Annotated in this window: 43 protein-coding genes and 7 pseudogenes; 28 read left to right on the top strand and 22 right to left on the bottom strand. The window is 69.0% G+C overall.

What is annotated here, in order from left to right:
* The first annotated feature begins 679 nt into the window (after positions 1–679).
* From AC6CKD_RS36640 to AC6CKD_RS36625, 4 genes and pseudogenes are all read left to right on the top strand, one after another.
* Positions 680–2,884: a hypothetical protein gene (locus AC6CKD_RS36640; protein WP_498333568.1), complete on the top strand. Its 2,205-nt coding sequence runs from the start codon at positions 680–682 to the stop codon at positions 2,882–2,884.
* Between the two features lie 1,755 nt (positions 2,885–4,639).
* Positions 4,640–9,058: a hypothetical protein gene (locus AC6CKD_RS36635; RefSeq protein ID WP_498333566.1), complete on the top strand. Its 4,419-nt coding sequence runs from the start codon at positions 4,640–4,642 to the stop codon at positions 9,056–9,058.
* A 296-nt stretch (positions 9,059–9,354) separates the two neighbouring features.
* The gene (locus AC6CKD_RS36630; protein ID WP_498333564.1) at positions 9,355–9,672 is read left to right on the top strand and encodes a hypothetical protein; all 318 of its coding nucleotides are present in this window, start codon (positions 9,355–9,357) and stop codon (positions 9,670–9,672) included.
* Positions 9,673–9,782: 110 nt separating this feature from the next.
* Positions 9,783–9,992 (top strand): annotated as a pseudogene (locus tag AC6CKD_RS36625) (IS5/IS1182 family transposase); the annotation flags it as partial.
* Positions 9,993–9,998: 6 nt separating this feature from the next.
* On the opposite strand, the gene AC6CKD_RS36620 reads toward AC6CKD_RS36625, so the two are convergent.
* Entirely contained in the window at positions 9,999–10,718 is a 720-nt protein-coding gene (locus AC6CKD_RS36620; RefSeq protein WP_498333562.1) for a DUF2625 family protein, read from the bottom strand.
* 179 nt (positions 10,719–10,897) lie between these two features.
* Here AC6CKD_RS36620 and AC6CKD_RS36615 point away from each other — a divergent pair, with 179 nt between their 5' ends.
* Positions 10,898–11,083: a hypothetical protein gene (locus AC6CKD_RS36615; RefSeq protein ID WP_498333560.1), complete on the top strand. Its 186-nt coding sequence runs from the start codon at positions 10,898–10,900 to the stop codon at positions 11,081–11,083.
* A gap of 303 nt (positions 11,084–11,386) precedes the next feature.
* Positions 11,387–12,556, top strand: coding sequence for an ATP-binding protein (locus AC6CKD_RS36610; RefSeq protein ID WP_498333559.1), 1,170 nt, complete (start codon positions 11,387–11,389; stop codon positions 12,554–12,556).
* 91 nt (positions 12,557–12,647) lie between these two features.
* Here the strand turns inward: AC6CKD_RS36610 and AC6CKD_RS36605 are convergent, their stop codons facing one another.
* Positions 12,648–12,968: a hypothetical protein gene (locus AC6CKD_RS36605; protein ID WP_498333557.1), complete on the bottom strand. Its 321-nt coding sequence runs from the start codon at positions 12,966–12,968 to the stop codon at positions 12,648–12,650.
* A 132-nt stretch (positions 12,969–13,100) separates the two neighbouring features.
* Here AC6CKD_RS36605 and AC6CKD_RS36600 point away from each other — a divergent pair, with 132 nt between their 5' ends.
* Complete coding sequence (locus tag AC6CKD_RS36600) at positions 13,101–13,868, top strand: transposase (RefSeq protein WP_498333555.1); 768 nt, start codon at positions 13,101–13,103, stop codon at positions 13,866–13,868.
* Positions 13,869–14,444: 576 nt separating this feature from the next.
* On the opposite strand, the pseudogene AC6CKD_RS36595 reads toward AC6CKD_RS36600, so the two are convergent.
* Together AC6CKD_RS36595 and AC6CKD_RS36590 are read right to left on the bottom strand one after the other, a co-directional pair.
* Positions 14,445–14,963, bottom strand: a pseudogene (locus AC6CKD_RS36595) (winged helix-turn-helix domain-containing protein); the annotation flags it as partial.
* Between the two features lie 153 nt (positions 14,964–15,116).
* Positions 15,117–15,992 (bottom strand): hypothetical protein, encoded by an 876-nt coding sequence (locus tag AC6CKD_RS36590; protein WP_498333553.1) that lies wholly within the window; start codon positions 15,990–15,992, stop codon positions 15,117–15,119.
* Between the two features lie 237 nt (positions 15,993–16,229).
* Between AC6CKD_RS36590 and AC6CKD_RS36585 the strand changes: the two genes are divergently transcribed.
* The 3 genes and pseudogenes from AC6CKD_RS36585 to AC6CKD_RS36575 form a co-directional block, all read left to right on the top strand.
* Complete coding sequence (locus AC6CKD_RS36585; protein WP_498333552.1) at positions 16,230–16,670, top strand: OsmC family protein; 441 nt, start codon at positions 16,230–16,232, stop codon at positions 16,668–16,670.
* A 519-nt stretch (positions 16,671–17,189) separates the two neighbouring features.
* Positions 17,190–17,687, top strand: coding sequence for a hypothetical protein (locus AC6CKD_RS36580; protein WP_498333550.1), 498 nt, complete (start codon positions 17,190–17,192; stop codon positions 17,685–17,687).
* A 28-nt stretch (positions 17,688–17,715) separates the two neighbouring features.
* Positions 17,716–17,937: pseudogene (locus AC6CKD_RS36575) on the top strand (IS256 family transposase); the annotation flags it as partial.
* Between the two features lie 94 nt (positions 17,938–18,031).
* On the opposite strand, the gene AC6CKD_RS36570 reads toward AC6CKD_RS36575, so the two are convergent.
* Positions 18,032–18,442: an SRPBCC family protein gene (locus AC6CKD_RS36570; RefSeq protein WP_498333549.1), complete on the bottom strand. Its 411-nt coding sequence runs from the start codon at positions 18,440–18,442 to the stop codon at positions 18,032–18,034.
* A 280-nt stretch (positions 18,443–18,722) separates the two neighbouring features.
* The gene (locus tag AC6CKD_RS36565) at positions 18,723–21,452 is read right to left on the bottom strand and encodes a helix-turn-helix transcriptional regulator (RefSeq protein ID WP_498333547.1); all 2,730 of its coding nucleotides are present in this window, start codon (positions 21,450–21,452) and stop codon (positions 18,723–18,725) included.
* Between the two features lie 123 nt (positions 21,453–21,575).
* Here AC6CKD_RS36565 and AC6CKD_RS36560 point away from each other — a divergent pair, with 123 nt between their 5' ends.
* From AC6CKD_RS36560 to AC6CKD_RS36550, 3 genes are read left to right on the top strand one after another with little or no spacing between them, the layout of a single operon-like run.
* Positions 21,576–21,956, top strand: a complete 381-nt coding sequence (locus tag AC6CKD_RS36560) for a nuclear transport factor 2 family protein (protein WP_498333545.1) — start codon at positions 21,576–21,578, stop codon at positions 21,954–21,956.
* Positions 21,957–22,604 carry a CatB-related O-acetyltransferase gene (locus AC6CKD_RS36555; RefSeq protein WP_498333543.1) on the top strand — a complete coding sequence of 216 codons (648 nt, stop codon included), beginning with the start codon at positions 21,957–21,959 and terminating at the stop codon, positions 22,602–22,604.
* A 5-nt stretch (positions 22,605–22,609) separates the two neighbouring features.
* Positions 22,610–23,509, top strand: a complete 900-nt coding sequence (locus tag AC6CKD_RS36550; RefSeq protein ID WP_498333542.1) for a Vgb family protein — start codon at positions 22,610–22,612, stop codon at positions 23,507–23,509.
* 116 nt (positions 23,510–23,625) lie between these two features.
* Here AC6CKD_RS36550 and AC6CKD_RS36545 read toward each other — a convergent pair.
* A pseudogene (locus tag AC6CKD_RS36545) lies at positions 23,626–24,156 on the bottom strand (tetratricopeptide repeat protein); the annotation flags it as partial.
* 142 nt (positions 24,157–24,298) lie between these two features.
* Between AC6CKD_RS36545 and AC6CKD_RS36540 the strand changes: the two are divergent.
* Positions 24,299–24,898 (top strand): hypothetical protein, encoded by a 600-nt coding sequence (locus tag AC6CKD_RS36540; protein WP_498333541.1) that lies wholly within the window; start codon positions 24,299–24,301, stop codon positions 24,896–24,898.
* 175 nt (positions 24,899–25,073) lie between these two features.
* Here the strand turns inward: AC6CKD_RS36540 and AC6CKD_RS36535 are convergent, their stop codons facing one another.
* On the bottom strand, positions 25,074–25,703 hold the full coding sequence (locus AC6CKD_RS36535; protein WP_498333539.1) for a TIGR04222 domain-containing membrane protein: 630 nt from the start codon (positions 25,701–25,703) through the stop codon (positions 25,074–25,076).
* Positions 25,704–26,364: 661 nt separating this feature from the next.
* Positions 26,365–26,988, bottom strand: a complete 624-nt coding sequence (locus AC6CKD_RS36530; protein WP_498333535.1) for a DUF6193 family natural product biosynthesis protein — start codon at positions 26,986–26,988, stop codon at positions 26,365–26,367.
* 44 nt (positions 26,989–27,032) lie between these two features.
* Between AC6CKD_RS36530 and AC6CKD_RS36525 the strand changes: the two genes are divergently transcribed.
* A complete protein-coding gene (locus AC6CKD_RS36525) occupies positions 27,033–27,518 on the top strand; it encodes a DUF5753 domain-containing protein (RefSeq protein WP_498333533.1) in 486 nt (161 codons plus the stop codon).
* Between the two features lie 420 nt (positions 27,519–27,938).
* Positions 27,939–28,199, top strand: a complete 261-nt coding sequence (locus AC6CKD_RS36520) for an ATP-binding protein (RefSeq protein ID WP_498333531.1) — start codon at positions 27,939–27,941, stop codon at positions 28,197–28,199.
* Between the two features lie 105 nt (positions 28,200–28,304).
* Here AC6CKD_RS36520 and AC6CKD_RS36515 read toward each other — a convergent pair whose 3' ends face one another.
* The 3 genes from AC6CKD_RS36515 to AC6CKD_RS36505 all read right to left on the bottom strand — a co-directional run bounded on the left by AC6CKD_RS36515 (position 28,305) and on the right by AC6CKD_RS36505 (position 29,482).
* Entirely contained in the window at positions 28,305–28,445 is a 141-nt protein-coding gene (locus tag AC6CKD_RS36515; protein WP_498333529.1) for a hypothetical protein, read from the bottom strand.
* A 365-nt stretch (positions 28,446–28,810) separates the two neighbouring features.
* The gene (locus tag AC6CKD_RS36510; RefSeq protein ID WP_498333526.1) at positions 28,811–28,993 is read right to left on the bottom strand and encodes an ATP-binding protein; all 183 of its coding nucleotides are present in this window, start codon (positions 28,991–28,993) and stop codon (positions 28,811–28,813) included.
* A 51-nt stretch (positions 28,994–29,044) separates the two neighbouring features.
* Positions 29,045–29,482 carry a hypothetical protein gene (locus AC6CKD_RS36505; protein WP_498333524.1) on the bottom strand — a complete coding sequence of 146 codons (438 nt, stop codon included), beginning with the start codon at positions 29,480–29,482 and terminating at the stop codon, positions 29,045–29,047.
* A 188-nt stretch (positions 29,483–29,670) separates the two neighbouring features.
* Here AC6CKD_RS36505 and AC6CKD_RS36500 point away from each other — a divergent pair, with 188 nt between their 5' ends.
* Positions 29,671–29,811 carry a hypothetical protein gene (locus AC6CKD_RS36500; RefSeq protein WP_498333521.1) on the top strand — a complete coding sequence of 47 codons (141 nt, stop codon included), beginning with the start codon at positions 29,671–29,673 and terminating at the stop codon, positions 29,809–29,811.
* A gap of 93 nt (positions 29,812–29,904) precedes the next feature.
* Here the strand turns inward: AC6CKD_RS36500 and AC6CKD_RS36495 are convergent, their stop codons facing one another.
* Positions 29,905–30,321 carry a CBS domain-containing protein gene (locus AC6CKD_RS36495; protein WP_498333520.1) on the bottom strand — a complete coding sequence of 139 codons (417 nt, stop codon included), beginning with the start codon at positions 30,319–30,321 and terminating at the stop codon, positions 29,905–29,907.
* Between the two features lie 242 nt (positions 30,322–30,563).
* On the opposite strand from AC6CKD_RS36495, the gene AC6CKD_RS36490 reads away from it, so the two are divergent.
* Positions 30,564–30,962, top strand: a complete 399-nt coding sequence (locus AC6CKD_RS36490; RefSeq protein WP_498333518.1) for an STAS domain-containing protein — start codon at positions 30,564–30,566, stop codon at positions 30,960–30,962.
* Positions 30,963–31,344: 382 nt separating this feature from the next.
* Entirely contained in the window at positions 31,345–32,262 is a 918-nt protein-coding gene (locus tag AC6CKD_RS36485) for an NADP-dependent oxidoreductase (protein ID WP_498333516.1), read from the top strand.
* Positions 32,263–32,902: 640 nt separating this feature from the next.
* Here the strand turns inward: AC6CKD_RS36485 and AC6CKD_RS36480 are convergent.
* A pseudogene (locus AC6CKD_RS36480) lies at positions 32,903–33,384 on the bottom strand (SRPBCC family protein).
* Here AC6CKD_RS36480 and AC6CKD_RS36475 point away from each other — a divergent pair.
* Both AC6CKD_RS36475 and AC6CKD_RS36470 read left to right on the top strand, forming a co-directional pair.
* Positions 33,356–33,487: pseudogene (locus tag AC6CKD_RS36475) on the top strand (helicase-related protein); the annotation flags it as partial. The pseudogenes AC6CKD_RS36480 and AC6CKD_RS36475 overlap by 29 nt on opposite strands.
* Positions 33,488–33,603: 116 nt before the next feature.
* Positions 33,604–34,221 (top strand): hypothetical protein, encoded by a 618-nt coding sequence (locus AC6CKD_RS36470; RefSeq protein WP_498333514.1) that lies wholly within the window; start codon positions 33,604–33,606, stop codon positions 34,219–34,221.
* 650 nt (positions 34,222–34,871) lie between these two features.
* Here the strand turns inward: AC6CKD_RS36470 and AC6CKD_RS36465 are convergent.
* Complete coding sequence (locus tag AC6CKD_RS36465; protein ID WP_498333513.1) at positions 34,872–35,258, bottom strand: VOC family protein; 387 nt, start codon at positions 35,256–35,258, stop codon at positions 34,872–34,874.
* Positions 35,259–35,321: 63 nt separating this feature from the next.
* Here AC6CKD_RS36465 and AC6CKD_RS36460 point away from each other — a divergent pair, with 63 nt between their 5' ends.
* The gene (locus tag AC6CKD_RS36460; RefSeq protein WP_498333511.1) at positions 35,322–36,287 is read left to right on the top strand and encodes a helix-turn-helix transcriptional regulator; all 966 of its coding nucleotides are present in this window, start codon (positions 35,322–35,324) and stop codon (positions 36,285–36,287) included.
* 318 nt (positions 36,288–36,605) lie between these two features.
* Here the strand turns inward: AC6CKD_RS36460 and AC6CKD_RS36455 are convergent, their stop codons facing one another.
* Both AC6CKD_RS36455 and AC6CKD_RS36450 read right to left on the bottom strand, forming a co-directional pair.
* The gene (locus AC6CKD_RS36455) at positions 36,606–36,884 is read right to left on the bottom strand and encodes a hypothetical protein (RefSeq protein ID WP_498333510.1); all 279 of its coding nucleotides are present in this window, start codon (positions 36,882–36,884) and stop codon (positions 36,606–36,608) included.
* Between the two features lie 388 nt (positions 36,885–37,272).
* Positions 37,273–37,470: pseudogene (locus tag AC6CKD_RS36450) on the bottom strand (DUF1622 domain-containing protein); the annotation flags it as partial.
* A 237-nt stretch (positions 37,471–37,707) separates the two neighbouring features.
* Between AC6CKD_RS36450 and AC6CKD_RS36445 the strand changes: the two are divergent.
* The 3 genes from AC6CKD_RS36445 to AC6CKD_RS36435 all read left to right on the top strand — a co-directional run bounded on the left by AC6CKD_RS36445 (position 37,708) and on the right by AC6CKD_RS36435 (position 39,722).
* On the top strand, positions 37,708–38,376 hold the full coding sequence (locus AC6CKD_RS36445; RefSeq protein WP_498333508.1) for a GAF and ANTAR domain-containing protein: 669 nt from the start codon (positions 37,708–37,710) through the stop codon (positions 38,374–38,376).
* A 47-nt stretch (positions 38,377–38,423) separates the two neighbouring features.
* Positions 38,424–39,158: a GAF and ANTAR domain-containing protein gene (locus AC6CKD_RS36440; protein ID WP_498333506.1), complete on the top strand. Its 735-nt coding sequence runs from the start codon at positions 38,424–38,426 to the stop codon at positions 39,156–39,158.
* Between the two features lie 384 nt (positions 39,159–39,542).
* Entirely contained in the window at positions 39,543–39,722 is a 180-nt protein-coding gene (locus AC6CKD_RS36435) for an STAS domain-containing protein (RefSeq protein ID WP_498333505.1), read from the top strand.
* A gap of 84 nt (positions 39,723–39,806) precedes the next feature.
* Here the strand turns inward: AC6CKD_RS36435 and AC6CKD_RS36430 are convergent, their stop codons facing one another.
* A complete protein-coding gene (locus AC6CKD_RS36430; protein ID WP_498333503.1) occupies positions 39,807–40,235 on the bottom strand; it encodes an STAS domain-containing protein in 429 nt (142 codons plus the stop codon).
* A 221-nt stretch (positions 40,236–40,456) separates the two neighbouring features.
* A complete protein-coding gene (locus AC6CKD_RS36425) occupies positions 40,457–40,816 on the bottom strand; it encodes a hypothetical protein (protein WP_498333502.1) in 360 nt (119 codons plus the stop codon).
* Positions 40,817–40,835: 19 nt separating this feature from the next.
* Between AC6CKD_RS36425 and acpP the strand changes: the two genes are divergently transcribed.
* Positions 40,836–41,099: an acyl carrier protein gene (acpP, locus tag AC6CKD_RS36420; RefSeq protein ID WP_498333500.1), complete on the top strand. Its 264-nt coding sequence runs from the start codon at positions 40,836–40,838 to the stop codon at positions 41,097–41,099.
* A gap of 36 nt (positions 41,100–41,135) precedes the next feature.
* Here acpP and AC6CKD_RS36415 read toward each other — a convergent pair whose 3' ends face one another.
* From AC6CKD_RS36415 to AC6CKD_RS36405, 3 genes are all read right to left on the bottom strand, one after another.
* On the bottom strand, positions 41,136–41,270 hold the full coding sequence (locus AC6CKD_RS36415; protein ID WP_498333499.1) for a hypothetical protein: 135 nt from the start codon (positions 41,268–41,270) through the stop codon (positions 41,136–41,138).
* Positions 41,271–41,388: 118 nt separating this feature from the next.
* A complete protein-coding gene (locus tag AC6CKD_RS36410; protein WP_498333497.1) occupies positions 41,389–41,754 on the bottom strand; it encodes an SdrD B-like domain-containing protein in 366 nt (121 codons plus the stop codon).
* Positions 41,755–42,329: 575 nt separating this feature from the next.
* Positions 42,330–43,736, bottom strand: a complete 1,407-nt coding sequence (locus AC6CKD_RS36405) for an NAD(P)/FAD-dependent oxidoreductase (RefSeq protein ID WP_498333495.1) — start codon at positions 43,734–43,736, stop codon at positions 42,330–42,332.
* A gap of 211 nt (positions 43,737–43,947) precedes the next feature.
* Here AC6CKD_RS36405 and AC6CKD_RS36400 point away from each other — a divergent pair, with 211 nt between their 5' ends.
* A complete protein-coding gene (locus tag AC6CKD_RS36400; protein WP_498333493.1) occupies positions 43,948–44,556 on the top strand; it encodes an EF-hand domain-containing protein in 609 nt (202 codons plus the stop codon).
* A 250-nt stretch (positions 44,557–44,806) separates the two neighbouring features.
* Positions 44,807–45,346, top strand: a complete 540-nt coding sequence (locus tag AC6CKD_RS36395) for a hypothetical protein (protein WP_498333491.1) — start codon at positions 44,807–44,809, stop codon at positions 45,344–45,346.
* The last annotated feature ends 250 nt before the right edge of the window (positions 45,347–45,596 follow it).

Here is a 45,596-nt window from a genome sequence, read left to right as displayed (position 1 = left end):
TTTACTGGACAGCCCCTGTGCCGCGTGCCGGTCGGCGAAGGCGATGTCCGCGGGATCGGTCCGTATCCAGACGGGGTGGTAGAGCGAGATGACCTTCCGCGCCCGCCCCACCGCCAGAGCAGTGCGCCACGAGCTTTTACTGCGCTCGGGCTGCCAGGTGAACCGCCGAGTCACCCGTGAAACCGAACACCTACGGGGTACCCGCAGCCTGCGCCCCGCCCCGCACCCCCAACGCCTTCACCCTTCGCACCCCGATCCGCTTCCCGGCGCGGTGAACCACGTCAGGAGCAGGTTCACCGCCCCACTCCCCAGACTGGAGCGGGCGGCGGCAGGACCTTGTCCAGAGCTGAGGCGTGTGTGGCTACCGCCGTCGCTGTCCCAGTCGTGCCATCGTGCCGCTGTTGGCTCAGTTAGCCGGGTCAACAGGTGGGGGTAGAGCGCATCGCCCAAACTGACCGGATCAACCCCAACCCTTCACTTTTTCACCCCGCCGGGCCACCATTGGTCACATATGCGACTGACGAATGACACCGGTGCCTCCGCTCGGGTCTGGCGGCCGTACGTAGACCCACCTCTGCTCGGCCCCGAGCTGATCCAGGCGTCAGACGTGCGAGCCCACCCAGGCTTCGAACGCCTTCGCCGGTACGTCTGCGCGTTCGTCGCGTGCCGAACCGCACCCGTGCACACCGCAGTCGCTTTCAACGCGGTCTACTTCGGGTTCGACACGCAGGTCGGCGGCTACGCCGGAGGGCCGCTGGACATCGAAGACTTCCCAGATGTCGCTCTCGGCGACCGAGCCGAGGCCCTGCCCGTCGGAGCGATGATCAACATCCGTACCGGGGGCGACCTGTTGCCAGCGGAGGTCGTCTACAAGGAAGGCGCCCACCCGGCCGTCGGGAACACCGGAGACACTCCCGCATGGCTTGCCGGCGCTCCGGCGGGCGCGCAAGGGCCGGGGGAGCACGAGTCGGCCGCCGCTGCGGCCCTGCACGAGCGGATGGTCTTCGACACCGAGGCGTTCGGCCAGGGCTTAGCCGCGACCACCGACCGGCTGAACAGGCTGAGCCGCCGCGGAACGACGGACGCGTACGGGCACCTGCTCGTCGAGGCCCGGTACACGGGGTCGGAAGCCGACTTGAACGACACGGCATACTACGCCCGCTACCTGATGACGCGCGGGCAGGACCAGCTCACGAGCTCCCTCGCCCCCGCGCCGCTGCCACTGATGCTGCCGCCCGCCAGTGGCCCGGCGGAGACGGAGGTCGCCCTGCTTCGGCTGATGTCCGTTGTCCGGCTGGCCTTGGCGTCTTCGCCGGATCTCCGGATGTGGGGCGACTATGCCTTCACCCGGACGTCCATGGCCGCCCGTCTCGCCGACCGGGGGCCGATGGGGCGCGATGCCCTGGAAGCGCTTGCGCAGTCGGTCGGCCGGTCTGCCGCGCCAATCGGTCACCGCCGCGCGGCGGCACGGCCGAAGGCGGTCCACACCGCCCTCGGCCCGGCGCTGCGAGGGCGGCCCCAGGCCTTCGGATCCCTGCGGGGCACGGCGTACCCCATGGTTGTCAGCCATGCCAACGTCCTGCTGGCGGACTACGTACGGGGCGAGACAAACGAGGGGACCGGCCTCCTCCCGAACGGCGTGCACCTGGTTCAGTACGACCGCTGGCAGAGCGGCGGCGTGTGGAGGGCCGAGTACCGGGCCGGCGACACTCCGGACTGCACCCGCCCAGAGGCGCCCACGGCCTCGCCTAATCGCGCTCGGCCGGACGGCGAGCCTCTCGCGGCGGCCGCCGAGCCGCCCCCGCCTTCCACGGAACCTGGCGCCGCCGGTGCGGCAGAGCGCTCGACCATGCCCGGCGAGGGGCAGTGGGGGCCGGATGACCGCGCTCTGGGCGATCCCGTACGAGGACCGGCAGGGCCGGACCACGTCGAGTGGACCCAGCCGCTGAGGGCCCGTGACCTGTCAAGCGGCCGGCTACCGCTCCCCCGCGACGTCCTAGACGGCCTCACTCCCGGCCTCTCAACCGCCGGGGGTGACGCGGCGAACCGAGTACGGCTCCTGCTCACACATGATGGAGCTGACCTCCCACCCCACCAGGCCACCCAGAACGCGGAGCCCGACGGGGAGGGCGCTCTCGCGGGTCTGGAGTGGCCCGCCGGGTTCTTTCCCGGCATCCTGCTCACCATGACCTGGCACCGGGCCGACCGGGTCATTCAGGGCCGCACCATACGGCTGCTCCATTCCCAGACGGTCGACGGCGAGCCCTTAGCACACCGCTACGACCGGCGGGTTCGCACCCGGGACGGCGGCGGGGACCCACCGGGCCGGGGCCCCACGCGCGGCATTGCGCACGACGCTGCGGACGGCACCGAGGTGCTCGTCCTGACCGCCGTTCGGCGTCTGGGCCTGCTCGACGCGTACGGCCGCGCCCTGCTCGCCCGCGACCGCCTCTACACCGCGGTATGCCTCGTCTTGACGGACGTACCCCACCACCCCGCCGCGCCCCTGGTGGAGGCCGCCCTGCGGCGGCTGCTCGCCGCGGCCCGGCTCACCCTCACCAGGGGCAGTCGCGGCCCCGACGGCCGCGACCACCACCCGCAGCGGCTGCGTGAAACCGTGTTGGAGCTGGTCTGTTACACCCCTCTCGTGATCGAAGGCAGGCCACGCGGCTCCCATCCCTCGGACGAATGCGTCGACACCGGCCGTGCCATCAACGGCCACCACGTTCCGGGATTCCTTCGCTGTATAGGCCATTTGGGCCACGAAGCGAGCGAAGAACAACGACGCTTGTTCCGCCAGGACTTCCTGACCTTCGGTCTGGCCGGCTCGCCCGAGCTGCCCCCGGGCTACACCTACGTGCGACCGCACAGTCGAGGTACCTGAGCTCTGCCGCGCCCATCGGAACGCGGGAACTCGGGACTGAACGTTGAACCACGTACCAACCAGTTCGCAGGAGACCGTGTGACCTCACCCCGCCGACGGCGTAACCAGTTGTGCGAAGAGCCCGAGACCCCCTTCATCGTGGGCGAAGGGCCGAACGCCGTCCTGGCGCCCGACATCACCGATGCCCTAGAGGCCCAGGCGCACGCCCTCAACTTGTTGCCCTCACCCATCGGCTCGGCCGTGAAGCTGCTTCAGCAGGCCGACGTAGAACACGCCCTGAACTCGATGTCGGTGCAACAGCGCCGTCACCTGCTCGGCACCCTGCGCATCTCGATCATGGGCACCAGAGTGAGCCCCGCGCTTTGCCGGGATGTCCTGACCCGGATGACGCGCGACCCTGACTCCGCCAAGGCACGTCACGCGGCTACCCACCTCGCCCAGCCGCTCCTCCACGACCTGCTAACTGCCGTCGGTGCATCGGAGCCGCTCACCCGGCGCTGGAGCCCCCCGCTGCTGCGCCTGGCCGCGTGGTCCCTCCTGCGCGTCAGTACTGAGGACGCGCCAATTTGGCTCTGGGCTCTTGGTCAGCCCTGGATGACCGACGAGTCGCTTCCGACGGGCACCGCCGCCGTACGCGAGGCAGTCGAGCGCCTGGTGAGTCTGCTCCAGCAGCCCGGGCTCGAGCCCGAGGTGAAAGACGAGGGAAACATCGAATTCGATAGGGCAGCCGCCGCCTCCCCTCCGTCGGACGATTCGACCCCCGCCCCGGACGCGATATCGGAGGATCTGCTTACAGCCCGCCTAGCGCGGATCGAGCGGGCCCTTGAGGCCGCGAGCATTTCCGTGCAGCGGGTCGCCCAGGCTCTGGCAGCACAAGCCAGGCCGGACGGTGCGGAACTCGACACGCTCACTGAGGTAGCGCTTTCCTTCGACGAAGCCTTGTCCTCGCTGCGCCCGTACGGCCCGGCCCCTGACCGAATCGACCTGCCAGGCTTGCGTGAGCAGACCGCCCACGCGATCGAAGCGATAGGCACGGAGCAACTCCGTACGCGATTGCGGCTCATGTCCTGCCTGGCCCGCGGGGGTGGCTCTGCGCTGCCAGCCGACGCACTGGTCAGGGCACAAGAGCGGGCGGAGGCGCTTCGGGCTCAGGAAGTCTGGGATACGCAGGATCGTGCCGACGCCGAAGCACTCGACATACTGCTGAGGATGGTGGAGCTCGCGCAGGGCAACCAGGACCGGCCCGCGGAGATCCTCGAGCTCCTCGGAGCGATGTCGGCCAAGGCACCCGCCCCCGCACTGGTGATGTTGGCCGCGCAACACGCCGGACTCACCCTCGCTGGCGGGCGGGAACCCATAACTGACGCCCAGGAGTACCTTCCCGCCGACGCCGAACGGGTCCCCGGCCCCGCGACCCCAAAACGCAAGACTGCCCAGGCCACGCCAGCGACACCGGCATCGGTACCCGTGCCGGCGGCGATGTCCGAGCTGGCACCTGCTGGCGCCGGGTCTCCAACCCCGGGGCCGGACACCCGGCGCGGCGACCTCGCACCGACTGCATCCCCTCCAGCCGGCCCCTCTGACCGGGTGCAACCGCAACTGTCCCCGCCGTCGACGCCCACCTCGATCGCCGCGCCCGCATCCCCGCACCTGCCGCCCCAGCCGACCGGCAAGGCCCCAAATGCTGCTGCGGCGTCCGGCGCGGGCCACCCCGACGTGCCGGCCACGACCAGTACGCCCCGGACCGCAACACTCATGCCCCTCCTAGAAGCCCGGCGCTACGGCATAGCGGCGGCACTCGCCGAGCAGAACGGCGAACCCCGCTACCGCGCCTCCACCCTGCGAATCTCCGCGTACGCCCACGCGCTGCGATCGGCCAGCGGCGAGTGTGCCTCCCGCATCCGGGCCGAACTGTCCGAGCTGGACCTCGACGAGCTTGTCGACAGCCGGCCCGACGCCGCCCTCGTCACCGCGGCCCTGCTGCGAACCGTCCTGATCACGGGCGACCCCGAAACCAGCGCCCCGCTGGAGCGCGTGGCGTCGGCCCTGCCGCCGAGCCTCGCCTCCATTGCAGGCGAGGTCTCCCCCCGTGCCCTGCGATCAACGCTGCTCCACTCACCGCCGCTCGCCGTGGCCCAGGGCGCGGCCGAACTTGAGAAGACCATGCAGGAAGCCCGCGAGGAGTGTCGACAGGGTCTCGACCAGGTACCCCGGATCCGGTTCAACCGCGCGACCGAGATCACCCGGATCTGGCTCGCCCCCGACGGGCTCGTCGGCCAGCTGCTACGAAGCGCCGCAGACGACAACAGGACCGTTCTCGACGAGGTCTCCGAGCGCGTACGGGAGCTGAGCGTCGACTCCAAACTCCAGGACGAACTCAACGAGATCGACCGCCGGATGATGAAGTCCAGCAGGAGCCCCCTGGAAGGCCCCGCCCGGCAAAACTTGCTGCGGCTGGTGCGCGAGCGACTTCGGTGGGTCGAAAAGTGGGTCACCGCCGCCCGTGCCCTCAGCGCGGCTAGGCAGGACTGGAGCGGCGACCAGGTCCAAGAGATGCGCAGCAACGTACTGGCGCTCCAGCAAGATGTGCTCTCGGACCTCGCGGAACAGGCCCTCACCGACGACCCGTACGCCGCCGCCGCCATGCGTTCGGCCGCCGAGTCCCTGCGCCTGACCTTCGAGCTTCTCGCCGGTGACGCCCGGCTCGACCCCGAGGAGCCGCCGGCCGAGACCGTGCTCGGCGCCGACCTGCTGAAGCTGCCGGGCGTGCGGGTAGACGGGACAACCGGGCACGTCACCCGGCCGCATCTCACGGCCGCCGCCATCGCGGCCGCTATGGGCAGAACGTGGGAGGACGCCGTCAGCGATCACGCGGCCGCCGAGCGGTTCGACGTCGCCACCCACCTGATCGAGCTCTCCGAGCGTCGTCACCTGCCCCGTCTCAGCGGCGATGACAAGCCCATCGCGGAGCCCGTACTGGTGGAGGTGGACGCGGCCGCCAGGCGTACGGTCACCGAGCTTGAGGTGAAGCGGCGGGAGCTGGAGGACGCGTTGCGACGCACCCGGGTCAACGGCATTTTCAAGGAGGAGGAGGAACGCGACTTCGAGCACCGGCTCAAGGCCTCCGTCATCACCCCAGCGTCCGACCTCGCCTCGGTCCGCCAGCGCCTAGCTGAGCTGTCCGAGGAACTGGAACGGGCCCACGCGAAGACGGTGGCCACCCTGCGAGCCCGGCTCATGGAGATCCCCGACCTCAAGCCTGAGAACGTCGCCAGGGTCACGCCCGTCCTCGACGACGGCGACCTGTTGACGGCGGAGGAGCTGATCTCCCACCTCTCCAACGGTGAGAGCATCCCCGACACCCGCCAGGCGGACCATCCGTTGGACGCCTTCTTCCCCGCCGTGCCGGACGCACTGTCCCACGGGATCACGGAGGAACTCATCCAGGCGGTACGGGAGCGCAAACGCTTCTTCGACCTCGACGCCCTCGACTTCTCCACCATGTCCGACGAGTTCACGGAGCAGGCCGCCCATGGCTTGGCCGGCTGGCGTGAGATGGCCACACGGCGGGGAGTTCGGAGGCTAGAGGGGCTGAGCGAGGAGAACCTGCTCATGCCCGCCCTGCGGCTCATCGGCTACCGCAGTCTGCGCAGGCCGCAGCGGGACCGGCAGCGGAGCACCACCCCTGACCACCGGTTCCTCGACCTGGTCGACGTGGGGTTCACGGGTAACGCGCTCGTACCGGCCTTCGGTTCGGCCCTGCGCGGCCGGCTAAGGGTGATGCTCGCCTGGGGCCAGCCGAAGCCCGAGGCGCTGATGGCTCGCGTCCAGCAGGACCCGCGCCAGGACAGCCTGCTAGTCGCGTACTTCGGAACCCTCTCGGTGCAGGACCGGACGGCGCTCGCGGCGCTGAGTGTGGGCCGTCGGCCGATGGTCGTGCTCGACGACGCGGCACTCGCACACATCGCGGCACGCGGCAACCAGCTGCTGGACCGCGCCATGCAGGTACTCCTGCCCTTCTCGGCGGTCAACCCGTACGTTAGTGAGAAGCGCGGCCGGGTCGCCCAGGAGATGTTCTTCGGTCGGCTGGATGAGCTCAGCTCGGTCCAGGACCCGGCCGGGAACCAGGTCGTCTTCGGCGGCAGGGGTCTCGGCAAGTCCGCCCTCCTTAAAGAGGCGGGCAGGAACTTCACCGCCCAGGCGCCCACTGCGCACGTGAGCCTGGCACTGAGCCTCGACTCCACGTACAACGGCACCAGCGCGCAGGCCGCCGCCGTCTGGAACATCATCGGGCGCCGACTGCTGGAGGAGGACGCGCTGATCCTGGCGAAGCGGGTCAGGCCTGATGCGGTCCTGACGGCGGACGCCGTCGTGACCGGCATCCGGGCATGGCTGAAGCAGGACAGCAGCCGGCGGATGCTCATCATGCTGGATGAGGCGGACAGCTTCTTCGAGTCGGACTCGCCAAGGTTCACGGAGACCCGGCGCCTGCGGGACCTCAGCTCGGAGACGAACGACAGCGTCAAGATCGTGTTTGCCGGTCTGCACTCGGTGCAGCGGTACGCGACTCTCGCCGTGAACAACCCGTTCAGCCATCTCTCGCAGCACCCGACGGTCATCGGTCCCTTGCAACCCCAGGACGCGGCCAACCTATTGCTGAAGCCGCTGACGGCGCTGGGCTACAGGTTCGACGAACCGCCGCTCGTCCACCGGATTCTCGGGCACTGCTCCTACCAGCCCTTCCTCCTCCAGATGTTCGCGCACCGGCTCGTGCAGACCATGCACACGAGGCGGGAGAGCGGCCGCGGCCCGCTGTACTCGATCACCCGCGCGGACGTGGAGCGGGTCCAGTCGGACAAGGACCTGCAGCGCAGCATCACGGCGGCCTTCCACGACACCCTGCGGCTCGACTCCCGCTACAACATGATCGCCAACGTCGTGGCGCACCACGCCCACCATCACGGGATCGACGCCAGGATGACCCACGCGGAGCTGCGGGACGAGTGCACGTACTGGTGGGCAGAAGGGTTCCGGGACCTGGACCCCGACCAGTTCCGCGCCTATCTCACCGAGATGGAGGGGCTGGGGGTGCTCGCCCCCGATCCCGAGCACCGCGGCTGGCACCTGCGCAGCGCGAATGCCCTAAGCATGATCGGCACGCTCGAGGACGTGGACGCGCAGCTGCAGAACACGTCGAGCCGGGAGGTCACCGAGCGGCTCACGGCCATGGAGACCCGCCACCGGTCCGCCCACTCGCACGCGCACTGCCCGCTCACCGCAGCCCAGATCGCGGACCTCCTGCCGGGCCGACAGGTCACCGGTAGCGAACAGGGCCGCCGGAACCTGGCCCGTGTGGTCATCGGCTCACCCGCCACGGGAATCAACCGCGTCGGCTCGGAACTGCGCGAGGTCGCGGAGGCGACGGGCTGGAAGATGCCCATCATCAACCGGCGCGCCGACTTCGAGCGTGAGCTCGTCAGCGGCGTGGCGGGCACGAGCCGTCTCGTCCTCTCCGACCTGACCGTGAAATCGCCCGGCGAACAGACCTGCCTCGACGCGCTGGACATGGCAGCGACCTGGCTCCCCACGGGCCCGGGCGTCACGCGTTCCGCAGTGGTGGTGGCCGGCCTGGAGCAAGTCGGACTATGGGGAGACCTGCTGTCCGACCAACAGCGACGCGAGATGGGCATCGTCAGCCTCCGGCGCTTCACCCGCCACGGACTGCGCACCTGGGCGCTGGATCAAAAGAGCGCCTTCACCTCGGAGACGGCCCTCAACCGGCTCAGGGCGACCACGGGCGGTTGGCCGCTGCTCGTCGACGACCTCGCCGAACAACTGGCCAGGGGCACCTCGGAGACCAAGGCCCTGCGCTCGCTCCAGGAACGGCTGGACGACCCGAAGGGTGCGCAAGCCTTCCTGACCCAGGTGGGACTGACACCGAAGGCGCCCCTGTGGTCAGGGTTCGCAGTGATACTGGAACTCATGACGGAAGAAGGCTTGCCCTTCGAGGACCTCGAGGCGGCAGTTGAGAGCGGACGTTACGAAGCGACGGTCACCGCGGCCGGTATGGTGCGAACCCTGAGGGCACTACAGGTGTTCGACGTGGACCCGGACGGCCTCCACCGACCCGAACCCGTCCTCCTCTCTTGCTGGACCCGAGTCACACCTGCCTGAACCCTCGCCGCGTCAACGCCTACCGCCGCCCCAGTCCGCCTGCGCCGCCCTCCCACCCGGAGGCAGCGGAGGCGGGTTGGGGAACGGCCTGCCGCAACCGAGACCGCATGGGCAGCCGCGGTGCGGTCGATGTCTTGGTTGGTGATGTGATCGCGTAGATCGGGTTGATCACGCGAGCGTTAGTGCTGTGACCGCATAGGTTCACCGGGTGGGGTCTGTGCGCTTGGAGGTGCCGTGACGTCCGGTCCAGCGGGGTGAACGGCACCTCACCGCACAGCCCCTGGCAGAATCTCCGCGTGATTCAGAAGAAGCTCGACGTGCTCGCGCAGATGATGGACGAGTACAGGGCCATGCCGTTCCCGAACAGGTTCCGCGGCCTGGACATCGAGGACCAGGACATGGTCATGCTCGACGCGGACACCGCCGGCTACACCTACCGCGTCCTCCAGGGCCCCCTAGAAACCGCCCCGTCCCGAGGGGGCCTGATCAGGTTGATGGGCGTGTTCGAAAAGGTTCTTCCAGCAATCAGCGACGAGTACGCGAGCAATTTCTACACGCAGGCACGCGACGTGGCCGCGCTGGCCGCCGAGATCGAAGCCATGCGCGACAAGTAGCCCTCCGGCGGGAAACGTTCGCCGGGCGGGCAGTCGTGACGGTTGGATGTGCGGCGAGGTCCGATCTGACCGCCGGAAGTGCGGTGACCGAGCTCCTGCGAAGGTGGCTGCGCTCTCGCAACATCACCCCGCGCATCGCCCGGAAGGGCATCGGATCCTCTCAGCGCCTGGGCCGCCCCCGTTGGACCGTGGAGCGAACGGTGGCCTGGCTCGCTGGATGCCGCCGTCTGCACCGCCGCCACGAGCGCAAAGCCGAACATTTCCTCGCGTTCGCCAGCATCGCCGCCACCCTCATCTGCTATCGGCGTCTGGACGGGTGAGCCGGTTCATGCGACTCCGAGGAAGCCCGGGTCGGCGCCATCGAGCTGAAGGCACGAGTCGCGGCTCAGGCAAAGGAGTTCCGCCATGGGCACCGCGCGACGGCTGGCCGCCGACAGATCCTGGCGGGCTTCGGCCGACCACAACGGCGGGAAGAACGACAATCCCTGCCGACCGTCCAGCACGGAGATTTCACTGCGCCAGCCGTCCCACCGCATGCCTTCATAGAACTCCTGGAGCCCTCCGGAGAGGATCCAAGACAGCCACGCCGAGTGGCCAGCGCCCAAGGCCTCCCAGCCGAGCGCATCAGGGGCGAAGTAGATGATCTCACCTGGCTCCCCGGGCCGACCGGCCTCACGGGGGTCGCCCCCATTAAGGGCGAAGACCCCGCCCAGCACGTCGTGCGCAATCACGAGACCAGCGCCAGGTCGCCATGTGGGATCGAATGTCGAGGGCATCACATTGACCTCGGCCAGGCCAGGCAGACCAGCATCGCTCGGACTGCCAAAGATCCGAAGCCATCCACCGTCCATGAGCAAACCGCCGCAGTTCAACACGATGGCGCCCAAATTCGACCGGGCGGAGACCTGCAATTGCAGCAGGGAGGCTCGGCCTGCCACGGGATCGCCGAGCAGCAGCTCCACTGGTACGTCGGTGCCGGACAGCTCCTGGAGAAGGAGCGGCCATGCAGGGTCGTCGACGTTGATCAGCTCATTGTGGTCGCGCATCTCCGCATCGTCGCACCACCGCCGAGAAGCGCAGTCCGCCGGGTCACCCAGACTTGGAGCCACCAATCGAGACGAGGGTGCTGTCCGGCAGCATGCCCTCCCCGCTCCTGCGGCAGATCGCACGGCGAAGGGGGCCGAGCAAGGCACAGCAGGCATTCCAGCGCGGCCTGACAGCCCTCATGCGGCGAGTCGGGCGGGAAGACACCCACCGGCCGGTTCCCAGGGCCCGCGGGGAGGAGATCACAGTCGCCAGCGAGGGCGAGCTGGTGACCATGAAGCTCGGTGTGTGGATCTCCAAGCGCGACAAGCTCATTACCGACCGACCTGCTGTCCTCGCCGAGCTCCGCATTCACTGGGCGCAGTAGCGTGTCGCACCCTGCCGGAAATTCGTAGGAAAAGGCACCTCAGGCCCAGTCGAGAAGGCCCCCCGCGCGCCTTCGGCGCCACCTTCCCGCTGCTCCGCTCCCAGCAGCGGTCTCCTAGAACGACGGCTGCAGACAAGCCGTGGATGCGACCACCTGGGACCTCATTCTAGAGGTCCTGACCTGCAGTTTTATCCTCAGATACATAGGATGGCCATGCGCTGTCGACGGTGTGGAAGCAGCTTCGGCTGCTTCGCCGACATCCGCTCACACACATTGCTCAGGACGGCCCAGGGAGGGTGCTTCATGACCGAGTCCGGCAACCCCAGTCAGCCCGCGAACGTGAATGAGTACAACGCCAGTCACATCCAGGTACTCGAGGCCCGCGAGGGGATACGCAGGCGCCCCGGCATGTACATCGGCTCGATCAGTGAGCGCGGCCTGAACCAGATGGTGTTCGAGGTCGTCACGTGCGCCGTCAACGAGCACCTCGCCGGCCACGCCGACACCATAGACGTCACGATCACTGCGGACGGCGGCGTCCGCGTCGCCGACAACGGGCGGGGCCTGCCGGTCGAGGTGGAGGAGACCACCGGCATGTCGGCCGTCGAACGCGAGCTAACGGAGCTGTCCTTCGGCTCCAAGCCCCACAGCGGCTACAGGGTCTGCGGCGGCATCAGCGGTATGGGCCTGTGCGTGGTCAACGCGCTATCGAGCCGACTCACGGTCGAGGTCCACCGAGATGGCCACCGCTGGACCCAGGAGTACCAGAAGGGCACCCCGACCACTGCCTTGACGAAGCACGAGAAGAGCAGCGGACACGGCACCGCGATTGCGTTCCAGCCCGACACAGGCATCTTCGAGACCACCCGCTACTCGTTCGCCACACTGTCGCAGCGCCTCCAGGAACTGTCCTTCCTCAACGGCGGCCTGGCCATCTCGCTCACCGACGAGCGTCCGGAGCGTCCCGTCCACTACCACCACACGGACGGCCTACGGACCTACGTCGCCCACCTCAACCCCCCGAGCCTCGTCCACTCCACCGCCATCGCCTTCGAGTCGGAGAACCAGAACGAGACGGTCTCCGTACAGGTCGCCATGCAGTGGAACACCTGGTCCACGGGAGGATTCCACTCCTTCGCGAACAGCACCCGCAGCCATGAGGGCGGCACCCACGAACAGGGCTTCCGAACCGCACTCACGGACATATTCAACGACTACGCGCGCCGTCACCGGCATCTGCGCGCGGACGACGAGGACATCACGGCCAAAGCCATCTACGAGGGCCTGACCGCGGTCGTCTCCGTAAAACTCGCCCGTCCCGTCTTCGAAGGCGCCACCCGGACCAAGCTCAGCAATCCCGAGGCAGACGCATACGTCCAAGAGGTCGTCCGCGAGCACCTCACCGACTGGCTCGACCACCACCCGGACGAAGCCGCGGCCATCACCCGCCACATCCTCCACGCCTCCACCTGACGCGCGAAGGCATGACTGCGATCTCTCGCTTTCACGACAGTAGGGGACCTGGGCATCTCTCACTTAGACGTCGTCTCGTTTGGCGTGGAACTCATATTTCTCGGGCCGGGCCGTACGCCTCGCGGGTCCGCTCTTCAGGTCCCGTGGGGAGGTACTCCAGCAGGACGGGACCGGGGTGCAGGGCCGCGCTGGCCCCCCCGGCCATCTCCTCGCCGGTCAGGTAGCGGTACAGCCACTCGGCGAAGTCCATGGCGTGGCCGGCCCAGTCGCCCTCCGAGCCCTGGACCACGATTCCGTCGGAGTATCCGTGGACCTCTGGAGCCAGGAAGACGGCGGCTCCCTGGTCCGTGCTGGCGAGAGGGATGAGGCCGTCGGAGGAACCGAAGGTGATCTGCGGACGGTTGCAGATCACTCGGGGATCAGCGTCGGGTTCCAGGTCGTCGGACTCCCCTGACCGCCACTCGGACCAGCCTTCCGACTCCGACCGGATCTCCTCGCCTAAGGGTTGTCCCGTAACTGCTGGTCACGGTGAGATGATCTTGGCGTGGCTGGTGTGATCACGGCGTCAGAGCCGTCCTGGATAGCCCCGTTCACCGGGCTGAGCCCGCGCTGTTTCGGGAAGCTGGTGACTGTGCTGCGGCGCGAGGGGGCGGATGCGGTCCGCAAGGGCCGGCCGTGGAGCCTTCCGCTGGAGGACCGGGCGCTGCTGGTGGCGGCGTACTGGCGCACGAACTTGACGATGCGCCAGCTCGCCCCGCTCTTCGGGGTTTCGAAGTCGGCGGCGGACCGCATCATCGACCACCTCGGGCCGATGCTCGCCCTGCAGCCCCGCAAGCGGTTCGCCAAGGACACTGTGCTGATCGTGGACGGCACTCTCGTGCCCACCCGAGACCACGCCGTGGCCGAGCAGTCCAAGAACTACCGATACTCCACGAACCACCAGATCGTCATCGACGCCGACACCCGCCTGGTCGTCGTAGTCGGCCGACCCCTGCCCGGGAACCGCAACGACTGCAAGGCATGGGAGGAATCCGGCGCCAAAGCCGCCGTCGGCAAAACACTCACGATCGCCGACGGCGGCCACCCCGGCACCGGACTCGTCATGCCGCACCGACGCCGCAAAGGCGAAGACCTGCCCGACTGGAAGCAGGCCCACAACAAGTCCCACAAGCAGGTCCGAGCCCGCGTCGAGCACACCTTCGCCCGCATGAAGGCCTGGAAGATTCTCCGCGACTGCCGCCTCAAAGGCGACGGAGTCCACCACGCCATGCTCGGCATCGCCCGCATGCACAACCTCGCCCTCGCCGGATAGGCGAGCGGATCGCACCGCGACCAAACCTGCCCAGTGCGACTCGAAGATCATTTACGGGACAGCCCTTAGCTGGCGCAAATCCTTTTGGTCCGAGTGGCCGGATTCTTCTGTCGTCAGCTGATATGTCGTCACCAGGTGCCCCCCGCGCCGTACTTTGTGTGCTGGAAAGGATACGCAACAGACCCGGTGGCTGCGGCCCGTTCTCAGACAGGCTACGTTTGCCCACCCATGGAGGCCGTGGAATATCGCGACTGCTCCGTGGTTTGCCCGTGTCGTGCTGCCCGCTCGGCGCTCCGGCGTGACCGCAGCCGAGAGCGAGAGCGTCGCACGAGCCTGGCTGAAGACCGCCGGAAGCGCGGGGGCCCACGAGGCCGTCAAGCGCATCGAGGCCACCGGACTCCTCACCCCTGACCAGACGGGCGAGGTCGCAGCCCTCCTCCTCGAACTCGGCGAGGCGGGCTCCGCGGTGCCCTTGTGGTGCCGGATCATCACGACGCCGGGCACCGCGGTCGAAAGCGGGACGGGGGCGGGCGGCGCGGCCGCCGGGCTGCCGGGCTGCCGGCCGCGTCGGCCTCGACGTCCGCCCGAGCCAGGCCCCGAGCGCCGCCGCGGTGTTTCCACGTGCGGCCACACGTCCTTCACCCAGCCGGTCACCGCCGCCTCGTCACGCTCGACCGCCCGACGGGCCGGAACCTGACGACTCCAGCCGTGCCGCCGCAGCATCTGCGAGATCTCCGACAACGTCATGCTCTTGTGGAACCGCCGGCCGATGAGGGTCTTGATCCTGACCAGCGTCCATCGCTGATCCGGCCAGCCGTGCGCGACCGGGCCCTTGGCCAACTCCTCTTCCAGCACAGCGAACAGCGCGTCGCTCAGCTTTGGCCGGGACGCCGGGCGGCGGGAACGCACCCCGTCCTGGCCGGCCTCCTGCCAGGCGTGCCGCCACCGCTGGACCGACCGGACGCTGACACGCAACTCCTCCGCGATGTCCGTGCTGCCCCGCCTGGCGGCGAACATCGCGACTGCTTTCATCCGGACCCGCTCACGGAACGCTTGCCTCTCCGCGGTCAGACCCCCACCCTGCGGATACCTCATACCTCCGGCATACCGCGACGATCACCGATCGTCAGCCCCTACGACAACCCGCCTTCAAGGTCAGTAACCCCGGCGGCCCTCAGACCGTAGAGCTGGCAGTGGAGAAGGGCCCTGCCGGTGAGGCAGGGGCCCTTGACGGCCGGTCGGGGATGATCAGGCGTTGTTCCAGACCGGTGCGGTCTGACGGGCGATGCCGTAGACGAAGTTGGAGAGGGTGCCGTTCGCGTTCAGCACGATGATGGTGTTGTTGTCCTGGAGGATCACGGACTTACCCTTGGCGAAGTAGGTCCAGTTGCTCCAGGTGCCGTGCGAGGTCATCTGGACGCCGTACAGGCCGTCCTTCTTCACCAGGCGGACCTTCGTGCCGCCCGCGACGTTGTAGACGCCGAGCTTCGGGGAGACGGTGGTGGCACCGGTCCAGCTGTGGATCTCGCCGTCGACGGTCAGGCGGACGTAGCGCTGGCCGACCTTGCGGACGTCCTGGTAGGCGGTGTGCCCCGGGCGCAGGAAGCCCACGCGCTTGCCGTTCTCGACGATGTGCGAGCTGAAGAGCTGCGGGCCGGCCTGGTAGGTCTTGACGGTCAGGCCGCCGTACGTCGTCGTGGAGTAGAGGCTGCCGGCGGTGTTGCACTCCTTGGGCAGCGTGGGGAACGCGGTGGCGGTCCACGGCGTGTCGCCGCCCTGGGTGCGCTGCTTGAAGACGGGTGCGGTGGACAGCACGCCGTCGATCCGCAGGCCGTTGGACAGGTCCACCGGCTTGGTCTGGTCAACCGTGCTCAGCACCTTGCCGCTCTCATCGCGCAGCTGCGCCTTGGCGCCGGTGTGCGCGCTGTGGGTCAAATTGACCGTCAGGCCGGCGGACAGGGAGGGGATGACCTTGCTCTTGACGCAGTTCTCGGCGATCACCAGGGTGCGCGCGGGGGATTCCTGCTGGGCCGGGGAAGAGGCCGCGAAGGCCGTGGCGGGGGCGGCGATCGCCGCGCCGAAGAGGGCGAGAGCGGCGGTGGCGGCGCGGAGGGCGGTACGCATGGCGACTCCTTGGAGCTTTGCTGTGACTGAAGGAGAGCCGTATGCCGTGGTCTCTTGCGGTGGAGGCCGTTGAGTTCGGGCTGCTGGCTGCAGACAGAAAATTAGTGATCTTGTGTGGGTGGAATGGTCCGGTCCGCGTCACAGGCGTGTGACAGACATCGGGAGCGCCTGCCGTACTCACTCCCGCTCCGCCGTGTGGCACGGCACATGCGTGGTGGCGGGGCTACCGTCGCTGTCATGACTGCTGACTCCCTGCGCTCCGTCACCGTCGAGCGAACCGGTCCGGGCATGTTCACCGCGACCAACTCCCGCGGTGACAGCATCACCTTCGGCACCGGATCCGGCGGGGGCTTCACCCCCGTCGAGCTCTTCCTCGCCGCGATCGGTGGCTGCTCCGCGGCCGACGCGGACGTCGCCACCAGTCGGCACGCCGAGCCCACCGAGTTCTCCGTCGCCGTCCACGGGCACAAGACCCAAGACGCGGGCGGCAACCACATGACCGGCCTCGAGGCCGCCTTCACCGTCCGTTTTCCCCCCGGCGAGGCCGGCGACCGGGCCCGCGCGATCCTGCCGCGAGCCGTAAAGACCTCCCACGACAAGCTCTGCACCGTCAGCCGCACGGTGGAGGCCGGAACCCCTGTCACCGTCGAGGTCACCGATGCGGAACGGTCTCGCTGACCGACGGCCGACCCTTTTGGAGGTGTCCGCGGGCAGGACCTCGACCGTGGTGTCGGCCCAGTCGGCGGTGGACGCGGCCGGCGGGCCGCCGGCCTCGGACCGGCAGGCCCGCGCGCATGCGGCGGTCTCGGGGAGCCTGGGTGCGTTCCAGGGTCGGAGTAGGAACGGACCAGGAATCCGGTGTTGCTGTCAGAAGTTTTGACAGGCAATGGGCCGGGGTCGTGTCGCCCGTCTCCACTGACGCGCGACGAGGACGTGGCCGTTGCGGGTAGTCGTGCGGAAGGTAGAGCCAGGGGATCCCGGTCCGGTTGCTGGCCTGCGGGCCGGCAGCACGGTGCGGGAGATCGATATTGAGTCCCGTGACCTTGACCTCCACCGCAGTTGAGGTTGAAGACTGGCACTACGACCAATGATCTTGAGCTCGCCGCAGCCGCCCTGCCCGATCCAACCCGTCCGGACGCGGGTCTCGTCCTTATCTCCGAATGGCACACCCAGGGCCGCGAAGAGCAGGAAAGGGTCATGAGCGGTGTCATGCACACCTGGGAGAACACCCGGCTTCCCGCCGCCTACCTCTCGCGCTACTGCCTCGAAGGATCCGACGGCCGAACGATCCTCAACTATGCCCAGTGGACCCAGACCGACGCACACCGGACATTCGCTGCCAACCCGCGGAACCAGCAGACCCTCGGCAACGCGATTCAGGGGCTCTTCACAGCCGGCCCGCCCGGCCGCTACATGCTCCATCGCTCCATCGCCCTGCGCGAGGCCGCTGTTCGCTACTTCACCACTGCGTCCTACGACACCGAAGATTCCGCGACCGCCCGTGGACTCGCCGACAAGTTGGCCGATCGGAGCACCGCCGCCGCACCATCCGAGCTGATCGCGGAGCACTTCCACATCAGCGAGGACGGGCAGCGTCTATACGTCCTAAGCGCACACGAGGCCGAACCGGCCGAAACTACCCTGCGATTCCGCCCTTACCGCGGCCTGGCCCGGCGGTGGCCCGTCGCCACCTGAAGGCTCACCCCACAGAGCTGCATTCCCGAGCAATGCCGCCACCGTCCGTCTGGGCACGAAGGTCACCAAGGGCGCCGGTAGCGCGGCCGCCGCCGTGTCGATGGTCTTCAACCTCGTGGAGTCCGCCCAGCAGCGGTGACGGGCTGTGAACGCCCCTCATCTCGTCGCCCTCGTTCGGGCCGGGGCTCGCCTCGAACGCCGCCAGCTCGTCGACCAGCGTTACCAGGTCGCTGCCCGAGCCCTTCCCTGAGAGTGACACGCAATACCCTCGCCCTCATGCGCACCAGCCGCGCCGGTCCCCGCTGTCCAGGCCGTCTTCGATCAACTCCGAGCCGACTGTGATGCTATACACGCTCCATCACACGCTTCAGTGCGGTCAGGTCGGCGAAGACCGCATCCGCATCGCGTTGGAAGTCCTCGTCGTTCATCTTGGGCTGTCGGCGAAGAGTGAACACCACCTCGCATCCGGTGCCGTCGACAATCACTCGCACCGGGTTGTAGACGATCTCACCCGAGGGCAATGTCACATCATGATCGAGTACACCAAACTCATTCTCTTGCGCGAAGGCAACCACAACCCGCCCCATGGGTGACGACTCCGCGATCCATTGCCCATCGATCATGTCAATGGAGTTGCCCAGTCCATGAGCCCACTCGGGCAAGTTGGAGGGGTTCGACGCGTAGTCGTAGACCTCCTTGGCGGGGCGGTTGATATGTGTGCTGACGTGCCGTGAGGCCGAAGCCATAGTCTCCATGGCCACGATGGTATGACGCCGCTGCCGACATGGTCTTGAACAAATCGGTCATGGCTGCGCTGCGCGGGCGAGACCTCCCCCACCCTTCGTTTCTCTTGCACACCGTCCGCCCCAGCGAACCTTCCCGGTCACAGCACTGGCATCACCTCGGACGACACAGGGACAGCGCCCCCGAACGGGGCCGCCGGGTGGTGCGGCGGAGGCAGAACCCCGCAGCGGCTGCTCCGGACGCCAACGGGACCAGGCGGCCCTATGCAAGGGGAACGGCTAAGGGAACTGGTCAGCGATGTGAGCCGCCCTCGCGCCTTTCGAGACTGGCGAGTTCGGTTCGAGCGGTGACGCCGAGTTTAGGAAATGCCTTATAGAGGTGGTATCCAACAGTGCGTGGGCTGAGGAACAGCTGCGCGGCGATGTCCCGGTTGGACAGTCCGCGTGCGGCCAACCGGATGATCTTTCGCTCCTGCGGGGTGAGTACGGTCAGCGCTCCGCCGGAGGTTTCCGTCTTCGGCACGGCTGCCCCGGTGGCGTCGAGTTCGGCACGGGCTCGTTCCGCCCACGGCGTTGCGCCGTGCCTCCGGAACGTTTCGAACGCATCGCGGAGCTGCGCCTGAGCCTCGGACTTGCGGCGCGTGCGGCGCAGCCATTCACCGTAGAGGAGAGCGGTTCGTGCACGTTCGAACTGCCGGTCACCGGGGTGCAGCCGCAATGCGGATTGGTACAGCTCAGCGGCGTCTGCTTCTGGCGCGAGCAGGGCACGACAGCGCTGTACGTGTGCGTCGATCCACGGCTGCTTGACATGGTGTGCCCAGTCGGTGAGTCGTGCGAGTGGCTCGTGCGCGATGGCCGGCCGGCCGAGCCGCACCGCTGCCTCGACCAGGTCGGAAATGCTGCGCAGCCCGGGAAGCTGATGTCGCACCGGGCCGGTGTGCAAGGCTGTTAGCCGGGTGAGCGCGGAATCCCATCGGGCGTGACCGAGGTCGAGCAGGGCCAGTGCCCACTGTGCCCAGGACATGCCGGCCGGGGGCGCGCCGGGCTCCGTCACCGTGAGCGCGTCGTCCGCAAAGGCGTGGCAGCGGCGCTCGTCGCCCGACAACGCGGCCAGGTAGGCCAGTACCCCGCTGATCTCGGCGATCCACTGTCGGTGCCCGAGTTCCTGAGCGATGTGCAGTGCCTGGGTCGCCTCGTCCCAGGCGTCGGTGTGCTGGCTGAGGAAGGTCAGGGCGCGGGCGACGCATGCCAGCACCGGCGGCGTGCGGCCGATCCATCCCTGCTCGCGGCATCGGGCGAGGAGCTCGTCTGCCACCCGGTGTGCCTCGGTGTCCTGGCCGGCGACTTGAAGGCTGGTGGCGGCGACGAGGATGGTGTCGTGCGGGCCGCCGAACCCCGTCCGCCGGGCGGCTGCGATCCGTTGCGCGAGGATCTCCGGATCCCGGTCCCCCTGCCCGATCGCGGACCGCGTGGCACAGATCAACAGGCGGGCGACGCCGGTGAGCGGGTCGTCGGGCGCCAACGGCAGGGCATCCAGCCGGTCGGCGGCATCCGCGATCTCGCCTTCCCCGAGATACCAGGCAGCGTGCACCGCGTCGAGCAGCATGTGCGCGGCGAGTGACGTGTCCTCGGCCCGGGTGAGCGCGGCTGCTTCGGTCAGCAACTCGCCGGCCGTGCGGAGCGAGCCATGATGGAACGCCGCGGCGGCGCGAACCCGGACGGAGCGGACGGTCACGTCCGGGCCGTCGGTGTACTTCTCGCCGAGACCGGCGAGTTCCACCATGCGCTCGATGTCGCCTTCCTCGGCGGCTGCTTCGGCTGCCAGCACGAGCCGGCGGGCGCGGTCCGCACCAGATGGTGTGAGCTGCGCAGCTCGTTCGTAGGCTGCCGCGGCCGCCGCGTAGCCGCTGCGCGCGGCGGCCCGCTGGGCGCTCAGTTCCAGTTCCGCGGCCACCTGCTCGTCAGGCCCGATGGCGACCACGGCGTGGTGCCAGGCACGCCGGTCGGCGTCCTGCGGCTGGTCGAGGGCGTCGGCGAGCGCCGTGTGCACCACCAGGCGGAGACTGACCGGCGCCGACTGATAAACGGCCGACCGCACGAGGGGGTGGCGGAAACGGACGGTGTGGTGGTCCACCTGGAGCAGCCCCGCCGTCTCAGCGGGCACCAGATCGGTGAGCCGGCAACCGAGAGCGGCGGCCGCGCGCAGGACGACATGGCGGTCACCGGTGTCCTCGGCGGCCGCGACGAGCAGCAGGTGCCGGCTCGGCTCCGGTAGCTGCAGCACCTGGTCGAGGAAGGCTGCCTGGACCGTCTCCGTCATGGGCAGGGCCTGACGGGCGCCGACCGACCGGCCGGCGCCGAGAGCGGTTGGCAGCTCGAGGAGGGCGAGCGGGTTGCCTTGTGCTTCGGCCAGTACCCGGTACCGGTCGGCAGGCGACAGCATGGCGGCGTGTTCGGCCAGCAGCCCGGCGGCGGCGGATGCGTCGAGCCCGGTGAGCGGCAAGTGGGGGAGTCCCTGTGCGGCGAAGCCGGTGCGGGCGCCGATGATCAACGCGATGCCCTCGGCGTCGAGCCGCCGCGCGGCGAACAGCAGGGCCTCGGCCGACGCCCGGTCCAGCCACTGCGCGTCGTCGACGAGGCACAGGACGGGCCCACCGTCGGCGAACTCGGCAAGCAGGGACAGAACGGCGAGGCCGACGAGCATGCGGTCGCCCGGTTCGACCGGGACGAGCCCGAACGCCCCGCGCAGTGCACGCTCCTGCGGCGCGGGCAGGGCGCTGGTCCGGTCGAGAGCGGGTCGCAGCAGCAAGTGCAGGCCGGCGAACGGCAGGTGTGCCTCGGACTCGATCCCCGTGCTGCGCACGATCCGCAGCCCGTCAGCCGCCGACGCCGCGTACTCCAGCAGTGCGGTCTTGCCGATACCCGGCTCGCCGGTGATGAGCAGGCCCGCGCTGCGACCGGTCCGGCAGCCCGCCAGCAACCGGTCGACGACCGATATCTCCCCACCCCGTCCGCGCAACATGTGGCAACCCTACTTAAGCCGACGGCCCTTCCCCAGGTCGGACTACCGGGACATGACAGATTCCCATCCCGGCCCCTGGTCCTAGCTTGGTCGTCACACCGCGACGGCCGAGGGAGAGTCACCATGTCCGACATCGACGAGCTGGCCAGGAGATACCTGGCCAGTTGGAACGAGCGCGACCCGGCCAGGCGCCGAGCGCTCGTCGACGAGCTCTGGACCGACGACGCCCGCTACGCCGACCCGATCACATCGGCCGAGGGTCGCTACGCCATCGAGGACGTGATGGCTACGGCCCAGCGGCAGTTCCCCGGCCTGGTGTACCGCATGGCCGGGAACGTCGACGCCCACCACCATGTGGCGCGCCTCGCCTGGGAACTGGCCCCGGTTGGTGGACCACCAGTGATCATCGGGCTCGTCGTCATGATCGCCGAGCGGGATCGCCTGCGCCGCGTCTACAGCTTCCTCGACCCCGTTCCCGCAGACACCCTTCACCAGGAGCTGTAAATGACACCTGATCCGTCGACCCTGCACCCACTGCCGGCCCACGAGAGGGTGGTGTTCCTCAAGCCACTGGTCAGCTCGCCGTCGATCGTCGTGGGCGAGTACACGTACTACGACGATCCCGACGGCGCGACCGAGTTCGAGCACCGCAACGTGCTCTACGCCTACGGACCCGAGCGGCTGATCATCGGCAGGTACTGCGCCATCGCGGCGGGTACCCGATTTCTGATGGCAGGCGCCGAGCACCCGACGATGGGTGTGTCCACCTTCCCCTTCACCATGTTCGGCGGCGAGTGGGCCGAGAAGACCCTCGACGTCGTCACCTCGATGCCCAGCCGCGGCGACACGGTCGTCGGTAACGACGTCTGGCTGGGTTACCGGGCCACCGTCATGCCGGGCGTGCGGATCGGCGACGGCGCCATCATTGCCGCCGGCGCGGTGGTCACCGCCGACGTCCCGCCGTACACGATCGTCGGTGGTAACCCGGCCCGGCCCATCCGCCGCCGCTTCCACGATGCCGACGTCGACCAGCTGTTGCGTGCCGCGTGGTGGGACTGGCCGGTAGACCTGGTGAGTGAGCACGCTCGCACCATCATGGCCGGCACTCCGGCTGACATCGCCCGCATCGCCATCGAACAGGAACGGGAGTAGACGCTGTGACGCAGGTATACATCGAGGAGTACGGCGTGACCGACCGCGACGCCGGGCCGTACGGGATCACCACGGGCCCGGACGGTGCCCTGTGGTTCACCCTGGTCCACAGCGGCCGGATCGTCCGCCTGGTACCCGATGGCAAGCCGACCGGCTACCAGCTCGACCCGGCTTGCGGGCCGACGGTCATCGTCCCGGGTCCGGACGGCGCACTGTGGTTCACCGAGTACCAGGCACACCGGATCGGCCGGATCACCACTGACGGCCAGGTCACCGAGTTCGCGCTGCCCACGCCCGACTGCGGGCCGTACGGTATCGCCGCGGGGCCGGATGGCGCACTGTGGTTCACCGAGGTGAACACCGACCAGGTCGGCCGGATCACCCCCGACGGCCAGGTCACCGAGTTCCCACTCCCCGTCAAGGGCGCGTTCCCCTCCGTGATCACCGCGGGGAGCGACGGCGCGATGTGGTTCACGATGAACCAGGCCAATGCGATCGGCCGGATCGACATGGACGGCGCGGTCACCATCCGGCCACTGCCGACCGAGGCCGCCGCGCCCGTGGGAATCACCGCGGGCCGCGACGGCGCCCTCTGGTTCGTCGAGATCGCCGCCGGTCAGATCGGCCGGATCACCACCGACGGCCGGATCACTGAGTTTCCGTTGCCGGACAGCGACGCCCGACCCCACGCCATCACTGCGGACGACACCGGCCGCCTGTGGTTCACCGAGTGGGCAGGCAACCGCATCGGCTCCATGGCCCTCGACGGCACCATCGCCGCGCACGATCTGCCCGCACCGAACTGCGAACCGCACGGAATCACCCTCGGACCGGACGGTGCGGTCTGGGCGGCGCTGGAGAACGGCACACTCGCCCGCATCGCCTCACCAACCAGCAACGCCTGAACAGGAGGACCGAGCGACCCAGCAGCAGCTCATATTCGTCTTCGTGCACCACTGAGTCGCACCGCCACCCTCGCCCTGAGTCACACGGCTACCAAGCCCGTACCCCCGAACGGGCAGTGGGCGAGCGCGTGCACGGCGTGCCCGGAGGCGGGCTCGGCGGCCAGGGCGCGGTGGGCGAGTTCGCCGGCCCCGTGCAGGCGGCCCTGCTCCTGGCGCAGGAACGCCAGCAGGGAGGTGTGGAACCAGTGGCCGTCGTACGCGGAGGAGGTTCGCTCGACCAGGCGCAGCGCGTAGTCGTCGTCGAGGTCGTCGACGCCGGAGAAGGCGATGGTGGGCACGGCTACGGCGAGGGCGAGCGCGTCGGCCGGGTGGTTCTCCAGGTGCCGTACGAGGGCCGCGTGGCCGTCGTCCGCGTGGACGCGGCGGGTGACGACCTCCACGAAGGAGCGCCCGCGTTCACACGCCCGCTCCCGGGCGCAGCGCTGCGCCGCCGCCAGGGCCCCGGGTACGTCGACGGCCGCTCCGCACTCGTGTCCCGGCAGGGCGAGGGCCGCGTGCCCGAGGGCGAAGCCGGGGTCGAGGGCGACCGCGCGGCCGAGGGAGTCCACGGCGCCCGAGCGGACCTTCAGGGTCCGGTCGAGTCCGGTGTGGTCGGGTTGATGCTGAAGTGCTGCTGAACGCGGCCGGGTGGCATCTCCTGGCGAGCCTGTGCGGCGTCAGGGAAGACGTGTCGGCGCGGGCGTTGCCGTCCTGGGAGCAGGGCGACGCCAAGCTGCCCGCCGAGGAGGGGTGCCGGCGGCGGTGTGGCGGATCGGCGGTTCGGTCGCCGGGCCGGTGGCGTTCGGCTGCGGCCTGTGTACGGCCCGGCGTACGGGGACGGTGGCGCGGGTCGTGCGGTACGCGCCGCCGCGTTGGCAGCGGTTGTGTGTCCGGCACGGGCGGTGGCTCCTGGAGGCGGATGCCGACCAGCCCCTGGAGTATCTGAATGTGGCGCTGCTGCCGGAGGTGAGCGCTGCGCAGCGGCGGTGGGCCGGGGTGTCGCGGCGTGCGGTCCGGGCCGGGGTTGTGCCGGAGCGGGTGTTCGCGCTGGCGTATGCGGTGGTGGCCCGCTGGTGGGAGCAGGCCTTTGGCTGGGAGCGGGAGACGGTCTGGCCGCTGTGTCTGCATCAGGTCGCGGGCGGTGATGCCGGTGGTGATCTGGAGCGGTGGCGGGTCGCGGGGCGGGATGTGGTCGTCTTCCCCCAGGGGTGGCGGTCGCCGACGCGCTGCTGGACCCGGGCATGGTCGAGCTGGTGTGGCAGGACAGCGGTGCCGGGCGGCCACGGGCGCTGCCTGCCGACGGCACGTTCTGTCGCCGGCTCGGTGAGCGGGTCGGGCGGGAATGGCTAGGGCCTCTGGCGGCGACTGACTACGGAAGCCCGTTGACGCCCTGGATGGGCGGCGTCATCCGCCAGCGCCGCGGGGTCGGTGGCCCGCCCGGATACGACAGTGATCCGTGGTTGGGTGCGTCATCGGCCTCTCCTGCGCAACGAAGGTCAGCCGCGGCAAACTGGCCCGCGAGGCCCTACTCGCCACCCCCACCCCCACCGCCACCGCCACCGCCACCGCCACCGCCACCGGAATGTCCGCCGAAGTGTGTGCCCGTGCCCCAGTCGGAACCGGAGCCACCGTCAAACCCACCGCCCGTGCGCCTCCGACTCCCGCCACCACGGGATCCACCCGACGACCCCTGGCGCGCCCGGGGTTGCGCCGGTCCGTCCGGGGCGATGGTGATCCCGCTGAAAACGTACGCCGGCACACTCGCGTCACGCCCGGCCACCTGCAGTTGTCGCCTGCCCCTGCGGGTCACCCGGCGACCCGCGCCCGCCACCAGGCCCCGTGCTGCCAGCCGGCCACCGATGATCTCCTCTACCTCCGGGAAGCCCCGCATGGCAGCGCGCACGGCCTCGATGCTCTTGCCACGCCGACAGAAGGCGACCACAGCACGCTCGACCGCATGCCCGGGAGGCCGCTCCCCGCCCACAGCACGCACCCACCGCTCGTGCACCACCAGCAGCCCGCGCCTGTTCAGCTCGATGATCACACTGTCCGCCACACGCTCGGCCCCGCCCGCCAGGAACGAAACCTCGTACACATCCAGAGGCCCGATCCCCCCGCCCGAACCCCGCACAAACCACCGGAACAGCCACCGCATTCCAGACCCCCGTCTCAGGCCACCTCATCTGCTGGCAGTGTCACCCGCCGACACAGCCCCCAACCCCAACGAGGCTTTCACAAGGAGTGCGCGCGTACATGGCCAAGGCGCCAGATACCGCGCTCAGCGGCAAATCCCCGGGCCCGTCACCAGTAGCGCAGCCCGGGTTGGCTTCGGTCGGGAACACAGGGCCGGTAGCGGATCGTCCAGGGCGCCCGCCAGCACTGAGCAGCCACAAACCTCCCCCGCAGCGTGAACCCGTCCTGCCGCCGCACAGGATCCAGCCGGCCCTCACGCGCCTCCGCCAGCCACTTCCACACCGTCCGGACCGTCACACCGGCAGCCTCAGCCATCACCCGCACGTGCAGAGACGACCCCGGCCCCTGGTCCACCGCCAACAACCGACGCACCACCACACCCCGCGCCAACCGGCCGCCCTCACCCATACCCACCAGCACACCCCGGCCCCGGCCAGCCGCACACAGGCATGGGAAACCCCATAACAGCCAACCACCACCGTGGTAGCCACCTCATGGCAGCAGCCCGGTCACCCCATGACAGCCAAGATCAGCATCACTACACGGCGAGAGCAGGCACAACCGCACCGACCCGGCTGACACCCAACCAATGCCACCGACCCACCCATTCACACCAAGGATTCTCAACCATTCGGCCTCCTCATGGAGACCGGGCTCTCCTCCTGAGTTCCGTCACCACCACGGGCCTTGCTCGCCATCGCCCGCCTGGCATCATGGATGACTTCGACCGCAGAACCACACCCTTCGGGGAGCCCTTCCACTACCAGCCTCACGGCTTCATCAGCGGTGTCGGCCATCCTCACCGGAATGTCCTTGTCCCACAGGCAGATCACACGCCAGCGGCCCTCTCCCAAAGGGAAGATGCTCGGGACGTCACTTCCGGGAGCGGAGACTGTAAGCCGACGGAACTGCAAGGATCCGTGGCCGACCATGGGAAACAAGGAGCTCAGTTCCGGAGACCGGAATGCCGCCTCCACCAGGCCGTGGTCAACAAGCCGATCGGGCAGGCCCCGGACGTGTCCCCATTCGTAGGCGACGCCTTTTCCTTGGTCATGCGCCAGGGCTTTCAAGCTCACCACCAGGAATTCCCACCTGGCAGCCATGTCCGCCAAAGGCATCCCCGCCTGCCAGGCCTGGGCCACCTCAATCGCGGCCTCCAGGGATCGCGCCGCACCCACACCCGCGACACCCACAAGCGGCAATCTCAGCGTCACCCCGACCTCGCGACGTTCCGGCCGGAGTTCCACCTGGACATCCCCGCACTCCGCCTCCAAGGCAGCCGCGAAATGGCGTGACAGCCCCTCAGGCGGGTACGCCCGAGCAGATCGCCGTGCGCCATGAGGTCCGGCTGCGCCGTCAGTCCCGGGCCCACCACCCGGCCCGGCCCTTCCGCTTATGGGTCGTGCTGGATGAATCCGCCCTGCGCCGCATCGTCGGCGGCCCGCAGATCATGCGCGAACAGCTTGAGTTCCTGACCCGCCTCGGCGCGCAGCCGCACATCACCGTGCAGGTCCTGCCCCACAGCGTGGGTGCCCACCCGGGCCTCTCGGGACAGTTCTCCATCCTCGGCTTCCCGGACGCCCCCGAGGCGGGGACGGTGTATCTGGAGCGGTTCACCAGTGATCTCTACCTGGAGAAACGATCCGACGTGCGGCACTTCAGCGCCATGTTCGACCACCTCCAGGCGCAGGCCCTGAACCCGGAGCGCACCCACTGTTTCATCACCCGCGCCGCCGAGGACCTCCTGGCCACCGGATCACTGCAGGGCCGGCCGTGACCGCTGCCGTACCGGTCACCCCGCGCAGACCGGCGGGCCCGGCAGGTACCACCCGAAAGGCCCCGTACCGTCAGGTTCCGGTGTCAGCCGGTTTGCACACGGCTCCCGCACCGACCCGCTGGGACGGCATCGCGCAGCTGATCGGCAGGACCGGGGCAGGACCGGCCAGGGCGCGCTGTTCGCAGCGGCCTTCATCTTGGGCCGCCGGTCAGCGGCTGCGCCCGCGAGTGTCGGGGCCGTCGGGTGGGGCAGGCGCACTGGGGCACCCGAGGCAGACGGAGGAGGTCCGGTGAGTGCGCCCGTGCTTGATCAGAGCCTGCCGCCTGCCGGTGAAGCCGCCGCGTCAGCGCGGGACGCGACCCGCGCCTTCCTCGCCGACGCCGCCCACGTCCGGCCCCCCACCCAGGAAGCGCCGACATCGTGCTCCTGATCGTGGGTGAACTCGTCTCGAACGCGATCCGGCACACCGACGGGCCCTGCACCCTCCACCTGGCGCTGCAGGACGACCACGTCCACATCGCCGTCGCCGATACCAGCCCCGACCCGCCTCAGCCGCGCCCGCCCCACACCGACGGCACCGGCGGCTGGGGATGGATCCTGATCAACCACCTCACCACCGACGTACACATCGAACCGACACCCGACGGCGGCAAAACCATCCACACCCACATCCCCTGGTAGTCGCAACGCCGCCGAACTTCGGAAGCCGGCCTGGCCGCCCCCCTCGCGCGTGGACCTCGGCAGCCCAGCGTCCTGGGCAGCGAACAGGCAGCCCGGACCGATCCGTCAGGAGCCTTCTTGAGGGCAGACCTCGGCCAACAGCTCCAGCAGATGGGCGGTCACCGGCTCGAGTTCGCCCCGCCGCACCCAGGTGTAGACGGCAATCCGGGCCGTGGTGTCGGCATGGCGCAGAACGTACCCGTCCACCAGCCCATGCGAACGGGATGACCGTAGGTGGATCTGCCGGGGCTTTGCGTCCCCCTCGGCCATGACCTCGAGGACCTGACGCTCAGGGCCACCTCGAAACTGATATACCCAGCAAGTCCGCATACGGACCATTGTTTGCAGCCCTCATGGCCGCCGAGTGCCTGACACCTGTAGCCCGTGCCGGTTCGCCGCCGTGGGCCGGCCACGGCCGCCCGATTCACAGATGCCGACAGACAAGTATCTCAGCCGCCGGCGCACGTCGTGGGCAGGTCCTCGCGACCCAGACCAGGTGGGGATAGCGAGTCAACAGGCAGGCGCCGCGTCGGCTGTTGCCCGATCGTGTGGCAAGAGCCTGGCCGGCATGGTCACAGGAGGCGGCCGGCTAGACCTATCGTGACCTTCACCCGCTTGCCCACGGGCTCGCGCCGTACCTCGAAACTGCGGCACACCGCCATCGCGATCTCCAGGCCGTGCTGCCCGAGCCGGCTCGGATCAGCCGGACTCACCGCGGGCAGCTGCCCGGCGGTGTCCCACACGCTGATCTCCACGACACCGGCGCTGACCTCCAGCTCCAGCAGACAGGCCCGGCCGCGTATTTGCTAGCGGGGGTCGCTGTGCCCGCCGAACCATTTGGCGCGCCGGTGCCCGGTGGTGGGGGCCGCGGTGGTGGTGGGATGATCGTCGCCGGGGGCTTGGGTGGTTTGCGCGCGGGCCGTGTCGCGCTGCGCGATGAGGTCCTCGCGTTCGCGGTCCACGACCGTGCTCTCCCGCTTCGAGGTGAAGGAATCGCCTTGGCGGGCGAGGCGGCTGCGGCGAGAGGCCCGGCGGGCGGCGCTCAGGACGAGCGCCAGGCCCAGGACGGCGGCCCCGCCGACGGCGATGCCGTAGAGGAACAGGGCGCCGGTCGAGCTGGTGACGTGGTAGTCGAAGACCGAGAAGTCGTTGGTGAGCTCGTGAGCGCTGCCGAGATTCGTCATGACTCCTGCCACGGCGAGGATCAGGGCGGCGATCAGGATGATAAGACCTATGAGGATCATGATGGAGCGCTCCCTGCTCTGCACTGCCGCGTGCGAATGAGCTGCGGCCGACGAAAGCCCGCCGGTCCAGACCGCGTCTACCCCAAGGCGGCGGGGCCAAGCAGTCCCGGCCCGCTGCAGCCCCGCCGCGGACCTACGGCGGATGAGCCCGGTCCGATCAACTGCGGTCGAAGAGATCCTCCACCTACATGATCGACACACCCGAGGTCTACGTCGACCGGACGAAGGCCCAGATCAAAGACGCTCCCGAGTTCAACGATTCCAAGCACGGCTGCCAGCCTTCCCACCTGGAGCAGGTCGGCCGATACTACGGCCAGCCGCACATGTAGCGCGGGTGCACGCATGGCGCGGGGCCCCACCGTCCGTGGTGCCCCGCGCGATGCGTGCACTCAGGTGCACGGTGCGTGCGGGGCGCTGGCCGGTCAGTTCTGCGAGATCGCCTGGAGCAGGTCGCCGACCTTCGCGTCCGGCATCGCGCGGGCGACGTCGGCCAGCGCGACGATGCCGACCAGCGTGTGCCCGTCGATGACCGGCAGCCGGCGGACCTGGTGCGCGCCCATCGTGCGCAGAATCTCCTCCGCGCTGTCGTCGGCGCCGATGGTGACGGCCTCGCCCTGGGCGAGGTCGCCCGCCGTGACCCGCTCTGCGTCCTTGCCCGCCGCGAGGACGTTCACGACGATGTCGCGGTCGGTGAGCATCCCCTTCAGCTTTTCGTCCGTACCGCAGATCGGCAGCGAGCCGACCTTCAGCTGGGCCATCTTCTTCGCGGCCTCCAGCACCGTCTCGTTCGCGCCGATACACGTCGCGTCCGCCGTCATGATGTCGCGAGCCTTCGTCATCCGCTCTACTCCTTCATCCTCGTCATTCCCGATGCGGTGCCGGCGCGGCGCCGCGGACCGGCTACCGGATACGCCTGCCCCCGCTCCGTAACGGCAATCAGGCCCTCTCCCTCCCGGCCCGGACATGTGCCAAGGGACTGGGCCACACGGTCGCGTGTCGCACTCTCCGGGGCGGAGCGATGCCGCCAGGATGGTGGCCCTTCGGGCGCCAGCGCCCTGCAGGTGACGGGAAGGAACCCTGCTTGATCACCATCGACGTCCAGTACCGCGGCACCTCGGTCCTTCTCGGCCTCGCCAGGGACCTCGACCAGAACGCGGGCGCCGTTCTCCAGCGGGCTCTGGACTCCGTCGAAAGTAGCGATCGCGTTTTGATGATCGACATGCACCAGGTGCCGGCCATGGACACCGACGGACTCCTCCACGTCCTGGACCTCCACCGGCGCGCCGAATGCCTGGGCCTGCGTACCCTCATCGTCGGCTGGCAACCCCAGCCCCAGCAGCTCATGGCCGCTGTCCCCGGAACCCCGGGAGCAGGTTCTGGGGAACGCTACGCCGTCGCCGGCTTCCGCCGCCTCCTCCACCGCGCCCAGCGCGCACGCGACCGCGCGGAACTCGACACCGGCGCTCTGCCCCACCCCTAACGCGACCAGGAGACGGCCCGGCGCAGTGCGTCCTGCCGGGCCCGGGCAGCTCCGGCCGCGCGGGCGGCCTCGAAAGCCGGCGAGCAGTGCAGGTAGAGGGTTCCCACGCCTCGGGGCCAGCTCCGCGCCACCCCGCGAAGGCGGGATCGGTCAAGTCCACGCGCTCGGCCTCCTCCAGCTCGGCAACGGTGAGGCACTGTCGCTGCGCAGCGTGAACAGCATGTGGTGGGAGGGGGCGGACGCCGAGTGCGAGGTTGGTCGCCCGGGGCGTCACCTTGTCCCGGCCACTCCTTGGGCTGAATCCGCAGTGCGAAGCGCGCCGTGCGGGCCTTGCGCGGGTAGTGAGCGTGCAAGATCCACTTTTGACTGGCAGGAGCGTTGGATGCCCACGGCAATCACCTACACCCGTTTTGGCGGCCCCGAAGTCCTTGAGGTCACCCAGGTCGACAAACCCGACCCGGGACCGGGGCAGGTCCGCGTTCAGGTCCGTGCTGCCGGGGTGAACCCGATCGACTTCAAGATCCTGCGCGGCCTGTTCGCCAGCGAACCTCCCCGGCAACGGCGCGGCATCGGAGTCGAGCTGGCCGGCGTGGTCGACGCCCTCGGCCTCGATGTCGACAGTCTCGCGATCGGCGACGAGGTCCTGGGCCGCGCCACCGGCGGCAGCTGGGCCCGCTACGCCCTGGCCACGGTCGACAACCTGGTGGCCAGGCCCGCAGATCTGCCGTGGGAGGTAGCCGGCGGCATGACCATCGTCGCGGAAGCCGCCGCCCGCGCCCTGAACCTGACCGGGGTGACCGCGGCTGACACGGTGGTGATCAACGGAGCCAGCGGCGGAGTCGGCTCACTCGCCACCCAGCTCGCGGTTGCCCGCGGCGCCCGGGTGATCGGCACCGCGAGCGAACGCAACCACGACTACCTGCGCGCGATCGGCGCCATCCCCGTCACCTACGGTGCGGGCCTGGCCGACCGCGTCCGCGCGGTGGCGCCCACAGTCGATGCCGCGGTGGACGCCGCCGGCCGGGGCGCCCTGCCCGATCTGGTGGAACTGGCCGGCGGCACCCAGCGGGTCATCACCCTCGCCGACCCCGACGCCGCAGCACACGGTGTCCGCTTCACCGGCGGCGGCCCCGGCGAATCGGTGCCCCTGCCCGACGTATTCGCCGAAGTCCTCCCCCTGTACCGGACAGGAACACTCCAGTTCCCCATCGCCCAGACCTACCCACTCGACCAGGCCGCTCACGCCCTCGCCGCCAACGAGAACGGACAGGCCCACGGGAAGCTCCTCCTCATCCCCTGAAACCAGGCCGACAGGCAGCTGTCCGTCCCGCGCCACGGCACAGGCCGCCAGCAAGCACCCGTCCGTCCCCCCTCCGCACAGGCCGGGACGGCCCGCACCGCGATGTACCGCCGCCCCTGCCCCCCTCCCGCTCCCGCTCCCGCTCCCGCTCCCGCTCCCTGGGGTGCTGTACGGCATCGGTACCCCGGGGGGGGCCGCCCGGCCGCGCACGCTCGCCCGGCTGTGGCTATCCGGCAGAACTGATGAAGGCGTCGTATTCCTTCGCGCTCATCAGCCCGTCGGGACTCGCCGCCGAAGGGCTGATCCCGATCAGTCACCCCGCCCTGGTACAGATCGCCATTGACCAGCTCGGGATCGGCGAGCACCCCGTCGTTGCGTGCGCTCACCTGACCTGCCGCCGGGGTGTAGACATCGATGAGCGCTCACGCGGATTCCGTGGAGCTGCACGGGTCGTTGTGGACTTCACGTCCACCTCACCGCCCGGCGGGCCGACCAGCGCGAGCATCGGCGACTCGTCGCCCTGACCGGCTGAGGCGTCAGCGCCCGCATCCGTACGCACCGGTGGCGGCCGCGCATGCTCTGCGCGGCGGCCGCCTTGGTGTTGCCGGAGCTTGCCGGCCGAACGGGTTCCGCGAGCAGGTCAGACGCTGCCGCGCCAGGAACCGTCGCGGTTCCGCGGTCCTCGATGAAGTGCTTGAACCGCTTCAGGTCGCCCTTGACCTGGCGGTCCACGAAGCCGAGCTTGTCGCCGATGTTCTCCGCCATCCCCTCGGGATCGAAGTCCATCATCAGCGTCACCTCCGTGTGCGCCGGGTCGATCGGCCGGAACGTCACCAGCCCCGACTGCTCGGCCTCACCGCCCACGGTCACCCACGCCACCTTCTGGTCCGGGACCTGCTCCGTGATCTCCGCGTCGAACTCCCGCTCCACCCCGGCGACCTTCGTCACCCAGTGCGTCAGCGTGTCCGTACGCTGCTCGATCCGCTCCACACCACCCATGAACTGCGGAAACGACTCAAACTGCGCCCACTGGTTGTAGGCCGTCGTCACCGGCACATCAACTTGGATTCCTTCACCTGCGACATCGAAGAAGTCCTCGGTGAAGGTGCTGGGCGAGGGCATCGATACCAAGAACTGCGACCCCGTCGCATGGGCCGACGTGCGCGGGTCCATGCCCGAGATGGTCCAGGCCGTGGGGCGTGCCCTGCGCATGCAGCCCGGCGAGGCAGGCCGCGACCGCAACCCGTGCTTTACATGTGCTGGATATCCGGTTCGGTGCTGCAGGCACCCGCACTGCGTACCATCGCCTCACACTGTTCGACGGCAGATGGTGAGGAACCCATGGCTACAGCAACCAACGCGGCTCAAATCAAGGCCGATTACGCGCAGCAGATCGCTGGCGATCTCTCAGCGAACCAGACTGCGCAGGAGCAGACGCGGATCGAACTGCAGCGGCTGCAGGAGGAACTGAACCAGCTGGAGGACAACGAGAAGGTTCTCCTGAAGATGCAGGAAGCGTTGGGTATCGCAGCGGAGTCTGCGACTCCTCACGTCGCCAAGCGCAGTACGAGGCGTACATCGGTGCCTGCCGCGCGCAGTGGCACCCCGGATGAGAAGACCACGTCGCTCAAACCCGAATCCGGCAAGGCCTCCCAGACGCGTGCGGCTTCCGCGAAGGCCCGGACTCCGAAGAAGACCGAGGGTCCTTCCTGGCTTGAGCTGGTCACCGCTGTCATCACCGGTCAGACAGAACCGAAGTCTGCGGCGGAAGTCGCGGATATTTTGGGCGCCACCCATCCTGAGCGCAAGGTGCAGGCAGCAGTCATCCGAAACACCCTCGAACAGGGCGTTGCCCGAGGGCTCCTGGAGCGCTCCAAGCAGGGGCGCTCCGTCTACTACAACCCGGCCAGCACTCCCGCAACAGGACCTGACACCGAGTCTGCTGACGCGGTCTCATAGAGCATCTCGGCGCCCACACGTCTACCCATGCTTCCTTAGCATGCCAAACCACGGTGCGCCGGCAGCATCCGTGCTGCTGCGTTGCCCGTTGCACCTTCGAAGTCCTGATCACACGCTGTCGACACGGAATCCGGTGACGATGCACCTCCCGATGGACGGTGTCGATCAGGTCGGGGAAGCGGCCTGGGGCCAGCTGTGCGTACAGCCGCCGGAACATCGGTGGCGTGTGCGGCAGGACGCCCTCGGGAGACGCGGCGATACGTCACCCGCTCGCAGCGTGACGCATTTCTCCACGATCTGCCCCGACCGTTCCACGACGAGGGACCACCGGAATCCGTTGGTTGAAATAGTCCGGCGGCCTCGCCGAGGTGGTGGGGAGGGACCACTTGATGACCATGTCGTAGCTGAGAACCTCCGTGGCCTCCTCATGCCGGGATTTCGCCGGAGTCCGCGTGCTCGGGGCAGCGCGGGCCCCGACGAGAAGGGCAGCCGTAGGGCCCCGTCCCATCGGAACCGGCGCCGCCTCTGGCGGCAAGCTGCGTCGGAGTCACGGACCGATGACTAGGGGTTCCTACTCGCTATTATCCGTTCCGGCCGCAACTCCCGCCGCCCTCCTACCAAGGACAACGGCGTCGGGCGATCGGTGATCCTCAGTCCTGCGTGGAGATACAGAAGGGGTGGCCTGCGGGGTCCAGCAGGACCCTGCGCTGATCGGGATGCGGTTGGACAGGGGGTTCCATGGCGCCCAGGGCCAGCATCCGTGCGTGGGCGGCGTCCAGATCGTCGACGCCCAGTTCCATGTGAGCCTGCTTGCCCTGGGACGGGTCCGGCCAGGTCGGACGCCGGTAGTCGGCCACCCGGATGAAGCCCAGTCCGGGTGACCCTCCGCGGCCGAGCAGGATGAAGTCGTCGCTGGAGTAGACGACGGGCAAGCCGAGCGCGGTGCCGTAGAAGCGGGCCAGTTCGGCGGGGTTCGGGCAGTCGAAGTCGACGGACAGCAAGCGGATCGCGGGGCGGGATGTGGGTTCGGTACTCATAGGGAGGACGCTATGGCGTGACCAGGACAGTTCCGGTCCTGGTCATGGGGAACACTTCGGGATGTGATCAGCACCTCCGCCCGCCTGCTGCGACTGGTCTCGCTGTTGTCCACTCGACCGACGTGGACCTGCCGCGAGCTGTCCGAGCGAATGGCGGTCACCGACCGCACGGTCCGGCGGGACATCGCCCGGCTGCGGGATCTCGGCTACGGCGTCGAGTCCGACCCAGGGCCGTGGGGCGGCTACCGCCTTGGCCGTGGCACCCAGGTGCCACCGCTGATCCTTGACGACGAGGAGGCGCTTGCCGTGGCCGTCGCGCTGCGAGAGGCCGCACTCAGCGGCGTCCTGGGCAGCGAGCAGGCCGCGCTGTCGGCGCTGTTGAAACTTCGGCAGGTCCTACCGCCCCGGATCGCAGACCGGCTGGGAGAGATGGATGCGACCTTCGTACACACTCCCAGGCCCGAGGGACCTCAGATCTCGCCCGTCGTGCTGCTGGAACTGGCCGCCGCCTGCCGCCGTGGCGAGCGCACCCGTCTTTCGTACCGAGACCATGCGGGGAACGCCACTGTCCGGGACATCGACCCCTACCGCCTGGTACACACAGGCCGCCGCTGGTACTTCGTGGCCCGGGACGTGGCCCGGGACCAGTGGCGGACCTTCCGGGCCGACCGGGTGATACAGGTACAGCCGACCGGACATACCGTCGAACTCGTCGACCCGCCCGACCCAGCGCTCCTCGTCTCCCGATCCATCGCCGCCGTCGTCTACCCGTTCTACGTCACAGTTCGGCTGGCGCACCCCATGGACCAGGCGCTACGACTGGTCCCGCCCACGATCGGCACCCATCACCCGGACGGCCCCGATGCCACCATCGTCGAAATCGGCGCCAACGACATCGACCAGCTCGTCACATACCTCCTCAGCCTGGGCACCACGCTACGGGTCCTGTCACCGGACCGCGTACGGGAGGCGCTGCTGCGCCGTACCCGAGACCTGTTCGAGGACAACGCGGGCGGTCCTCCCCGGTAGCGGGCGTTGTCGCGGGGCCGGCGAGTACCGCCCGCACACCGCAGCGCCCGCGCATCTCCTGACCCCAGCCCGGCCCCGCCCAAACCGCGGCGTCGGCGCCGAGGATGCCGGGTAACAGCCGTCCGGTGTCATCGAACGCTGAGCGTGTGCATCGAACTCTGATGGACGTGAGTGATGGAGGCCGCAGTCAACGCCAGCCTCGGAGAAGGCACCACCGGGATCACCGACTCTGTCGAGCTCGCGCCCGCCGGCGAATAGGCCCGCACCAGTCCCTGCCCCCACCACTTCGGCGGTGGGGGCGTCCTGATCTGTCTAGGGTCAGACGGGCGGCTGGCCACTGCCCGTGAAGGCGACCTCCCCCCGCTTCCTACTGGGCCCGTCGCTGGTGCTGATGGATCCCTCCTTGCCGTCCGGCATTCGCAGGACGGCCGCGCGTGCATTCAACAACTCCCCCTCGAGCCCGGGATCGTCGGCAGTGAGGGAGCCGAACCACGTCTTCGCCTGAGCGCCGTCGTCGAAGATGGAGATCCGGGCATGGACCGCCCGTTCGGTCCCGTCGATTACCAGTACCGCGTCGCTCTCGAATTGTCTCGGCATGCCGCCAGTGTGCACCCGAAGAGCGGCGGCGAGCGCCACCCGCGACAGCCACCACGTAGCAACGGCCGCCAGTAGCATCATGCCCTCGTTGAGGGGGTACTTGGTGTTGCTCGCCCAATCACTCCCGACCACTCGGTGCACACAGTTCCGATCGCAGCACTCACGACCGTGGTGCTGGGCGCGTGGCTAGCCCCGTGGATCGCTCGCCGCCGGGAGTCCGGGAAAAAGCAGGCCGAGGTGGAGGTAGCCTCAGGGCCCTGATCCTGGGTATGCGGGCCGAGGTTGTCTATGCACGCGAGCGCCTCGGCACTCACAGCCCCTACGGCCCGGTGGTGGCGGAGACCCCCTGCAGCCGCTGCCGGCGCGCGGCAGGGCCAGATGGACATGCTCAGAGGGCAGCGATGGGCGGTGCGGTTTCCTTCTGGTCGTGCTCGATCTCCGCGCGTTCCTGCGCGAGCTCCCGGGTGAGGAAGAAGTTGAGGACGGTCCGGATAGCAGCGATGGCGGCCTTCTGGCCGATCTCGGTGAAGCTGGGCGCAACCGCTGTGCGCAGGACGTCTCCGGCAAGCTGGAACTCCAGGCCGAGTAACGGCAACGGGGCAGGAGATCAGATCGAGGGACGCTGAATCGGCGACTCCTCTCCGGGCGGACCAGCAGCAATGGTGTATGCGGCGGACTTGATGGAGGAGGATGGAAGGGCGGCTGCCGCTGGAGGTGAAGCACCGTGAAGTCTGTCCCCCCAGAGGACAACGAACGGGTTGCCGCCAGCGGTCGCCCAGAAAGCGAAGCCGGCCCGGGTCTGCGCGAGCTGTTCACGGGAGCGGTGAGCGGGACGAGCACCACGGACGTGCCCGCCGCGTTGTGCCGGGCCTGCGTCGACCTCATGGACATCACCGGAGCATCGGTGTCACTGGCCGGCGAGGACCCCGACACGCGCACGCTGTGGTGGTCGAGCGACGAGGTCGCCGGCCGGCTCGCCGAAGCCCAGTACACCCTCGGTGACGGGCCCTGCCACACCGCACTCACCCACCAGGCCCCCGTCCTGGCCAGCGACCTCACCCGCGGTCCGGACGCCGACCGCTGGCCCGTCTTCGCGCAGCAGGCCGTCGAACTCGGAGTGCAGGCCGTGTTCTCGCTGCCACTGGGCAGCGTTGCCGTAGCGGTCGGGACCCTCGACCTATACCGCGACCGCCCGGGCCCGCTCACCGAGACCGACCGCGCCTTCGCTTACCCGGCTGCCGACGCGATCACCACCGCCCTGCTTGCCCTCCAGAACCAGGACGACGCGAGCGGCCTGGACGGGTCCTGGCTGGAGGCGGCCGAGACGGACCACGAGGAGGTCCACCAGGCCACCGGCATGACCATGATTCACCTCGGGGTCGACCCCCACCACGCACTGGCCCGCCTGAGGGCCCACGCCTTCTCCCACGGACAGACCGTGACCGAGGCGGCTTTCGACGTCATCGCCGGGAGAATCAGGTTCCATGACTAGGCCCGCCCCCACCCCGTGGGCCGGAGCAGGGAAGCAGTGAAACCGGCATGAACACCCGCGAGCAGCAACTCACCGAAGCGTTCGTCACCCTCAGCGACACCCTCACCGATGGCGTCGACCCCACGACGCTCCTCGAGCGTCTCGTCCACCACTGCGTCGCCCTCACCAGCATGGATGCGGCCGGCGTCATGCTCGCCAACGCCCGCGGTCAGCTGCGTCCCGCGGTTTCCACCACGTACTCGGTGGAACTCACCGAAATGTGGCAGGCCCAGATCCGCCAGGGACCTTGCATCGACGCCTTCACGCGGGCTGTCCCGATCCACGCCCCAGACCTCGACGCACATCAGGAACGCTGGCCCGACTTCGTTCCCCTCCTCCGCGCTGCCGGCTACCGCAGTGCCCACGCCCTGCCGCTCATCGCCCGCGGCCAGCCCATCGGCTCCCTCAACCTGCTCGCCGACCAGCCCACCCCGCTCAGCGACGACGAAACCCGCCTGCTGCGTGCCCTCGCCGACGTCGCGACCACCGCCCTGATGACCTGGGACCATGTCCTTTTGCGGAGCGAGGACGTCACCGCACGGACCCAGGCCGTCCTGTCCCGCAAGGCCGTCTTCGACACCGCCACCGGCATGCTCGCCGCCACCGCCGACATCACTCCCCACCAGGCCGGCCAGCACCTGGCCGCCTACGCCGAACACCACCACCAACGCCCCACCGACGTCGCCGACGCCCTCGTCGAGCGCCGCATCACACCCCAGACCCTCCTCGACGAGAGCTGCTGAGCCCAGGCGACCGCACGGCATGGCGGAACAGGATCAGGCGAAGGCGTACTGGGCGGCGGCCCGGACCGCCGCGTACGCGGACGGCCTGCCCGCCAGCGCACAGGGCGTGAGTACTGCGTCTTCCACCGCCTGCCGTCACCACGAAGGGCTGGGAGGCGTGGCGTGCGTGCGTCCCGGCCCTGCCAGGCGAGGGGGAACCGCCAGGATGGTGGTCTTACGGGCACCGGCGGCCGCCGGTGACGGGAAGGAACCCGCATTGATCACCATCGGCCTCCAGCACCACGGCACCTCGGTCCTCCTCGGCATCACCGAACCCTCGACCAGAACGCCGGCCCCGTTCTCCGGCAGGCCCTGGACTCCGTCGAAAACAGCGACCGCGTCCTCATGATCGACATGCACCAGGTGCCCGCCATGGACACCGACGGACTCCTCCACGTCCTGGACCTCCACCGGCGCGCCGAATGCCTGGGCCTGCGGACCCTCATCGTCGGCTGGCAGCCACAACCCCAACAAGTCATGGCCACCGTCGCCGGCACCCCCGGCACGGGCTCCGGGGAACGCTAAGCCGTCGCCGGCTTCCGCCGCCTCCTCCAAGGACCGCGCGCACGCGACCGAGCCGAACCTGACGCCGGCGCTCTGCCCCCACGCCTAACGCGACCAGGACACGGCCCGCAGCAGCGCGTCCTGCCGGGCCCGGGCTACTCCTGCCGCGCGGGCGGCCGCAGCGGAGTCCTGCAGGGAGCGGCGCAGCAGTCTGGTCGGGCCGACGCGGTTCTTGGGGCCGGCCTGCGGGTCGAGGCCGTCGACGAGGTCCAGGAGCCGCTGCGGTTCGGGCTGCCAGTTGTAGGCGAAGAACGCGATCCCGCGGGCCCGAAGACGGCTGGCAAAGTCGATCAGGCCGTTCAGACCGCTCACGTCCATGAACTCCAGACGCCGCATGTCACAGGCCACCACCTCGACACCCTCAAGGACCGTCTGCGCCTCGTGCAGGACGGTTGAGGTGTGCAGGTCGAGCTCGCCGGTCGGGCTGAGATGCACGGTCGGCCCGTAGCGGCGCACCATCAGCTGGAAGTCCATGTCATTTCACGGCGCCCGGCGGTGCCAAGCGAGCGAGCAGTCAGGCAGCCTGAGCGCCTCTGCACGGCGGCGGTACCCGGCCCCCTGCTCGATGGGGCGACCGCGCGGGAGATGGCGATGCACCACCACGGACGAAGACCGCGCGCAGTCGCGCAGCCCTCGTCCGGTGCGTGCCCATTTCCTCTGGGGCACCGGCCTGCTTCCGTCGTTGGGGTCGCCCACTACCGGGCGGCCGGGAAGCCGGGCCGATCTCGGTGCCCGCAGGCGGAGGTGGGGAGGGTTAGGCCGGGGTGATGTTCCCGGCCTGGGGGCCCTTCTGGCCCTGGGTGACGTCGATCCAGCAGCTTCCCCTGGTACACGGCCGCCACGGAGGTCAGATCGTCGCCGACGTCCACCACCACCCCGGCGGTTCGACCGTACGCGTGCAGGGCCAGCACGCTGGTGGGCACCAGCTTCGCCGCCCGGACCTGTGCACGTACGGGTGACAAGTGGACACCGCTGCGGCCAATCCTGCCCGCAGTAAATGAGATGAGCTGTAGGTTGCCGTTTCGCCCATCGACATCGGGCCACCCAATGAACATAGGGACAAAGGAGCATCGAATGAGCACGGTCGCACTGACCCGCCAAGCGATCGCAAAAAGGATTCTCAGCGTCCTTGCAGGCTATGAAAAAATCGATCCGAGCCAGTTGACTGAAACTGCACATTTCTCGAAGGATCTCAAGCTCGATAGCCTTGACACGGTCGAGGTGGTGCTGGCTGTCGAGGAGGAGTTCGGAATCAAGGTGCCAGATTTCGATGCGGATGCGATCCACTCAGTGAGGGATGCAATCGTATATATCTCGACTCGCGAGGATGCCCAGTAGGGGCTTGGTCGGCCAGCTGACCGACTGCGGGGCCGATTACCGCTCGGCGTCGGGGTTGGCGATGTCGAAGAGGACGATGGAACCGTTGGGGCAGGTCACGCCACTGCACGCCGGTCCGCACCCGGTGCAGAATCCGTCGATCACCTGCCAGTAGTCCCGCCACCTGTCCAACGCTTGTTGCTGACCGGCAGGAACGGCCGCAGCCGCTCCCACTCGGCATGTCAGATCTCCCGCCGCATATCCAGATCAAGGCATCAGGCGCGGAGTAGTCACAAGATCGGCCGGAGTGCTAGCCGGTGTACTCCGCTGGATTGATCACCCCCATGACGATGCTCACGGGTTCGCTGCTGGCGGCCACGAAGGTGGTCAACGGATGCAGAGTGGGCTCCGGGCCGCCGGAGGAGGCCGGCTTGAGGTAGCTCAGGGAAGGCGGAATAACGGCCTCCACGCGGTAGGTTCCGCTGGCCAGGCCCGCGCTCTCAGGGCTGAATGTGACGATGCCGTCGGTTGCGGTTGTTCCGCTGACAGTCGAGCCGCTCTGATCGGTGACCGTCACCGGGATACCGCTCTGTCCGACCTCTGTGCCCGGCTGGTAGCTCCCGTCGCGATTGACATCGCGGATGACCCTGACCGTGATGACGTTGTTGTCGCTCATGACGCTCCTCAGGACAATCGAAGATCAATAACTGGAGGAGGGTATAAGGGAACTCCTGGCTTCATACCGCGATCAATAAAAGCCGACACCAGGGAGTGTTGATCAGGGCTTGTCGCCGAAGCCCTCATCGCCCACAGCACGGGTGCTCTGGACGGGGCGCACATGATCGGCTGGACCAGTCACAGGGGACGCCCGGAGATGGTCGCTGAGCGGCCATGTTTGAGGCTCTGACGCCGGTTGGCAGGAGCGCGCTCCACGGCCAGGTGGTCTTCGTGAAGCCCCCGGAGCACTCTTGAGTGGAGCCCGGCCTGGGCACTGGTGCACGGCAGTGCCCGGGACTGGCTCCGGGCTCCGTCCAGAAACCCCCGAATGGTGCCTCCCGGAGCACCAGAGCAAGACGAGAGCGGGCAGATTGCCCTGGGCGCGGCACCGCATCGAGCAGCGCCTGGGCCGGCCCCAGGGTTGATGGCGTCGGCATGGGTGCCGGTCAGTCGTTTCCAGGCAGGAAGCAGCGCCGCCGGTCCGGGGGTATCGGGTCGGGCATAGGCCATCACCCGCGCTGTCGGTTTCGGCGGTCACGCGCCGTCGCGTTGCAGGCCGAGGCGGGGCTGTAGCAGCAGGCGCAGGCCGGCGGCACCGGGTGTGGGTTGGGTGGGCCATGGGGTCATCAGGCTGGCGCCGTGGCCGCCCAGTCCCACCCGCTCGTGCCCCGGGCGTGGTTCGCGCAGGGCGGTGAACAGGCGGGTGACGGTGTCGTCCTGTGTGTCGTGGAGGTCTTCCATCCCGCTGATGATGTTGAGGAAGGACTCGTGCAGGCGCAGGGACTGCTGGTCGCGGTGGCTGAGCTGCTGGGCGCGGCGGAAGTGGGCGTTACGGCCTTGGTGGATGTCGTAGAAGGCTCCGACCAGGATGAGGAGACGTTCGTAGGCGTGCCGGTAGGTGGTTTGGTAGAAGGCGAGGGCGTCGTCTTCGGTGACGTCGCCGTGGTGGATTGCGGCGAGGCTGGCGGCGGTGAGGAGGCCGCTGTGCATGGCCAGGTGCACGCCGGTGGACAGCAGTGGGTCGAGGAAGCAGGCGGCGTCGCCGGCCAGGAAGTAGCCGGGTCCGCAGAAGCGGTCGGCGACGTAGGAATAGTCGCTCTCCACGCTCAGCGGGGAGGCGAGGCGGGCGCCGACGAGGGTTTGGTGGAGGGCGGGGCAGGCGCGCAGGCGGTCGGTGTAGAGGGCGTCGGTGCCGCCGAGGGTGTGCCGGGAGGTGGTGAAGGATTGCTTGTCGGTGACCAGGCCCACGCTGAGGGTGCCGTCGTGGAGGGGGATCGCCCACCACCAGCCGTCCTGGGGCAGGGAGTACAGGCGGATCGCGCCGGTGGGGGCGCCGGCCGGCGGTGTCGTGTCGCGCCAGTAGCCCCAGGTGGCGACGTTGCGGAACGCGTCGTGGAAGCGGCGGGTTCGTAAATACCGTGCGGACAGGAGGCCGGCCCGCCCGGAGGCGTCCACCATGTGCCGGAAGGAGACCGTGCCCGCCGCCCCGCCGGGGGTGGACCACGAGGCTGCCTCCGGGCGTCCGTCACGGAAGTGCACCTCGCGTACGGCGCTCTCCTCGTGCACGCGGACTCCTTGTGTCCGGGCGTGTTCCAGGAGGGCGTGGTCGAACTCGGAACGCAGGACCTGGAAGCTGTAGGCGGCGTCGTGGCCGAGGGCGCCGAAGCGCAGCGCCCACTGTTGTCCGCCCCAGTCGTAGTAGGCGCCCGTCTTGCGGACGAACCCCCGCTCCTCCACTTTGTGCCGGGCGCCCAGAAGGTCCAGCAGCGGCAGCAGGGACGGCAGTAGCGACTCGCCGATGTGGTAGCGGGGGAAGCGTGTCTTCTCCAGCAGAGTCACTCTCAGGCCCTCGCCTGCCAGCAGGGTCGCGGCCGTGGAGCCGGCCGGGCCGCCGCCGACGACCAGGACGTCCGTCTCTGTGTCGGGCTGGGCATCGTGCATGGTGACCTCCTGGGGGCAGGGGCAGCATGACCGGCCCAGTGAACCGCAGTCCGCCCCCGTTTCGGAAGACCGCCGATGAGCAGTCGCAATGCGATGAAGCCCGTACCCCGGGCAGGTGAAGCGTCGGCCGTGTCGCGGACAGGGCACCGGATGTCTGCGGTAGAGGTCAGGCGTACCCCTGTCCGGCTTACGACATGACGGAGACCTGCTGATGACCGCCGACCTGCTACACCGCAAGCTCACGCGCCGCTTCGACCTCTTCGACACCGACAGCGACGGATACATCAGCGCCGACGACTTCACCGCGCTCGCCGAGCACCTCATCGACCGCATCGGCGAGCCGGCCGACTCACCCAAGAGCCGCGCACTGCGCGACTCCAAGACGCACTACTGGCACTCCCTGACCGCTCTCATCCCCACCGACCCGGCCGGCCGCATCTCGCGTGACGCCTTCGCCACCGGCCTGGCACAAGTACCGGACACGGAGCGGATCTCCGCCATGGTCCGCCCCGCCATCGAAGCCGACCTCGCCCTCGCCGACCGCAACAACGACGGCGTCGTCGACGCAGCCGAGTTCCAAAACCTCTACCGCGCCATCGGAGTACCCGCCGACGAAGCACACATGGCCTTTCACGCCCTCGACCGCGACGGCGACGGCCACCTGACTCTGCAGGAATGGCTCGACGCCGCGATCGACTTCTTCACCTCCACCGACCCCCACTCCCCCGGCAACCAGATCCTCGGGGAGGTCTGCCCCCCCAAGACCCGCCCCAATGCCTTCCAGCTCGCCCACTGCGATAGCCGCAGAGCGGTGCCGTAGAGGCCGTCGCAGAACGCCACGTCGCGCTGTTGTCCCCGCCACCACGGATCGGGGCGCTCGGTCAGGTCCATGCCGCGAGTACCCAGCTCGAGCCAGCGCCGTCCTGATCGGCAGCCGCGGGCGGGTGGATGCTGCCAGTCGGGTTCTTGGGGCGTCGAACCGATGCGCTGCTCATCACCGTGGGAAGTCGTTGTACGCAATGGGCTCGCCGAGCCCGGCTGTACAGGCCCGAACAGGAATGAGACACCACGTGCGCACCCGCTTTCTCGCAGCAGTGACCGCCGCCACCTCCATCGCCCTCATCCCCCTCGGCACCACCTCGGCCACCGCCCAGGTTGCGACGAACAGCGTCTCGTGTAGCGGCGGCAGCCTCACCATCCAGTCCAACCCCGGCATCACCTTCACCAAGCAGACTGTGCGGCTTGCGGCCAGCGGCGACATGGGCCTGTGCACGTCCGAGAAGCACCCGGAGATCACCGGCGGCACCGTCCGCCTCGAAACGGTCCTCCAGGCCGTGTGCCCCGGCCCGATCAGCCCCGGCTACGCCAAGGTGACGATCTCCTGGAACGACGGATCCACCACGGTCATCAACCAGTCGACCATCCGTGGGGATCTTCAGTCCTTCCGCCTTGAAGGAGGCAACGTCAACGGCGGCCCCTTCTCCAACGGCACCGCACGCGCGAACGGCCGCACCACCACCAACTTGCAAGCCCTCGGCGGCGCCTGCGTCACCGGCGGCGTCGTCAGCTACCAGTCAACGATCGACGACTTCGCCGTCGGCGAGATCTAGAACCACCTGGCACCGGTTCCGTGCGGCTGTGCCCCGAGTACTTCGGAGCGCAGCCGCCGGCCACCTTCTACTCGTCACCCGCCTAGCGAACCCAGGAGACAGCCGTTGCCTGACCGCGGCCCGCAGGACCGGCTGACGCCCTGCTCAGCCTCATCCGCGCCCTGCCCGACCCGGAACCTCGAACCGTAGAAGTGCCCGGCGTCGACGACTTCGCGGATCGCCCCCATCCCGCCGGGCGTTGCTCCGGCGC

The organism is Streptomyces sp. GQ60, from assembly GCF_059758875.1.
This window is presented reverse-complemented; position numbering and strand designations above follow the sequence as displayed.

Bases quoted from the DNA above. Each gene is read 5' to 3' on its own strand.
- AC6CKD_RS36455 (WP_498333510.1), bottom strand. From the start codon at position 36,884: ATGCCGAGACAATTCGAGAGCGACGCGGTACTGGTAATCGACGGGACC.
- AC6CKD_RS36535 (WP_498333539.1), bottom strand. From the start codon at position 25,703: ATGCGGTGGCTGTTCCGGTGGTTTGTGCGGGGTTCGGGCGGGGGGATC.
- AC6CKD_RS36560 (WP_498333545.1), top strand. From the start codon at position 21,576: ATGTCCGACATCGACGAGCTGGCCAGGAGATACCTGGCCAGTTGGAAC.
- AC6CKD_RS36505 (WP_498333524.1), bottom strand. From the start codon at position 29,482: ATGATCCTCATAGGTCTTATCATCCTGATCGCCGCCCTGATCCTCGCC.
- AC6CKD_RS36465 (WP_498333513.1), bottom strand. From the start codon at position 35,258: ATGAGTACCGAACCCACATCCCGCCCCGCGATCCGCTTGCTGTCCGTC.
- AC6CKD_RS36570 (WP_498333549.1), bottom strand. From the start codon at position 18,442: ATGGAGACTATGGCTTCGGCCTCACGGCACGTCAGCACACATATCAAC.
- AC6CKD_RS36470 (WP_498333514.1), top strand. From the start codon at position 33,604: ATGGCTACAGCAACCAACGCGGCTCAAATCAAGGCCGATTACGCGCAG.
- AC6CKD_RS36555 (WP_498333543.1), top strand. From the start codon at position 21,957: ATGACACCTGATCCGTCGACCCTGCACCCACTGCCGGCCCACGAGAGG.
- AC6CKD_RS36440 (WP_498333506.1), top strand. From the start codon at position 38,424: ATGAACACCCGCGAGCAGCAACTCACCGAAGCGTTCGTCACCCTCAGC.
- AC6CKD_RS36615 (WP_498333560.1), top strand. From the start codon at position 10,898: ATGCGGCGAGTCGGGCGGGAAGACACCCACCGGCCGGTTCCCAGGGCC.
- AC6CKD_RS36400 (WP_498333493.1), top strand. From the start codon at position 43,948: ATGACCGCCGACCTGCTACACCGCAAGCTCACGCGCCGCTTCGACCTC.
- AC6CKD_RS36610 (WP_498333559.1), top strand. From the start codon at position 11,387: ATGACCGAGTCCGGCAACCCCAGTCAGCCCGCGAACGTGAATGAGTAC.
- AC6CKD_RS36565 (WP_498333547.1), bottom strand. From the start codon at position 21,452: ATGTTGCGCGGACGGGGTGGGGAGATATCGGTCGTCGACCGGTTGCTG.
- AC6CKD_RS36425 (WP_498333502.1), bottom strand. From the start codon at position 40,816: ATGTTCATTGGGTGGCCCGATGTCGATGGGCGAAACGGCAACCTACAG.
- acpP (WP_498333500.1), top strand. From the start codon at position 40,836: ATGAGCACGGTCGCACTGACCCGCCAAGCGATCGCAAAAAGGATTCTC.
- AC6CKD_RS36435 (WP_498333505.1), top strand. From the start codon at position 39,543: ATGATCGACATGCACCAGGTGCCCGCCATGGACACCGACGGACTCCTC.
- AC6CKD_RS36405 (WP_498333495.1), bottom strand. From the start codon at position 43,736: ATGCACGATGCCCAGCCCGACACAGAGACGGACGTCCTGGTCGTCGGC.
- AC6CKD_RS36500 (WP_498333521.1), top strand. From the start codon at position 29,671: ATGATCGACACACCCGAGGTCTACGTCGACCGGACGAAGGCCCAGATC.
- AC6CKD_RS36495 (WP_498333520.1), bottom strand. From the start codon at position 30,321: ATGACGAAGGCTCGCGACATCATGACGGCGGACGCGACGTGTATCGGC.
- AC6CKD_RS36585 (WP_498333552.1), top strand. From the start codon at position 16,230: ATGACTGCTGACTCCCTGCGCTCCGTCACCGTCGAGCGAACCGGTCCG.
- AC6CKD_RS36430 (WP_498333503.1), bottom strand. From the start codon at position 40,235: ATGGACTTCCAGCTGATGGTGCGCCGCTACGGGCCGACCGTGCATCTC.
- AC6CKD_RS36620 (WP_498333562.1), bottom strand. From the start codon at position 10,718: ATGCGCGACCACAATGAGCTGATCAACGTCGACGACCCTGCATGGCCG.
- AC6CKD_RS36635 (WP_498333566.1), top strand. From the start codon at position 4,640: ATGCCCCTCCTAGAAGCCCGGCGCTACGGCATAGCGGCGGCACTCGCC.
- AC6CKD_RS36590 (WP_498333553.1), bottom strand. From the start codon at position 15,992: ATGCGTACCGCCCTCCGCGCCGCCACCGCCGCTCTCGCCCTCTTCGGC.
- AC6CKD_RS36485 (WP_498333516.1), top strand. From the start codon at position 31,345: ATGCCCACGGCAATCACCTACACCCGTTTTGGCGGCCCCGAAGTCCTT.
- AC6CKD_RS36410 (WP_498333497.1), bottom strand. From the start codon at position 41,754: ATGAGCGACAACAACGTCATCACGGTCAGGGTCATCCGCGATGTCAAT.
- AC6CKD_RS36580 (WP_498333550.1), top strand. From the start codon at position 17,190: ATGAGCGGTGTCATGCACACCTGGGAGAACACCCGGCTTCCCGCCGCC.